This window comes from Streptomyces sp. NPDC058685, assembly GCF_042714725.1.
In the GTDB taxonomy this organism is placed as follows: domain Bacteria; phylum Actinomycetota; class Actinomycetes; order Streptomycetales; family Streptomycetaceae; genus Streptomyces.
Genome location: NZ_JBHXSL010000002.1, coordinates 233,285 through 290,955, shown reverse-complemented (window position 1 = coordinate 290,955; position 57,671 = coordinate 233,285). Strand labels below are relative to the sequence as shown.

Genomic DNA, 57,671 nt, shown 5'->3' with positions numbered 1-57,671 from the left:
TCCACCTGCGCGCGCACTATCTGTCCGCCGACGGCGCCGAACTGAGCGCCCCCGTACGCGCCCTGCTGGCCGCATTCCAGCGACGGCTCGCCGCCGAGGTCTACGCCCAGGCCTCCGTGATCACCCCCGGCAACGCCCACGCCCGGCGCTGGCAGGAGAAGTGCGGCGCCGACCGGGCCAAACTGCGCACCGTCCACCCCGGAATGGAGGCGGACCGGTTCGCCGCCGTGGGAGAGGGAGCCGACAGCGGCGACCCGCACACCCTGGTGTGGATCGGCCGCATCGAGCCCGCCAAGGACCTCATCGCGCTGCTGCATGCCTTCGCCGAGGTGCGCAAGGCGGAACCGCAGGCGCGGCTGCGGCTGTTCGGGGCGCCGGTGCACGGAGCCGAGGCCGCCACCTATCTCGCCCACTGCAAGGCCCTGGCCGCTCAGCTGTTCCCCGACGAGGCGGCCGACGCGCACGCCGTCGGCGACAACCCCGTCTCCTTCGAGGAGATCGGCGGACCCGAGGCCCCGGAACTCGCCGACGCCTACGCGACCGGCGGCGTGGTCGTGCTCTCCAGCGTCGTCGAGGGCTTTCCGATCAGCCTGGTCGAGGCGATGTTCTGCGGGCGCGCGACCGTCTCCACCGACGTCGGCGCGGTCGTCGAAGTCATCGGCGGCACCGGCCTGGTGGTGCCGCCGCGCAACCCGAGGGCGCTCGCGGACGCCTGCATCGCGCTCCTGCGCGACCCGGAGCGCAGGGAGCGGCTGGGCGCCGCGGCGCGCGCCCGGGCGCTGGAGCTCTTCACCATCGAACAGAACCTCGCGGCATTTCGCGGCATTTACCTGGAGCTGATCTCCCACTCACCGGTCCGGCGCGAGGCCGTCGACGAGGACGGCGCACCCGTCCCCTTCGGTCACCCCGCCGAGGCACACATGCAGGGCCGATGGACGGACCGGGCGGCCGGCCCCGAATCCGGCCGCGAATCCGGCACCGCGTCCGGCCCCGCACCGGACGACCGCACCGCCCCCGGCGCCGTGCACCACACGGCGCCCAGGTGGGCCGACGGCCCGAGGGCCGGTCAGGCCGCCCCGGCGACGGCCGACATCCCCACCCCCGCGAAGGAGGCACGCGCATGACCGCCCCCCGCGTCACCGACAGCGCGCACGCCGAAGACCCCTCCCCATTGGACGGACTCGCCTTCGACGACCCCCGCGCACCCGCCGACGCCGACGGCTGGGACACCACGTCCGACGCCCTCCTCGGCCGGTCCGCGGTCTGGGAGGACGAGCCGGCGAAGACGGCTCCCCGCATCCCGGCCACCCCGCGCCGGGGACCCGCGGATCCGGTGAAAGCCCTGATGCATCGGCACCGGGAACTCTGCCAGCGGGCCGTCGACCCGCTGGAGATCGCCGCCGGTCTCGAGGCGCACGGCGTCACCGACCGCACGGCCGCCCGATTCCGGCACCGTGACGTCTTCTCGCTCGCCGAGGAGCTGTACGCACGGGTCCCCAGGGGCGAATCGCAGACACCGGCCCGTCCCGGACGCGGCCTGCCCCGTCCGGCCGCGGCGGGCTTCCCCCTCGTTCTGCTCACCCTGCTGCCGGGCGCCCTGTGCGCGCTGGCCGTCGCCGGTCTGCACCCCCTGGAAGGCACTCCGCGGACCGCGGCCACCGTCACCGGCGCGGTCGCCGTCACCGTCGCCCTCTCCCTCTGTCTGCGGCGCGGCCCGCTGCGCGCCCAGCGGCGCACGGTCCCGGCCCTGCGCCTGTGGACCCTCTGGCTGCTGGCCTACGCCGCATACGGCACGGACCTCCCGACGCGGATCATGGGCGGTGGCGAGACAACGCCCGCCCTGAGCGCGGGCCCGCTCGTCGGCCTCGCCCTCGCCGTCGCCCCTGCGGCCTGGTGCGCCCACCTCTTCTCCGTCCAGGCCCGGCGCCGGCTCGACGGCAGCCGGGGCCTGGAGGAGTTCGCGTCCGGGGTGCGGCCCCTGCTGCTCGGCGTCGTCGCGCTGTACGTCGGCGTCCTGACCGCGCTGCTCGCCGTCACCCGCCTCGCTCTCCCGTACGACGATCTCGCCCCCGCGGTCGGACTCGGCGTCCTGCTGTTCCTGGCCCGGCTGCTCGTCGTCCACCACTTTCCCGCGGCGGCAGCCACCGGACTCGCGGCGGCCTGTGCCGTCGAGGCCGCCGCGATCCTGCTCCTGCTCGCCGGGCGGCTGCCCGGCGGCGGCTTCCTGGCGACCCCGGTCGAGGCGGCCGTGACCGCCTGGGGTGCTTCCGCCGTACCGGCCGCCGCCTGCGCGGCGGCCGCGGCCGGACTGCTGGCCCACGCCACCGCGGCCCTGTCCCGGGCATCCGCCCACACCGAATGACAGCCCTTCCGACCTCCCGCGGCGCCGACACCACGGGCGTACCCAGCACCCTCACCGACAGCAACACCTCGAAGGAGAACGCGACATGACCCCCCAACCCCCGGTCCCGGCCCGTCGGCACAGAAAGGTCGCGCGATGAGGGTGCTGCTGCTCGGAGCCAACGGATTCCTCGGCCGCTTCGTCGCCGACCGGCTGCTCGCCGACCCCGCCGTCCACCTCACCGCGCTCGGCCGCGGAGACGACGCCGATGTGCGCTTCGACCTCGCCGGAGGCAGCCCGGGCGCCCTGACCCGCTTCCTGGGCGCGGTCCACCCCGGCGTCGTCATCAACTGCGCCGGTGCCACCCGCGGCGGTGCCCGCGATCTGACCCGGCACAACACCGTCGCCGTGGCCACCGTCTGCGAGGCCCTGCGCCGCAGCGGCTGCGGGGCGCGGCTCGTCCAGCTCGGCTGCGCCTCCGAGTACGGGCCCTCGCAGCAGGGGTCCTCGACCGCCGAGGACGCGATCCCGCGGCCCGGCGGCCCCTACGGCGTGAGCAAGCTCGCCGCCACCGAACTGGTCCTGGGCGCCGGTCTGGACGCCGTCGTGCTGCGCGTCTTCTCACCCGTCGGGCCCGGCACCCCGGCGGGTTCCCCGCTCGGCCGCCTCGCCGAGGCGATGCGCCGTGCCATGCAGTCCGGCGACGGGGAGCTGAAGCTCAGCGGCCTCGGCGTGCAGCGCGACTTCGTCGACGTACGGGACGTGGCGCGGGCCGTGCACGCGGCGTCGTTGTCGGCCGCGCAGGGCATCGTCAACATCGGCACCGGCCGCTCCGTCCGGCTGCGGGACGCGGCCGCCGTGCTGGCCAGGGTCGCGGGATACAGCGGTGCGCTGCACGAGCTCGACGCCCCCACCGGCCGGCCGGGCATCGGGGCGCCGCGCTCCGAGGCGATGATGGACCACCTCTCCGCCCCCGTGCCGTACCCGGACGGCTGCGGCAGCTGGCAGCAGGCGGACGTCCGCACGGCCCGCGACCGGCTCGGCTGGCGCCCCCGCATCAACCTCGAGGAGTCGCTCGCCGACATCTGGATGGAGGCGGCGTGTCGCATCTGACGACCACCGGCTCCCAGCTCTCCGCCACCGGCGCGGAGAGACTCGGCGTCGGTGTCCCCGGCTACGCACACCCTCTGCTCGCTCCCGCCGAATGGGCGGAACTGACCCGGCCCGGCGCCCCCTTGCACTGGGTCGTGCTCAATGTCGCCAACGGGCCGGGCACCCGGCCCGACCCGCACTGCCTCGCAGCCGCGGGCCGGCTGAACAACGCCGGCGTGCGCGTCCTCGGCCATCTCGACATGGCTCACGGCTCACGCCCCTTCGGCGACCTGGTCGCGGACGCGCACCACTACCTCGAGTGGTACCGCGTCGGCGGCTTCATCCTGGACCGCTGCCCGACGGACCGCGCCGACCTGCTCCAGGTCAGGCGGACGACCGCGACGCTGGAGGCCGTGCTCGACGGCGGACACCTGGTCCTCGGGCACGGCGCGCACCCGCACCCGGGGTACGCACAGGCGGCCGATCAGCTGGTCACCTTCAGCGGGCCGTGGACGGACTACCGCTGGTCACAGGTGGCGGAGTGGACGGCGGACCACCCGCCGGAGCGCTTCGTCCACTTCGTCCACGGTGTGCCGCGCACCCATCTGGAGGAGGCCACCCGCATCGCCCGCTGGCAGGGCGCGGGGACGATCTTCTTCACCGACCGGACGGATCGCGTGTCCGACGGTACGCGTCGCGGCGAACGCAAGGGACAGATCGGTCCATTCGAGACACTGCCCGGCTACTGGGACGAAATCGTCTCGCAGATCGGACGTGGTGTCTCGGAATGAGAAGGCGCGTGGCAGTGTTACGGGGAGAACAACCGTACTGACTCAACGACGCAACGGAGTCCCCGTGTCGCTGCCACCCCTGGTCGAGCCAGCTGCTGAGCTCACCGTCGACGAGGTCCGCAGGTACTCCCGCCACCTGATCATCCCGGATGTCGGGATGGACGGGCAGAAGCGGCTGAAGAACGCCAAGGTGCTGTGTGTCGGCGCCGGCGGCCTGGGCTCGCCGGCCCTGATGTACCTGGCCGCGGCCGGTGTCGGCACGCTCGGCATCGTGGAGTTCGACGAGGTCGACGAGTCGAACCTGCAGCGTCAGATCATTCACAGCCAGGCGGACATCGGCCGCTCCAAGGCCGTGTCCGCGAAGGACACCGTCCTCGGCATCAACCCGTACGTGAACGTGATCCTCCACGAAGAGCGGCTCGAGGCCGAGAACGTGATGGACATCTTCAGCCAGTACGACCTGATCGTCGACGGCACCGACAACTTCGCGACCCGCTACCTGGTCAACGACGCGTGCGTCCTGCTGAACAAGCCGTACGTCTGGGGCTCCATCTACCGCTTCGACGGTCAGGCCTCCGTCTTCTGGTCCGAGCACGGCCCCTGCTACCGCTGCCTCTACCCGGAGCCCCCGCCGCCGGGCATGGTCCCGAGCTGCGCCGAGGGCGGTGTGCTGGGCGTTCTGTGCGCGTCCATCGGGTCCATCCAGGTCAATGAGGCGATCAAGCTCCTCGCCGGCATCGGTGAGCCGCTCGTCGGCCGGCTGATGATCTACGACGCCCTGGAGATGCAGTACCGCCAGGTCAAGGTCCGCAAGGACCCGGACTGCGCGGTCTGCGGCGAGAACCCCACCGTCACCGAGCTCATCGACTACGAGGCCTTCTGCGGTGTCGTGTCCGAGGAGGCACAGGAGGCGGCGGCCGGTTCGACGATCACTCCCAAGCAGCTCAAGGAGTGGATCGACGACGGCGAGAGCATCGAGATCATCGACGTCCGTGAGGTCAACGAGTACGAGATCGTCTCGATCCCGGGCGCGAAGCTGATCCCGAAGAACGAGTTCCTCATGGGTACCGCGCTGGAGAGCCTGCCGCAGGACAAGAAGATCGTCCTGCATTGCAAGACGGGTGTCCGCAGTGCGGAAGTCCTTGCCGTCCTCAAGTCCGCGGGCTTCGCGGACGCGGTGCACGTGGGCGGCGGCGTGATCGGCTGGGTCAACCAGATCGAGCCGGACAAGCCCGTCTACTGACAGTGCTTCGCAGGGCCCCGGACCGGCATCGGTCCGGGGCTTTGTCGTGTCCCTCCGAGGGGCGGCCGGGGGCCCGGGCTCAGGAGCAGGTCTTGCCGTCCGCCGGCACCGTGCCCTCCAGCAGATAGGCATCGATCGTGTCCGTCACACACGCCCCGTTGCCGTACGCGCCGTGCCCCTCGCCCTTGTTGGTGAGCAGCACACCGACGCCCGAACCGAGCTCGTCCGCCATCCGCCGCGCCCCCTCATAGGGAGTCGCCGGGTCGCCCGTGGTGCCGACGACGAGGATCGGGGCCGCTCCCTTCGCCGCGACCTCCGGCGTCGCCGACTCGCCCGCCACCGGCCAGTCCGCGCACCAGCCCGCCAGATCCCACGCCAGATACGGTCCGAACACCGGTGACACGGCGGTGAATTCGGCGAGATGACGGGACCGGACCTCGGCAGCGGTCGCCCGGCCCGTGGTGTCGGCGCACGATATGGCGCGCTGCGCATGGTCCTGCGCGGTGTACGAACCGTCCGCGTCCCGGCCGTTGTACGACTCGGCCAGCGCCAGCAGCCGGGTGCCGTCACCGCTCTCCGCCTCGTTCAACGCCTGCGTCAGCGACGGCCACTGCTCCTCGGAGTACAGCGGCAGGATGATGCCGGTGAGCGCGAGACCTTCGGTGAGGGTGCGGCCCTTGTCGGTGGGCAGCGGCTCGCGGTCCAGCTCGGCCAGCAGTCGCACCACTCGTGCGGTGCCGTCCTTCGTGTCTGTGCCGCGGCTGGTGAAGTAGTTGTCCAGGGCGCGCTGGAAGCCGAGCGTCTGGTTGCGCGCATGGCCCACATAGTCGGCGGCGGGGTCGACGACGGCGTCGAGGACGAGCCGTCCGACCCGGGAAGGGAACAAGTGGGCGTAGACGCCGCCGAGTTCGGTGCCGTACGAGAATCCGAGGTAGTGCAGCTTGTCGTCGCCCAGAACCTGGCGGATCAGGTCCATGTCCCGCGCGGCGTTGGTCGTGCCGACATGCGGCAGCACAGTGCCCGACCTCTTCGCACAGCCTGCGCCGAAGGCGGTCGAGTCCGCGATGAACGCCGTCTCCTCGGCGGCGGTGTCCGGGGTGGAGTCCATCCGGAACGCGGCCTCCGCCTGCTTGCTGTCCCGGCAGATCACGGCGGAGCTCTCCGCGACCCCGCGCGGATCGAATCCCACCAGGTCGTAGCGCTCGTGCAGGGTCCCGAAACCTGCCGCCGCCTTCGGCAGCGCGGCGACGCCCGAGCCGCCGGGGCCGCCGAAGTTGAACAGCAGCGAGCCGATCCGTCGAGAGGAGTTCTTCGCCTCGGAGCGGATCACGGCGATGCCGATGGTGGCCCCCGCCGGCTTCCGGTAGTCGAGCGGCGCCTTGAAAGTGGCGCACTTCCACTCGCCGCCCGGAGCCTGCGCCGCGCTGCCGTCCGCCTGCGTCGGGGCCTTGCATCTCTTCCAGTCCGGCTGCTGACCGGTGAGCGAGGCGGGCATGCCGGCTCTCCCCGGGTCCGAGGCGGCCGGTGCGTCCGCGGAAGGCCGCGCCCCGTTCCTGCCGTCCGCCTTCCCGTCCCCCTCGTCCGAACCGCTGCCGCAGCCCGCACCCGTCACCGCCAGCAGCAGCGCCGCGGCGACCAGGGCCCCCACCCGTACCCGCTCGATCATGCGTGCCCCCCAGGCTCCGACGACGGTTTTCGTCATCCTAGGCGGCGGCCCGCCGACCCACGCGGGCCTGTGGACAACCCCGGAGCCCGCCGGTTCGGGGGCGGTCCTAGCTGCACACCGTCCCGGAAGCGGGCGCCTTCCCCTGGAGGAGATAGGCGTCCACGGCCTTCTTCACACACGCGCTGTTGCTGTTGTACGCGCCGTGCCCCTCGCCCCGGTACGTCAGCTCGATGCCCACGCCCTTGCCCAGCGCGTTCACCATCGCCCGCGCACCCTCGTACGGGGTCGCCGGGTCGCCGGTGTTGCCGATGACGACGATCGGCGCCGATCCGGGTGCGGATACGTCCGGGTGGGTCCACTGGCCGGGCACCGGCCACTCGGTGCAGGCCATCATTCCCCAGCCCAGATAGTCACCGAACACGGCGGACGCCGTGCGGAACTCCGGCAGTGCGGCCTTCGTCTGGTCCAGCGAGTAACGCTCCTTGGAGTCCACGCAGTTGATGGCCGCGTTGGCCGCCTGGATGTTGCTGTAGTGGCCGTCGTCGCTGCGGCCGTTCATGGCGTCCGACAGTGCGAGCAGCAGCGCGCCGTCACCACCGTCGGCCTCGTCGAGCCCTTGTTCCAGCAGCTCCCAGTACTCCTTGGAGTACAGCGCCTGCGCGATGCCGTTCGTGGCCTGCGACTGCGTCAGCATCCGGTCCCCGCTGCCGGGAATCGGCTTCTTGTCGAGCCGCTGCTGCAATTGAATGATCCCGTCCTCGACCTCTTTCACGGTCGAGCCGGGCAGCAGGCACTCGTCGCCGCGGTCCACACAGTTCTTGGCGAAGTTGTCGAGCGCGAGCTGGAAGCCCTTCGCCTGGCCGAGCGAGCTCTGCTGCGAGTCCTTGGTCGGGTCGACCACGGCGTCGAAGACCGCCCGCCCGACGTTCTTGGGGAACAGGTGCGCGTACACGCCGCCGAGTTCGGTGCCGTACGAGATCCCGAAGTAGTGCAGCTTGGCGTCGCCGAGCACCTGGCGCATCAGGTCCATGTCGCGCGCGGCGTTGACGGTGCCGACGTGGGGGAGCTCGTCGCCGGAGTTCTTCTCGCAGGCGCCCGCGAAGGATTTCAGGTTGTCGGTGAACGCCGTCACCTCGGCCGGGTCGTCGGGCGTCGAGTCCGAGGCGAAGTACGCGTCGAGCTGTTTGTCGTCCTCGCACTCCACGGGCACGCTGCGGCCGACGCCGCGCGGGTCGAAACTCACCAGGTCGTAGCGGGTGCGCAGACTTGCGTAGTCCGTGGACGCGGGCGGCAGGGTGGCGACCCCGGAACCGCCGGGTCCACCGAAGTTGAAGATCAGGGAGCCGATGCGGTTGTTCTGGTCGAGCGCGGTGGCACGGATCAGGGCGATCTCGATGGTCTCGCCGTCCGGCTGGGCGTAGTCGAGGGGCGCGTCCATGAAGGAGCATTCCCAGTTCGTGCCCCCGGGCAGCGGGGACGGCGCGGGTCCACCGCCCTCGGCCTCGGAGGGGGCCGGGCACTTCTGCCAGTCCAGCGTCTGGGAGGCAAGGTCCTTCGCCCCGGAGGAGCCGGTGTCCTTCTCCTTGTCACCGCCGTCGGAACAGCCGGCGGTGAACAGCACGGCGAGGGACGCTGCGAGGGCGGCGGCGCGCAGGCCGGAGGAAGAGGTCGGCATGCGGCCATGGTGCTCCGCAACCCCCCACGCCGCCCCTGCGCAGGCCCAAGCGGGTGATTTTTCCGGGGAGGACGTGATGTCGGCGATCGTGGCTCACTTTTCCCGGGCACGCCGCCTCACGACCCCTGCCGGTCGGGGCTGACGCGTGCGAAGGAGGCCAACTCCGGCCCATGCGCCGCCCCGCGACCCTCGCCGGTCGGGCTGACGCGTGTGAACGGGGCCCGTCTCGGCCCGCGCGCCGTCGGGGGCTGATGCTTGTGAACGGGGCCGATTCCAGCCCGTCCGGCGTTTGAGGACGTGGCCGCAGGCCGTGCGCGGCCCGCGACCGGCAGGGCATGTACGGACCTCTGCCCGTCGGGGCTGACGCGTGCGAAGGAGGCCAACTCCTGCCCATGCGCCGCCTTGCGACCCTCGCCGGTCGGGCTGACGCGTGTGAACGGGGCCCGTCTCGGCCCGCGCGCCGTCAGGGGGCTGATGCTTGTGAACGGGGCCGATTCCAGCCCGTCCGGCGTTTGAGGACGTGGCCGCAGGCCGTGCGCGGCCCGCGACCGGCAGGCGCATATGGACCTTTGCCGGTCGGGGCTGACGCGTGCGAAGGAGGCCAACTCCTGCCCATGCGCCGCCTCGCGACCTTCGCCGGTCGGGCTGACGCGTGTGAACGGGGCCCATCTCGGCCCGCGCGCCGTCAGGGGGCTGATGCCTGCGAACGGGGCCGATTCCAGCCCGTCCGGCGTTTGAGGACATGGCCGCAGGCCATGCACCGCCCGCGACCGGCAGGCGCATACGGACCCCGCCGCATATGGACCCCGCCGGTCGGGGCTGACGCGTGCGAACGAGCGCAACAGGCCCGCCCGGCCGTCCGCCAGGACGCAACCAGCCCGCCCCGCCGTCCGCCAGGACAGAACCGGCCGCCGGACGCCCCCGGCCTACAACGCTCCCTTGCGGGTCAGGTGGTTGAACGCGAACCACCCCGGCAACACCGGCAACCACAGCGTCAGCATCCGGTACAGCAGCACCGCCGGTGCCGCGACCTCCTTCGGGACGCCCGCCACGATCAGGCCGAAGGTGAGCGCGCCCTCGACCGCGCCGACACCGCCCGGCGTCGGCGCCGCCGACCCGAGCGCGTTGCCCGCGAGGAAGACGACCGCGATGCTCGCGTAGCTCAGCGGCTGCGCGCCGTTGCCGAAGGCCCGGATCGACGCGTCCAGGCACATCACGAACACACCGGTCAGCAGCAGCATCCCGCCGATGCCGGTGATCAGCTTCATCGGCCGCTGGAGTACGTCGAGCATGCGCGGCACCACGCCCGCGAACAGCGACCGCAGCCGCGTCGAGACGAACTTCCGCAGGAACGGGATCGCGGTCACCACCAGCACCAGCACGGCAACCGTCAGCAGGCCCGCGATCACCGTCCTGGACGGGCTGAGCGAGGCCGTCTTCTCCGTGCCGGTGAGGTAGCCGAAGGACAGCAGCAGCAGGATGTGGCACCCGAGCCCGAACAGCTGGGACGCGCCGACACTCGCCACCGCGAGCCCCGGCCGTACGCCCGAGCGCTGGAGGAAGCGGGTGTTGAGCGCGACACCGCCGACCGCCGCCGGTGCGACGATCTTGACGAACGAACCGGCGACCTGTGCGACTACGGTCCGCAGGAAAGGCACCCGCTCGGGCACGAAGCCGAGCAGACTCATCGCCGCCGCCACATAGCTGAGGGCGGAGAACGCGACCGCGGCGGCCACCCAGCCCCAGTGCGCCTGGTCGAAGACGGTGCCGAAGTCGATGCCCGCGAGCTGCGAGAGCAGGAAGTACGCGGCCACCGCGCCGGCGATCATGCTGACGAGGGTGCGCGGCCTGATGCGTTCGAGGCGTACCGGTTCGACCGGCGCCTGCGGCCTGATCAGGAGCACCTGGCGGCGGATCTGGGAGAGCAGGTCCTCCTCGCGCGCCTCGTCCATCGCTTCGTCCATGGCGCGCTTGTCGGCCTGCTTCTCGGCGCGCTCGGTCTTGCGGACCGCCTTGCGGTCGTCGGCCGCGGGTCCCTCGGCCGCTTCGGTACGGGCACGTTTGGCGGCCGCGGAGGCCTCCAGCACCGCGTCCCGCTCGCGCTGCGAGCGCTCCCGCGCGAGTCTGCGCAGCGTCGCCCGGGTCGAACGGCTCAGGGCGATCGGCTGGAGCAGCGGCAGACAGTCGGCGACCGTGTCGGGTCCGAGGATCTCGACGGCGGTGGCGACAGCCCGCTCCGCACCCACCCGCAGTCCGATCGTGGTCAGGAGCTGCGCGATGTCCATGCGCAGCACCACGTCCCCCGCCGCGATCTCGCCGCCGCGCAGATCGGTGATGATCACCTTGCCGGAACGATCCACCAGAATCGCGTCGCCGGTCAGCCTGCGGTGCGCGATACGGCGCGACATGAGCGCCTTCACCTGCCGCCAGGCACCGCGCGCCACGTCGTCGGTGATCTCCTCGTCGGCCATGGCGTCCAGCGAGCGGCCGCCCAGGTGCTCGTACACGAGCATCACGGCGTCGGGGCCGAGCTCGGAGGTGGCGATCAGCTTGGGGGCGTTGGCTCCGGCGGCGATCGCGGCGTAGGCGAGCAGCGCCTCCTGCTCCAGCGCCTGGCGCAGCGACGGGTTCGAGCGGCGGGTGGTGATGGAGCGCAGTGTCAGCCGGCGCCACACCCGGTAGAAGAAGCCCTGAGCCTGCTGCTCGCGGTCGACGACGGTGACATCGAGCGGCGCGCCCTCCTCCAGGGTCACCAGATACCGGCGGCCGCGGTCGCCCTGTTCGGCGGGGCTGCCGCCGATGGGACGCAGGGGGGAGGAGTCGGGTACGTCCTCGGCCCGCATCGCGTTGACCGGGCGGAAACCGACATGGCGAAGACCGGCCATCAAGGTCTGGCCGGTCGGGCGGACGTTCGGTGAGCCGACCGCGTAGAGCGTTCCGTACGCGACGGTCCAGCCGAGCAGGACGGTCAGGATGATCGAGAACGGGGTGGTGTACCCGGCGACCAGCATGGCGAAGGCGTCGAGCAGCAGCACCACCCACAGGACGACGCGCCATCTGGGTCTGCGGGACATGCCGACGGCGGTCATGTACGCGATGACGGGAGCGAGATACCCGTGCACCGGATCGGTGAGCCCGCCGTCCGTCTGTGTCTGGGTGAGGGCGTCCTGGAGCGTGCCCGGCGCGCCCCTGGCGACCCAGAGGTCGGTGGCGAGCGTGACGCCGTGCGCGAGGACGGCCGCGAGGACGCCGTCGGCGATCCGCAGCCCGTCCCGTTTGATCAGGCGCTCGATCGCGAAGGCGACCGGCACCAGCAGGACGGCGATGCTGGAGACGAGTCCGGCGATCTTGACCAGCAGGTCGGGCGCCTGGCCGGTGCCCTTGTTGATGTCCTGTTCGAGGCCGGACGTCGTGCCGTGGGCGAAGGCGGCGACGGCAAGCACCACGGCGATCAGGAGGATGCCGATGAGCAGGCGCATCAGGTCGGAGGGGCGGTGCACACGGGCGGCGAGGAGTGGCTCGTCGCCGGAGACCCGGTCGATGCTGGCGACATCGGTGACATCGCCGGCCGCGTCCGCCTTCGCCGGCGCGTTCTTCACGCCGTCCGTGATCTTCGCGCCGTCCGGCGTCTTCGAGGCGCCCGTGCTCTTCGAGGTGCCCTTCGTGCTCGCCGCGGACGGCTCTGGCGAGGGCTGGTCGGCCGCGGACGGCGCCGTCGGGGACGACTCGCGCGCGGGCTGGTCGGCCGTATGCCGGTCGGTCGAGGACGGCCCGGCGGCGGACTCGGTGGGGGCCTTGTCGCCGGCGGTCCGGCCGGAGTCCTGCGACGTGGGCGGAACAGGCGCGTCCGGGCGCGACCCGGCGTCAGGGGTGCTTGCTGCCTTGCCAGGCTGCACGCCCTGCTCCTCGGTCGTCTCGGTCTCTTCTTGATCTCGTATCACCAGTCACCGCCCGCACGATGGTGGCACGCCCCGCCGACAGAGGGGGGCATCAGGGTGTATTGCGGGGGCGGGAGGTGCGTGAGATACGTCCCTTTGCCGCCTGAAACCCGCTCTGCACCCCATGCGCCCCCGGACCGCAGCGTCCTGCGTTGTCGGTGGGGTGCGGCAGGATGGACCGGATGGAAGAGCTGCCGGAATACGCGGAGCGGGTCCTGGAGGTCGCCGAGCTGATCCCGCCGGGCCGGGTCATGACGTACGGCGATGTCGCCGAGTGGCTCGGCGAGGGGGGCCCGCGCCAGGTCGGCCGGGTCATGGCGCTGTACGGCGGATCCGTGCCCTGGTGGCGTGTGGTCCGCGCCGACGGCATGCTGCTGCCCGGCCACGAGCTGCGCGCTCTCGCGCAGTACCGGACCGAGGGCACGCCGCTCCGGGAAGCCCCACGCAGCGCCGAGGGGCATGTGCCGCGCCTCGACATGAGGCGCGCGCGCTGGGACGGCGGCGATGGCGACGGCGCTCACATATGACAGCTTCCGCCATCCGGCGTCCGGACGTGCGGTCCAAGGACTGTCCGGAGTACGCCGTGCACGGGGAGTATGCGCCGATTCCGGCGTTCTTCCGGTACCCGGCGGACTCGCTGCGTCGCCGCCGCGCGCTGGCGTAGCGTCTCCAGGGCGCGGCACGAACCGCTCCATCAGCACCAGCACACCCACCAGGACCGGCGATCCACGTGAGCTCCTCCTCCACCACCGGGCGTACGCCGTACCCGCAACAGGTACGGCAGGGGGTCCCCCCACGCCCGCAGGGGCTCAGGGGAAGGACCCCGGGCGCCTACCGGCTGGTGCGTACCCCGCCGGGCGCCGCGGATCCCCCTCTCCTGGACGCAACCCAGCGGGCTGTGGTTGACCACGATCACGGTCCGCTGCTCGTTCTCGCTGGTCCGGGGACCGGGAAGACCACGACCCTGGTCGAGGCGGTCGCCGCGCGGGTGGCCAAGGGAGCCGATCCGGAACGCATCCTGGTGCTCACCTTCAGCCGCAGGGCCGCGGTCGAACTGCGGGACAGGATGGCGGTGCGGCTCGGCGGCGCACAGGGTCCGCAGGCCACGACGTTCCACTCCTTCTGCTACGCCCTGGTCCGCGCGCACCAGGACGCCGACCTGTTCTCCGAGCCGCTGCGCCTGCTGTCGGGTCCCGAGCAGGACGTCGCCGTGCGTGAGCTGCTGGCGGGCCAGATCGACCTGGAGGGGGAAGGCCTGGCACGCCAGCAGTGGCCGGACGACCTGCGGGCCTGCCTGACGACGCGAGGCTTCGCCGACGAGGTGCGCGCGGTGCTGGCCCGCAGCCGCGAACTGGGCCTCGGACCGGACTCCCTGGCCCGATTCGCCGCGCGCACCGGACGGCCCGACTGGCGGGCGGCGGCGTCCTTCCTCGCCGAGTACCTCGACGTCCTCGACATGCAGGGCGTCCTCGACTACGCGGAACTGGTGCACCGGGCGGTGCTGCTCGCGGAACGCACCGCGTCGCCGTACGACTTCCCGTACGACGCCGTGTTCGTCGACGAGTACCAGGACACCGACCCGTCCCAGGTGCGGCTGTTGCAGGCGCTGGCGGGCGGTGGCCGGACGCTGGTCGCGTTCGGCGACCCGGACCAGTCGATCTACGCGTTCCGCGGCGCGGACGTGAACGGCATCCTCGACTTCCCGGACGCGTTCCGGCACGCGGACGGCAGCCCCCCGGGCGTCGCGGTCCTCAGGACGTCCCGCCGCAGCGGTGCGCTGCTGCTGGAGGCGACCCGGCTGCTGACCCGCCGGATGCCGCTGACGCGACTGCCCTCCGACAAGGTGCGGGCGCACCGCGACCTGTCCGCGGTCCGCGAGGGCGGGACGGTGGAGACGTACACCTTCCCGACCGCGTCCACGGAAGTGGAGAACATCGCGGACATCCTCCGCCGGGCCCATCTGGAGGACGGCGTCCCCTGGTCCGACATGGCGGTGCTGGTCCGTGCCGGTGACCGCACGATCCCCTCGATCCGGCGGGCCCTGACGTCCGCGGGCGTACCCCTGGAAGTGGACGGCGCGGACGTTCCGCTGCGCCACGAGCCTGCGGTGTCGCCGCTGTTGACGGCGTTGAGGGCGGTGGCGACGGCGGCCGCCGCGCATCCGGCGGCGCGGCCCTCCGTCGACGCGGACGCCGAGCGGTCGGAGGCGTCGGAAGCAACCGCGAGCCCGGAAGCAGTCACGAACCCGGACGAGGCCTCGGAGGCTGCCGAGGCGCCGGCCGACCCGGACGACGCCCCCGAGAGCGCCGCCCCCGCCCCCTGGCTCGACACCGAGACCGCCCTCACCCTTCTCGCCTCGCCCCTCGGCGGCATGGACGCCGCCGACCTCCGACGGCTCGGGCGTGCCCTGCGGGACGAGGAGCGTGCCGCAGGGAACAAGCTTCCGCCTCCCTCCGACCTCCTCCTCGCCCGCGCACTCGCCGAGCCGGAACGCCTCGTCGCCCACGACCCCTCGTACGCCCGCGGCGCCCAACGTCTCGGCGGTCTCCTGCGCACCGCGCGTGAGCTGCTCGAAGGCGGCGGCACCGCCGAAGAGGCGCTCTGGGCGCTGTGGGACGGCACCCCCTGGCCGCAGCGTCTCGAACGCGCCGCCCTCCGCGGCGGTCCCGGCGGCCGCAACGCCGACCGTGACCTCGACGCCGTGTGCGCGCTCTTCGACACCGCGGCCCGCGCCGAGGAACGCACCGGCGGCCGCGGCGCCCTCAACTTCATCGAGGAGATCGAGGCCCAGGACATAGCAGCCGACACCCTCTCGAAGCGGGAAGTCCGGCCCGACGCCGTACGCCTGATGACCGCGCACCGCTCCAAGGGCCTCGAATGGAGCCTCGTCGTCGTGGCCGGTGTCCAGGAGGGCCTGTGGCCGGACCTCCGCCGCCGTGGTTCGCTCCTGGAGGCCGACCGCATCGGACGGGACGGCCTGGCCGAGCCGCTGACGCCGGGCGCCCTGCTCGCCGAGGAGCGCCGGCTCTTCTACGTCGCGGCCACCCGCGCCCGCGACCGGCTCGTCGTCACCGCGGTCAAGGCGCCCGCCGACGACGGCGACCAGCCCTCCCGGTTCCTGACCGAGTTCGGAGCCGAGCCGAAGGATGTCACCGGCCGCCCCCGTCGTCCCCTCGCCGTCTCCGCGCTCGTCGCCGAACTGCGTGCCACGACCGTCGACCCCGAGGCGTCCCCCGCGCTGCGGGACGCCGCCGCCCGACGGCTCGCGCGCCTGGCGGCACTCGCCGACGATGAGGGCCAGCCGCTCGTCCCCGCAGCGCACCCCTATCGCTGGTGGGGCCTGTACGAGCCCACCCACAGCCGCCTCCCCCTGCGCGACCGCAACGAGCCGGTCACGCTGTCCGGAAGTGCCCTGGACCAGCTCGCCAACACCTGTGCCCTCCAGTGGTTCCTGGGCCGTGAGGTGAAGGCGGACGCACCCGCCACCGCCGCCCAGGGGTTCGGCAACGTCGTCCACGTACTGGCCGACGAGGTGGCCTCCGGCCGTACTCCCGCCGACCTCGCCGTCCTGATGGAGCGGCTCGACTCGGTCTGGGACGCGCTCGTCTTCGACGCGCCCTGGAAGTCGCGGCAGGAGAAGCAGCACGCGCGCGTGGCCCTCGAACGGTTCCTGCGCTGGCATGTGATGGACCGCGGCGGCCGCGTTCCCACCGCGACGGAACACGACTTCGACGTGACGCTGGAGGCCGGTGAGTACGAGGTGCGCATCCGCGGCTCCATGGACCGCGTGGAGCAGGACGCCGAGGGGCGCGCGTACGTCGTCGACTTCAAGACCGGCAAGCAGACGCCCACCAAGGACGAGGTGGCCCACCACCCCCAACTCGCCGTGTATCAGCTCGCCGTGCGGGAGGGCGCGCTCGACGACGCCTTCGACGGCCGCCGTCCCGAGCCGGGCGGTGCCGAACTCGTTCAGCTGCGGCAGGCCGCCCCCAAGAAGGAGGGCGGCGAGGCCCTGCCCAGGATCCAGGCGCAGGAAGCGCTGACGGGGGAGTGGGTCGGGGACCTGCTCGCCACCGCTGCCGGCCGCGTCCTGGACGAACGCTTCACCCCGTCCGCCGGGCAGCACTGCACCCACTGCGCGTTCCGCGCCTCGTGCAGCGCCCAGCCGGAGGGCCGCCAGACAGTCGAATGACGGGGTGTTGTGGCCCACGCCACACCATCCGCGTGCATCCATTGGCTGTCGGCGTGTGTCGCCCAAGGGGCGAGACACCAACGGGGTTCAGAGGAGAAGCAGATGGCGGCACGACGTACGTTTCTGGTTTCGGCAGCGGTCTGCGCGACCGTGATCGCCGGACTGACGGGCTGCTCGAAGGACAGCGGCAGCACGTCCGACGGCAGCTCGGGCGCGAAGAAGGAAGCCGCCGCCACACCGAAGGCTCCTGCCGATCCCTTCGTCGGACTCACCGCCGACAAGATCAGCGACAAGGCGATCGCCGCGACGAAGGCCGCAGGCTCGGTGCGCATGGCCGGGCGGGTCACCAGCGACGGTGAGGAAGGGGACATCGACTTCACCGCCGACTCGCAGGGCTCCTGCAAGGGCACGATGGGCCCCGCCGGCAACTCTCTCGAACTCGTCCAGCTGGACGAGGTCCTGTACATGAAGGGCGACGAGAACTTCTACCGGGCGCAGTTGACCGGGAGCGAGATGCCGAAGTCCGAGGCCGACGCCGCGGTGGAGCTGATGAAGGGCCGCTGGCTGAAGATGCCCGCCGAGTCCGCCGGTGAGATGGGGGGTGCCTGCGACGTGAACACCATGATCAGCGACATGGACAGCGAGAAGTCGGACCGTCGGGGCATGACCAAGGGCCCCGACGCCGATGTGGACGGCCGGCCCGCGGTGACGCTCGTGAAGAAGAAGACGGGCGGCGAGACGCTCACGATGTACGTGGCCAAGGAGGGCAAGCCCTACCTGCTGAAGGTCGTGGTGGTCGGTGGTGACGAGCCCGGCACGATGACGTTCTCCGACTACGACAAGCCGGTGAAGGTCACGGCCCCGCCGGCAGACCAGGTCGTCGACCTGGACAAGCTGGGCGGAGCGGACGCGGGCGCCGGGCCGGACGCCTGAGACCAGGCGCCTGCGCCCGGCAGGTGGGTCCGAGGTCCGTAGCCCGGCACGTGGGTCCGAGGCCCGTAGCCCGGCACGTGGGTCCGAGGTCCGTAGCCCGGAGCGCGGAGCCCGAAGGCTGACGGCCCGAGCCGGACGCCTGAGCCCGCGGAGGCCGATGGGGACCACTGCTGTCAGTGGTCCCCATTAGCCTCTCTGGAGTGAACGCCCGCATCACCGATCCCGAGCAGCTCAACGAGCTCCTCGGCATCCCCTTCACCCCGGAGCAGACGGCCTGCATCACGGCACCGCCCGCCCCGCAGGTCATCGTGGCCGGAGCCGGGTCGGGGAAGACGACGGTGATGGCCGCCCGGGTGGTGTGGCTCGTCGGCACCGGCCGGGTCGCGCCCGAGCAGGTCCTCGGACTCACGTTCACGAACAAGGCGGCGGGAGAGCTCGCCGAGCGGGTCCGCACCGCTCTCGTACGCGCGGGGGTGACCGATCCCGACGTCATCGACCCGGACAACCCCCCGGGCGAGCCGCGCATCTCCACCTACCACGCCTTCGCCGGGCAGCTCCTGGCCGACCACGGGCTGCGGATAGGGCTGGAGCCGACCGCCCGGCTGCTCGCCGACGCCACCCGCTACCAACTCGCCGCACGCGTACTGCGCGAGGCGCCCGGTCCCTACCCCTCGCTGACCCGGTCCTTCCCCTCGCTGGTCAGCGATCTGCTTGCGCTCGACGCGGAGCTCGCGGAGCATCTGGTGCCCCCGGAGCAGCTCGGTTCGTACGACTCCGAGCTGCTGCGCACCCTCGACGGGGTCCGGCTGACCAACGCCGAGCTGCGCAAGGTTCCCGAGGCCGCGGCCGCGCGCCGTGAACTGCTCGACCTCACCATCCGGTACCGGGAGGCCAAGCGCTCCCGTGAGCTGCTCGACTTCGGCGACCAGATCGCCCTCTCGGCCGAGCTCGCGCTCACCCGGCCCGAGGTCGGTGCGATCCTGCGGGACGAGTTCCGTGTCGTTCTGCTCGACGAGTACCAGGACACCTCCGTCGCCCAACGGCTGCTGCTGTCCGGACTGTTCGGCCAGGGCACCGGTCACGCGGTGACCGCGGTCGGCGACCCCTGCCAGGCCATCTACGGCTGGCGCGGAGCCTCGGTGGCCAACCTCGACGACTTCCCCTCCCACTTCGCGCACGCCGACGCCCGTCCCGCCACGCGGTTCTCGCTCAGCGAGAACCGCCGCAGCGGCGGCCGGCTGCTGCATCTGGCCAACAATCTGGCGACGCCGCTGCGCGCCATGCACGAAGGCGTCGAGGCGCTGCGGGCCGCGTCCGGCGCCGAGCGCGACGGCATGGTGCGCTGCGCACTGCTGGCGACGCACGAGGAGGAGATCGCGTGGCTCGCCGACTCGATCGCCCACCTCGTGCGCACGGGCAAGGAGCCCGGTGAGATCGCGGTCCTGTGCCGGACGGCGGGCGACTTTCCCGAGATCCAGGCCGCCCTGGTCGCGCGCGACGTCCCCGTCGAGGTCGTCGGTCTGTCCGGGCTGCTGCATCTGCCCGAGGTGGCCGACCTGGTCGCGGTGTGCGAAGTCCTCCAGGACCCCGGGGCCAACGCCTCGCTGGTGCGACTGCTGACCGGCCCCCGCTGGCGGATCGGGCCGCGGGACCTGGCTCTGCTGGGCCGCCGGGCCCGGCTGCTCGTGCACCGTGCCCGCGCCGACGGGACGGACCCGGACGAGCGGCTGGCGGCGGCCGTCGAAGGCACGGACCCGGCCGAGGTCATCTCGCTCGCGGACGCCCTGGACACGTTCCTCGAATCGGCCGACGGCGACGACGAGCTGGCCTTCTCCGCCGAGGCACGGGTCCGCTTCGCCCGTCTCGCGTCCGAACTGCGTGATCTGCGGCGGTCGTTGGCCGATCCCCTGATGGACGTACTGCACCGCGTCCTCGGCACGACGGGCCTCGAGGTCGAACTCTCCGCGTCCCCGCACGCCCTGGCGGCCCGGCGGCGTGAGACGCTCTCCAACTTCCTCGACACAGCGGCCCGTTTCGCCGCGCTGGACGGAGAGGCCTCGCTGCTGGCCTTTCTCGCCTTCCTGCGCACGGCCGCGCAGTACGAGAAGGGCCTGGACAACGCCCTGCCGGGTGGCGAGAACACCGTCAAGGTCCTGACCGCGCACAAGTCCAAGGGGCTGGAGTGGGACGTCGTCGCGGTCCCCGGCCTGACCGCCAAGCACTTCCCGAACGACCAGGCGCGGGAGGCGTGGACCTCCCAGTCCAAGGTCCTGCCGCACGCCCTGCGGGGTGACGCGGGCACCCTTCCGGACGTCACGAGCTGGGACGCGGGAGGACTGAAGGCCTTCAAGGAGGCGATGAAGGACCATCAGCACACGGAGGAACTGCGCCTCGGATACGTCACCTTCACCCGCCCCCGCACGCTGCTGCTCGGCTCCGGGCACTGGTGGGGCCCGACGCAGAAGCGCCGGCGCGGCCCGTCCGCGTTCCTCCAGGCACTCCACGACCACTGCACCGAGGGCTTCGGCGAGATCGAGGCCTGGGCCGACGAGCCGCCGGAGGACGCGGAGAACCCCTGCCTGGACACGACCGGGCCCGAGCGGGCCTGGCCCCTTCCGCTGGACCCGACGTCCCTGGCCCGGCGACGGGCCGCGGCGGAGACGGTGCTGGCCCACCTCGACGCCGGCCCGGAGCCCGAGCCGGAGCCGGTCCCCGAGCCTCCTGACGACGAGGAGTGGGCCCTCTGGGACGACGAGGAGGCGCCGTTCGACGACCCGGAGGACGAGCCGCACGACCCCGCCGACCCGTACTCCGCCGACCCGGAGGGCCTTGATTCCGCCACCGCCCTCCCTGCCGCCGCGCATGAACCACCGGCACCGTCCGGCACATCCGCAGCCGTGTCCGGGACCCGCGGACCGGAGCTCTCACGGGCCGTTCCGCACCAGGCGGGCCCGCCGCCCGACCGGCACGACGACGCCCGTCACGCCCCCGAGAAGCCACGCACTCCCGAGGACGTACTCACCCCCGAGGACGCCCGCGCGATCGCGTCCTGGGACCGGGACCTCGACGCGCTCGCCGGGGAGCTCCGCCGCAGCCGCACCGGTGTGCGGGCCGTGCCCGTGCCGCCGTCCCTCACCGCATCCCAGCTCATGCGTCTCGCCGCCGACCCCGACGGCTTCGCCCAGGAGCTGGCCCGCCCCATGCCGCGTCCGCCCCAGCCCGCGGCCCGCAGGGGCACCCGGTTCCACGCCTGGGTGGAGTCCCGCTTCGAGGAGCTCCCGCTGCCGATGCTCGGCCCGGACGAGCTCACGGGCGACGACACCGAGACGCCGGAGATCGCGGACGAGCGCGACCTGGAAGCGCTCAAGGACGCCTTCGAGCGCACCCCGTACGCCCATCGCACGCCCTACCGGGTGGAGTCCCCGTTCCAGATCACCCTCGCCGGCCGCGTGATCCGGGGCCGTATCGACGCCGTCTACCGCCCCACGGAGACCGGCACGCCGCACGCGTACGAGATCGTCGACTGGAAGACCAGCCGCAGCGGCACAGCCGACCCACTCCAGCTGGCCGTCTACCGCCTGGCCTGGGCCGAGCAGCACGACCTGCCGCTGGAGGCCGTCGACGCCGCGTTCGTCTTCGTGCGCAGCGGCGAGGTCGTCCGGCCGCCGGACCTCCCGGACCGCGTGGCACTGGAAGGCATCCTGCTGGGCGAGACGGCGGAGGAACCGGCAGCCGAGGCCCGTTAGGCTCACCAGCATGAGCGACACCCCGGACAGCGTCGTCCGTACGTACATCCAGCAGCACCGCGCAGCCTTCCTCGACGACCTCGCGGAGTGGCTGCGCATCCCCTCCGTGTCGGCACAGCCCGACCGTGCCGCCGATGTACGACGCAGTGCCGACTGGCTCGCCGCCAAGCTCCTGGAGACCGGCTTCCCGGTCGCCGAGGTCTGGCGGACGGCCGGTGCTCCCGCGGTGTTCGCCGAGTGGCCCGCCGGCGACCCGGACGCCCCGACCGTCCTCGTCTACGGACACCACGACGTCCAGCCCGCCGCCCGCGAGGACGGCTGGCACTCCGATCCCTTCGAGCCCGTGACCGTCGACGGCAGGCTGTACGCACGTGGTGCGGCGGACGACAAGGGCCAGGTCTTCTTCCACACCCTGGGCGTCCGCGCCCACCTCGCCGCCACCGGGCGCACCGCGCCCGCCGTCAACCTCAAGCTGCTGATCGAGGGTGAGGAGGAGTCGGGCTCCCCGCACTTCCGCGAGCTGGTCGAGGCCGAGGCCGCCCGCCTCGCCGCCGATGTCGTGATCGTCTCGGACACCGGCATGTGGTCGGAGACCACCCCCACCGTCTGCACCGGCATGCGCGGCCTCGCGGACTGCGAGATCGAGCTGTACGGCCCCGACCAGGACATCCACTCCGGGTCGTTCGGCGGTGCGGTGCCCAACCCGGCGACGGTCGCGGCGCGGCTGGTGGCCGCTCTGCACGACGCCGACGAACGGGTCACCGTTCCCGGCTTCTACGACGACATCACGCCCCTGACCGACGCCGAGCGGGAACTCTTCGCCGAGCTGCCCTTCGACGAGGCGGCCTGGCTGAAGACGGCCAGGTCCCACGGCACGCTCGGGGAGGCCGGCTACTCCACCCTGGAACGCATCTGGGCCCGGCCGACCGCCGAGGTCAACGGCATCGGCGGCGGCTACCAGGGCCCCGGCGGCAAGACGATCATCCCGGCGTCGGCGCAGCTGAAGCTGACCTTCCGGCTGGTCGCGGGCCAGGATCCGGACAAGATCGAGGTGGCGGTGAGCCAGTGGCTGGCGTCCCTCGTCCCCACCGGTATCCGCTACGACCTCACCTTCGGGGCATCGACCCGCCCCTGCCTCACCCCGCTGGACCACCCCGCCCTCCAGTCCGTCGTACGGGCGATGGGCCGGGCCTTCGACGGGCAGAAGATCCTCTTCACCCGTGAAGGCGGCTCGGGACCGGCGGCCGACCTCCAGGACGTCCTGGCGGCGCCCGTGCTCTTCCTGGGCATCTCCGTACCCTCCGACGGCTGGCACGCGCCCGACGAGAAGGTCGAGATCGACCTGCTGCTCAAGGGTGTGGAGACCACCGCGCACCTGTGGGGCGACCTCGCCGCCGCCCTCCGCTAACTGACACCCAATCCACTCGGGGGAGTTGGAAGAACCGTGAGCACCAACACTTTCGCCGGCGCCGGGGACCTCCCGATCGGTCTCACCGCACCGAGCGGCATCGACCGCGAGGCGCACCACCGTCTCGACGAGGCATGGCTGGCTGCGGCCTGGAGCCACCCGTCGACGCGTGTCTTCGTGGTCTCCGGCGGCCAGGTCCTCATCGACGAACGCGCGGACGGCCGTACCGAACTGGTGATGACCCCGGCCTTCGAGGCCCCCGTCACCGAGACCCACCGCTACTTCCTCGGCACCGACGAGGACGGCGTGCGCTACTTCGCGCTCCAGAAGGACGCGTTGCCGGGCCGGATCGACCAGTCGGCCAGGCCCGCCGGACTGCGCGAGGCCGGTCTGCTGCTCTCCCCGCGCGACGCCGGTCTGATGGTCCACGCCGTCGCGCTGGAGAACTGGCAGCGGCTGCACCGCTTCTGCTCACGCTGCGGCGAACGCACGGTCATCGCGGCCGCGGGCCACATCCGCCGCTGCCCGGCCTGCGGCGCGGAGCACTACCCGCGTACGGATCCGGCCGTGATCATGCTGGTCACGGACGAGGAGGACCGCGCCCTGCTGGGCCGCCAGGTGCACTGGCCGGAAGGTCGCTTCTCCACACTCGCCGGGTTCGTGGAGCCGGGGGAGTCGATCGAGCAGTCGGTGCGCCGGGAAGTCTGGGAGGAGGCCGGCGTGACGGTCGGCGACGTCGAGTACATCGCCAGCCAGCCCTGGCCGTTCCCGTCGAGCCTGATGCTCGGCTTCATGGCCCGGGCGACCTCGTCCGAGATCAACGTCGACGGCGAGGAGATCCACGAGGCGCGCTGGTTCTCCCGCGAGGACCTGCGGGCCGCGTTCGAGTCCGGTGAGGTGCTGCCGCCGTACGGGATCTCCATCGCCGCCCGCCTGATCGAGCTCTGGTACGGCAAGCCGCTGCCGAAGCCGGGCAGCGCCAACTGAGGTGCCGCCGGGATCCCCGATCCCGGCGGCGCCCACCGTGGGCTGCGTTTCTCGCGTTTCTCGTGCTCTCGTGCTTCTCACGGTCCCGGCATGACAACGCCCCCGCCCGACATCGTCGAGCGGGGGCGCGCATGTGCGTGCGCGGTCAGGCGCCGATCTTCTGCTTGACCTGCGCCAGCGAGGGGTTGGTCAGCGTCGAGCCGTCCGGGAAGAGCACGGTCGGCACCGTCTGGTTGCCGCCGTTGGCCTTCTCGACGAAGGCCGCGGAATCCGGGTCCTGCTCGATGTTGATCTCGGTGTAAGCGATGCCCTCACGGTCCATCTGGCCCTTGAGCCGACGGCAGTATCCGCACCACGTGGTGCTGTACATCGTCACAGTGCCCGGCATGGTCTCTCGCGCTCCTCTGTCTCGCTGACTGCGTCCCACTCACTGCGGTGCGTGGTCGCACGGCACTAGAACGTACGTGAGCGGCCCGCCATTCCCGTACTGATACGACCGCACCCGCTCCCCTGTGGACAAGCGCCGCACCCGCCCCTGTGGACCTGGCAGCATGGCGGGGTGACAGCAGCAACGCACTCCTCCCTTTTCCCGCAGGTGCCCGAGTCGGCCGATGCGGTGCTCGACGGGCTCGACCCCGAGCAGCGCGAAGTGGCGACCTCCCTGCACGGCCCGGTGTGCGTGCTGGCAGGCGCCGGCACGGGCAAGACGCGCGCGATCACCCACCGCATCGCGTACGGGGTGCGCGCGGGCATTCTCCAGCCCGCCGGCGTGCTGGCCGTCACCTTCACCAACCGCGCCGCGGGTGAGATGCGGGGCCGGCTGCGCCAGCTCGGCGCCGGCGGGGTCCAGGCCCGCACCTTCCACTCCGCCGCCCTGCGCCAGCTCCAGTACTTCTGGCCCAAGGCGGTCGGCGGCGACATGCCACGGCTGCTGGACCGCAAGATCCAGCTGGTCGCCGAGGCGGCCGCGCGCTGCCGCATCCGGCTGGACCGCAACGAACTGCGCGACGTGACGAGCGAGATCGAGTGGGCGAAGGTCACCCAGACCGTCCCCGCGGACTATCCGGCCGCCGTCACGAAGTCCGTCCGCGACGCCCCCCGGGACCCGGCCGAAATCAGCCAGATCTACGCGATGTACGAGCAGCTCAAGCGCGACCGCTCGGCGATGGACTTCGAGGACGTCCTCCTGCTCACGGTCGGCATCCTCCAGGACCGCCACGACATCGCCGACCAGATCCGCCGCCAGTACCAGAACTTCGTGGTCGACGAGTACCAGGACGTCAGCCCGCTCCAGCAGCGGCTTCTCGACCTGTGGCTCGGCGAGCGGGACAGCCTGTGCGTGGTGGGAGACGCCAGCCAGACGATCTACTCCTTCACCGGGGCCACCCCGGACCACCTGCTGAACTTCCGCGCCCGCCACCCCGGCGCGACCATGGTCAAACTGGTCCGCGACTACCGCTCGACTCCCCAGGTCGTGCACCTTGCCAACGGTCTGCTGAGCCAGGCCCGCGGCCGCGCCGCCGAGCACCGGCTCGAACTGATCTCCCAGCGCGAGACCGGCCCCGACCCGGCATACGTGGAGTACGCGGACGAACCGGCCGAGGCCGAAGGCACCGCCCGCCGCATCCGCGACCTGATCGCCGCGGGCGTTCCGGCCGGCGAGATCGCGGTCCTCTACCGCGTCAACTCCCAGTCCGAGGTCTACGAGCAGGCGCTCGCCGACGCGGGCGTCCCCTACCAGCTGCGCGGAGCGGAGCGCTTCTTCGAGCGCCAGGAGGTCCGCGAGGCGGGCATCGCCCTGCGCGGCGCGGCCCGCGCCGGCGGCAACGACGCGCTGCTCGACGACGCCGGGGACCTCCCCTCCCAGGTCAGGGCGGTGCTCTCGACCAAGAACTGGACGAGCGAACCCCCCGCGGGCTCGGGCGCGGTGCGCGACCGCTGGGAGTCCCTGGCCGCCCTGGTCCGTCTCGCCGAGGACTACGTCCGGGTGAAGCCGGAGGCGACCCTCTCCGACCTGGTGACCGAACTGGACGAGCGGGCGGCCGCCCAGCACGCCCCCACCGTCCAGGGCGTGACCCTGGCCTCGCTGCACTCGGCCAAGGGCCTGGAGTGGGACGCGGTGTTCCTCGTCGGACTCACCGAGGGCATGATGCCGATCACCTACGCCAAGACCGACGAACAGGTCGAGGAGGAGCGCCGGCTGCTCTATGTCGGGGTCACCCGTGCGCGGCTGCATCTGTCCCTCTCCTGGGCGCTCTCCCGGTCGCCCGGAGGAAGGGCCTCCCGTCGCCCGACCCGTTTCCTGAACGGCATGCGTCCGGGGTCGGCGGCCCCGGGTGCCCGCAGCGCGGGGGGCGCGGGCGGCGTCGAGCGCGGCGCGGGCGGCCGGCGCAAGCGGCGCGGCCCCGTGTTGTGCCGGGTGTGCGGCAAGACGCTCACCGATGCGGGCGAGATGAAGCTGATGCGCTGCGAGGACTGCCCCTCGGACATGGACGAGGCGCTGTACGAGCGGCTGCGCGAGTGGCGCTCGGACCAGGCGAAGGAGCTGGGCCAGCCGGCGTACTGCGTGTTCACCGACAAGACGCTGATGGCGATCGCGGAGGCCGTGCCGGGCGACGAGGGGGAGCTGGCCGGTATCTCAGGTGTCGGCGGACGCAAGCTGGAGCGTTTCGGCGCCGATGTCCTCGCCATCTGTGCAGGTCAAGAGCTTGGAGGAGTCGACGAGGAGGACTGATACAAACTCGTCGAAAAAATAGTTTGCGCGGGCCCCGGCAGGCCCCATAGGTTCTTAACCACGGGAACAGCGACTTCTCTGAAGCCCTGTTGTCGTGCTGTACTTATCCGAATACGCGTGATCGGCCCCGGCCGGTCCCCAAGACGCCGAGAGGAGGCGAATCCAGTGATCAGCATCGAGACCAGCTTCATCAGCACCGCCAAAATGACCGATCGCTCGGCCGCCTCCGCCTGCTCGCTCGGCTTCTCCGCGTCGTTCAACGGCACCGGTGTGTCCGGCTCCTCGGCCGCGCTTCCGGTGATCGGTCTGGGCGGAATCGCTCTGGGCGGACTCCCTGTCCGGGACCGCAATGAGCGACCGACCAAGGCACTGGCAGCAGATGTAGCAACGGCGAAGGCCCAGGCCTATGCCTTTGCGGCGACCAGTGCCGAAACCAAGCAGCAGACGCAGCACCACACGATGTGGGCCTTCCGTGGGCTCGAACCCTGGAGTGATCCAGCCTGATTCAGATCAGGCCGGCGCCTTCAGGGCCGCGGAACCCCACCCGGGATCCGCGGCCCTTCTGTTTTCCCCGAACGGGGGAGGCGGAGCGAAGGGGCCTCGGGAACAGCAGCACCCGGTACCAGCCCCCCGGACCCAACCGGGGGACCGCCAACCGGCCAACAGGCCGGACCGACAAGACGAGGAACGACACCACCGTGCAACTCGAAGCGCACGCCCCGTCCGTACCGCCTTCCGAGACGATCCCCCCGCCCGCCCTCACGGAGGACTCCACCTTGACTCCGCTCACTGCGCTCACCGCGCTCGACGACGCCATCGAGAACCTCGGCGTACCCGTCCCCTGCCGTTCCTACGACCCGGAGGTCTTCTTCGCCGAGTCCCCCGCGGACGTCGAGTACGCCAAGTCCCTCTGCCGTACCTGCCCGCTGGTCGAGGCCTGCCTCGCCGGCGCCAAGGAGCGGCGTGAGCCGTGGGGCGTCTGGGGCGGCGAGCTCTTCATCCAGGGTGTCGTCGTGGCCCGCAAGCGGCCGCGTGGCCGCCCGCGCAAGAACCCGGTTGCGGCATGAACATCACCGGAACCATCGATCGCCCCCTGACGCACGATCCCCAGAAGCTGGCCCCCATGACCTCTTCCACGAGCGAGCCGTCCGGCTCCGCCACCCCAGACGTCACCACCATCGGCGCGACCGCCTCGCGTCAGAACAGGACCCGTGAGATGCAACTCATCCCAGAAGCCATGGCCCGTGCGCATATGCACGAGCGCCTGCGCGAAGCCGAGTCGGAACGCCAGGCCGTGCGCCTGGTCGCCGCCCGGCGGATGCAGCGCCGCGCCGAGCGCGTCTCGATGCGCGCCCGCCGTGCGCTCGCCATGGCCGTCATGCAGTAACAGCTGTCGGCACGTCACACCGTGACACCACTGACCCGCGGGGGCCGGTCCGAACGGACCGGCCCCCGCGGTGCGTTCTTCCTGCGGCGGCTCCCGCGCGGGGTTATCGTCACGTGGTGGACCAGCAGCAGACTCCGCAGCCGCAACAGCCGGGTGCCGAGAGCGTCGAATGTTCCCACTGCGGCAAGACCGCCGAGGGAACACCGCTCACCTGGACCTGCTCGGTGGAGAACGGTGTCCGTCGCTACTTCTGCGACGACTGCGCACGGACCCACCTCCGCGCGATCGAGGGCAGACTCGACTCCGACTGGTGGTGAGGCGCCCCCGCCGGGCCGCGCCGCCGCCCACCTGCGTGTCACCGCAGCGCCGCCCCCGTTGTGCCGCCTGCCGGTCGCTCAGGCCGGTGCCTCGATCGGGGTGCTGTCCTCGTCGTCCTCGGGAAGGAACCCCGGCAGCCAGGACTCCAGTTCGTCCCGGAGCCGCACGGTGGCGTTCAGCTGGCACAGCACGCCGATGGTGCTCAGCGTCACCCGGTGTATCAGCAGATAGGACGGCGGTAGATTGAGCTGCTTGCCGAGCTGATGTGCGGGGGAGCGGATGTCGGCGATCCTCGCGGCCTGGGTCCGCATCCAGCTCCGCGTGAAGGTGAACTCCTCGGCCTCCGCGGGCTCGATGATCGGCACCAGATACTCGTGCACCGCGTCCGGGTCGAGCTCGATCTCGTCCTTGACGAAGCCCTCCGAACGCAGCAGGTCGTACACCGCGTCGGCCTCGCCCTCCAGCGTCATCCGCAGACAGTCGCCGATGGTCTGGGGCAACCCGCCGGGCAGGCGGTCGACCGTGCCGAAGTCCAGCACCCCGAGCCGCCAGGTCTCGCCCTCCTCGTCGGGGAGCAGCCGGAAGTTGCCCGGGTGCGGATCCGCGTGCAGCAGTCCGGTGCGGGCCGGACCCGAGAACAGGAAACGCGCCAGCAGCTGCCCGGCCCGGTTCCGCTGTTCCTCCGTGCCGTTCGCGATCACCTCGGCCAGCGGGATGCCGTCGATCCACTCCGTCACCAGCACCTGGTCGGACTGGTGCACCACATCGGGCACGAGCACATCGGGATCGTCCGCGAACTCCGCCGCGTGCTCGCTCTGCGCCTGCGCCTCCAGTTCGTAGTCGAGTTCCTCGGAGACCCGGTCGCGCAGCTCGGTGATCAGAGGCTTGATGTCCATGCCAGGGATGAGCGGCCCGAGCAGCCGGGCGAAGCGGCTGAGTTGTGTGAGATCGGAGAGCAGCGCCTCACCCGCACCCGGGTACTGCACCTTGACCGCGACCTCGCGGCCGTCGTGCCACACCGCTCGGTGCACCTGCCCGATCGACGCCGCGGCGGCGGGTTTGTCCTCGAAGCTCAGGAAGAGGTCCCGCCAGTCCTCCCCGAGCCGCTCGGCGAGAACCGTGTGGACGGTGCGCGTCGGCATCGGCGGCGCGGCGTCCTGGAGCTTGGTGAGCGCCGCGCGGTAGGGGCCGGCGATGTCCTCGGGCAGCGCGGATTCGAAGACGGACATGGCCTGCCCGAACTTCATCGCCCCGCCCTTGAGCTCGCCGAGCACCTTGAACAGCTGCTCCGCGGTGCGCTGTTGCAGCTCCTTGGCGACGATCTCCGCGGACTTGCCGCCGATCCGCTTTCCCAGACCCCATGTGGCACGGCCGGCGAACCCCAGTGGCAATGCGGCCAACTTGGCCGTCCGGGTGACCGCCTTACGCGGAAGATCAGACATGCGCCCCTCCAATTCCCCGACAGCAGCCGAGCCGCGTACGGCGGTTACCCGGCCATTGTCTCGTGCGACGGCCCGAAGTCCGAGGTGTGCTCCCTCTCACTCTTCCCATGTGCACCGCAGACGCAGTCGATGTGCGGCGAGATCCTCTCCGATCGCCAGTCCAGCAGCGGCAGCGAGGTCTCCCAGCGCGCTCCTGTACTGGTCGGCAGCTCTCCGTCGAGGAAGGACAGCGCATGCGCCGCCGCTGTGCCCGCCACCAGTGTGGCGAGTGCGATGTCGCATGCCGGCACCGCCCCACTGCGACGGCCCGCCGAACGCCACTGTGCCAGGAGTCGTCGCCATCCGGGGTCACGGTCCGCCCGGCCCAGTTCGAGACATCCGGCACACGCCGTGCCGCCGGGCAGCACCAGCGGCCCCACCACACCGGTCGCCTCGATCACACCGGCGTACAGATGCGGGGTGCCCGTGGCGATCCAGTCGGCGGCCGCGACGGAATCGGGTGCGTACGCGGCGAGACCGTCGCGTGGGCACACGACGACCAGCGACAGCCCGGGCTCGGCGCTCGCGCCTCCTGGTGCGGGCCCGCGCCCGGTCGACGGCGCGGAACCCGGCGTTGCCGGCGAGCCCGCCGACGGCGCGGACTGGCCCCGGGCCCGCTGCCGTTGAGGCGGGATGGCCGCGGACCGCCGGACCAGCTGACGCGCCGCCGTGTCCCTTCTGTCGCCGACCGCTGCGGGGGACAGACCGCCCGGAGCGATGTCCCACGGCTCGGTGCACCCGCCGTCCAGCACCTCGACCCGTCCGACCCCGGCCGAGGAGAGCAGCGCGGCGACGGTCGCGCCGACCCGGCCCGCGCCCCGGACCTGGACGCGCATGGCCCGTCGGGCAGCCAGCCGCCGTATGCCACCGCCCGGTTCAGGATGGACCACGCAGAGCGTCGCCAGGTCGGGACGCAGGCGGTCGAGGGCGCCGGCCCGCTGTCGTAAGGCATCGGCATCCGGCCCGCCCACCGTCGCGTCGTCGAGCAGTCCCGCCGCGCTCAGTCGTCTGACCAAGGCATCCACCTGCCCGTCCGGCATGCCCATCGCCCGGGCCTGCTCCCGCAGCAGCGGAAGCCCGCGTGTGCCGTCGAGCAGCTCCAGCAGAGCGCCCGTCGCCGTGTCCACGGGCCCGACCACGACCGCGTGCGCGGGCGTCACCCCGAACTGCACGGTCTGCCGCTCCCGCCATGCCCGCCTCAGTGCCGGCTTCACCATCGGATGCATTTCCACTTCCCCCTCGATAACAGAGAACCGAGAACCGAAGGATCTTGCAGAGCGAGAACTCGAAGAATGATCAAGAACGGCTCTCCGCTGATCCGTTGTCAGAATGCCCGGACGCGCCGAAGGGTGTGAAAAGTTGTCCACAGGCTTGGGGTATTAGTCGTTCAAATGGTGCAGCCAAGGGTTGGATCAAGATCGAACCGTTCCGGAGGCGGGACTTCCCCCACCTGCAACGGGTAACGTCGTGGCGTGTCCGTCGACCCTTCCCCTCGCGTCGCTGGGGAGACACCACCGCACAGTGCGGGAAGTCAACAGCGCAGCGTGCCAGGCCGCCCGTCCCGCGGATCGGGGACCAGCGCGGTCGAGGTCCGCAGGAGCGCGCGCCGCAACAGAACGGTCTCCGCCTATCGGGAGGGCGACCGCACCATCGTCCTGATTCCCGCCCGGATGTCGGAGGCGGAGGAGCAGCGCTGGGTCGGCGTCATGCTCGACAAGCTCGCCGCCCAGGAGAGCAAGCGGATTCTCGGTGACAGCGAACTGACCGAGCGTGCCGAGCGGTTGTCCGCCCAGTACTTCGACGGACGCGCAAGACCGACATCCGTGAGATGGGTGACGAATCAGAACACCCGCTGGGGCTCCTGCACCCCGGCCGAGGGCAGCATCCGTCTCTCGCACCGGCTGCAGGGCATGCCGGAGTACGTCGTCGACTATGTGCTCGTCCACGAACTGGCACATCTTCTGGTGCCCGGGCACGGCCCGCGGTTCTGGCGGCTGCTGGAGGCGTATCCCCGGACCGAGCGAGCCCGGGGCTATCTCGAGGGCGTCGTGGCCGCCGACCGGCTGCCGCACCTGCCCGTCACCGACGGGGAATGACCCCCGACCGGCCATGATCCCGTGTACCGAATGTGTCCCGGCCTGCGTCCGGACTTGGCTCAATGTCGGTTTGAGCCGTTAGCCTGACGCGACGTATTCACCTTCGGGATGGGGGACGGTCGTTACGCATGGCCAGGGAATTCCAACGCGGCCACAAGGCCAAGATCAGTGATCTCACGCCGGGAACGGATCTGTACGTAGGTGTGCAGATCGCGGCTCCTGGGCTGACCTTCGACATCAGCTGCTTCGGCCTCGACGCCAACGAGCAGCTCTCCGACGACCGGTACTTCATCTTCTTCAACCAGCCGAAGTCGCCCGAGGAGTCCGTTCAGCTGCTGGGCGCGCAGGCCGGTGACACCGAGTCCTTCCGCGTCACGCTCGACCGTATTCCGGCGAACATCCACAAGCTGTCCTTCACCGCGACGATCGACGGTGCCGGACAGATGTCGCAGGTCGGTCCGGGATACATCCGGATCGTCGCCGGCGGCGAAGAGGTCGTCCGGTATCCGTTCAACGGCTCGGAGTTCACCACCGAGCGCGCGGTGATGCTGGGCGACTTCTATCTGAAGGACGTCTGGCGTTTCGCCGCCATCGGTCAGGGCTTCGACGGCGGACTCGACGCGCTGCTGAAGAACTTCGGCGGCGAGGTCGCCGAGGAGCAGCCGTCGGCTCAGCAGTCGCAGGCCGCACCGTCGTTCGGGCCGCCCGCCCAGGCGACGGCGCCTCCGGCCTTCGGCGCGCCCGCCGCCCCGCAGGCTCCGCAGCCCGCGCCGTCGTTCGGTGCACCGGCGGCGCAGGCGCCGGCCCCGGCGAACCCGCAGATGCATACCGCACCGACGGTCGCCGCCCCGATGCCCCCGCAGGGCACCATGCCGCCGCCCGCGCCTTCGCCGTACGGGCAGCCGCCTCAGCAGCCGCAGTTCGGACAGGTGCCGGGGCAGCAGCCGGGGCAGATGCCGGGCCAGTTCCCGGGTCAGGCCCAGCCGCCCGGCGCGCCCGCGCCGTACGGTCAGCAGGCTCCCTACGGCCAGCCCCAGGGGATGCCTCCGGGCGCGCCGCAGGGCGTTCCCCAGGGTGCCCCGCAGGGTGGTGCCGGTCTCCAGGCCGCGCTCCAGCCCTACCGCGAGACGGCCACCGGCCAGCGCTGGACCCCGCAGAACCAGCAGTTGATGCGGGTCGACCTCACCATGGGCGGCACACCCGTCCTGGCCCGTCAGGGCAGCATGGTGATGTACCAGGGCAAGGTGGACTTCGGCCACAAGGGCGCGGGCTTCGCCGGTCGCGTGGTCGGCAATGCGACGGGCCAGGAGATGCAGCTGATGCGCTGTTCCGGCCGCGGTCAGGTCTTTCTCGCGGAGGAGGGCGCGCATCTGCATCCGATCGAGCTCCAGGGGGACGGCATCTGCGTCTCCGCGGAGAACGTCCTGGCGTTCGACGAGTCCCTCCAGTACGAGGTCCGTCGCATCGAGGGCCACGGCATCCCCGGCGGCGCGCTGTTCACCATGCAGTTCCAGGGCACCGGCACCGTCGTCGTGAAGACGCACGGCATCCCGGTCGTCCTGCCGGTCACGCCGACCACCTTCGCCGACTGCAACGCCGTCGTCGCCTGGTCGTCCGCGTCCCAGGTGATCCTCTCCAGCCAGGTCCGGCTGCGCCGCAACGCGTACCCGGGACACAGCGGGGAGACGATCAACCTCCAGTTCCGGGGCGCCCCCGGCAACTTCATCGTCGTCCAGCCGTACGAGGTCTGAGGGAGCCCGAAGACATGAACCAGCAACTTGCGGGCTTCGCCCCGACTCCGATCACGGCCCGTATGGAGAACCACGGCCGGTCGATGCTCAAGGTCGCCATGGCCTCCGGCCAGGACCTGTACGCACGCACCGGCTCGATGGTCGCCTACGAGGGCTTCGTCCAGTACGAGCCCAACCCGCCCGGCGTCCGCCAGGTCGCCTCCCAGTGGGTGACCGGCGAGGGCGCGCCCATCATGAAGTGCTCCGGCGACGGGCTGCTCTACCTCGCCGACTACGGCGCCGATGTGGTTGTCATCAACCTCAACAACGACTCCCTCTCGGTCAACGGCACCAATCTGCTGGCCTTCGACGCGCACCTCCAGTGGGGCGTCGAGCGGGTCAAGGGCCTGGCCAAGTTCGCCGGCCAGGGCCTGTGGAACGTGGAGATCGCGGGCACCGGCTGGGTCGCGCTGACCTCCCGCGGCACGCCGATCGTCGTCGACTGCGGCCGTGGCGAGGACGAGACGTACGTCGACCCGGACGCCCTGGTCGCGTGGTCCCCGAACCTCAAGGTGAAGGGCAAGCGCAGTTTCAAGGCCTCCTCCCTCGTCGGACGGGGCAGCGGCGAGGCGTACCAGATGGCCTTCTCGGGCCAGGGCATCGTCGTCGTACAGCCGAGCGAGGACAGCACGGACCGCCTGCGGGTCCGGGGCTGAGGGGGAGCGAACACATCATGCAGAGCCCACTTTTCAACCACGCGGAACAGCAGTCCCAGGACCGCTACGTCGTCCAGAACCCGCAGCTGCTGCGGGTCGCGCTCACCGGGCAGGACGACGTCCTCGCCCGCAAGGGCGCGATGGTCGCCTACCAGGGGCTGATGGATTTCGACGGTGAGTACCAGAGCGGTCAGCAGCGCCGCGCCCGCGCCAACACCGGCGAGGGCCTGGATCTGATGCGCTGTTCCGGACAGGGCACCGTCTATCTCGCGAACCTCGCGCAGTACATCCATGTGGTCGACGTCGACCAGGAGGGCATGACGGTCGACAGTGCCTATGTCCTGGCGCTCGACTCGACGCTGCACACCGAGGTCATCGCGGTCGACAGCCAGTACGGGATCTCCGGTTCGGGCAAGTACCAGCTCAACATCTCCGGCCGGGGCAAGGTCGCGCTCATGACCTCGGGCCAGCCGCTGATGATGCACGTCACCCCGGACAAGTACGTCAATGTCGACGCCGACGCGATCGTCGCCTGGTCGTCGGGTCTGCGTGTGCAGATGCAGTCCCAGACGCACTCCTCGGGCGTACGGCGCAGGCGCGGCAACACCGGCGAGGGCTGGGAGCTCAACTTCCTCGGCCAGGGCTTCGCGCTGGTGCAGCCGAGCGAGGTCATGCCGCCGCAGAACGCGGAGATCGGCCAGGGCCTGCGCGCCCAGTTCGGTGCGGGCCAGCACGGCTCGCACGCCCAGAACCAGAACAACGCCTGGAACTGAGCAACGCCGCGGCGCCCGTGCACGGTGCCGCGCACAGGTAAGGGGCGGCCTCCCTCGAGGCCGCCCCTTACCCGTACCTGCTGACAGCACCCGTGTGTGCTTAGAGCGCGGCCCGTGTCCGCTCCATCAGCCGGACGACGGACTCGTCGGCCACGTCCGGCACCTCGGCGTAGGCGAACCAGCGCAGATCCAGCGACTCGTCGCTGATCTCCTCCCTGGCTCCGGCCGGAGCCAGGGCCGCGTACTGGACGTCCAGATGCCAGTTGCAGGGCGACGGAATCGCATGGCGGTCCAGGCGGACCGGGCCGACCGGAAGCAGTGTCAGCCCGTCGATCCCGGACTCCTCGGTGGCTTCCCGCAGGGCCGCGGAGGCGAGTGTCGGGTCACCGGGCTCGCAGTGGCCGCCCATCTGCAGCCACATGCCGAGCTTTCTGTGCAGCGTCAGCAGCACCCGCCCGCCCTCCGGGTCGACGACCAGCGCGCTCGCCGTCACGTGACCCGCATGGCAGGCCTTCCACATGCCGTCCGGGTGCGTGTCCAGATGGTCCAGATAGAGCCCGCGCAACTCCTCCTGGTCCTCGTAGCTCTTCAGTACGAGGACGGCGTCGTCGTGCAGACTCATCGGTCGGAGTCGTCCTTGCCGTCCGTGCCGCTGTCCGGGCCCTTGTCGTCCGGACCCTCGGTGTCCGTGCCCTTGGTGTCGGGAGCGTCCGCAGGACCGGTGTCGCTCTGACCGCCGCCCTTGGTCGCCGCCTCACCGAGCATCTTGTCCAGCTCCGAGAAGTCGAGCTGTTCGCGGTGGACGAAGCCGTCCGGGTCGTCCAGGTCCGATGCCGTCGGCAGCATGTCCGGGTGCTCCCACAAGGCGTCCCGACCGTCCACGCCCCGCGCGTCGGTGAGCGAGGCCCAGAGCCGGGAGGCGTCCCGCAGCCGTCGCGGACGGAGCTGGAGACCGATCAGCGTCGCGAAGGTCTGCTCGGCGGGACCGCCCGACGCCCGCCGCCTGCGCAGCGTCTCGCGCAGGGCGCTCGCCGAGGTCAGACGGGAGGAGGCCGCCTCGTGGACCACCGCGTCGACCCAGCCCTCGACCAGCGCGAGCGCCGTCTCCAGACGGGCCAGTGCCGCCTTCTGCTGCGGGGTGTCCTCCGGCTGGAACATGCCCTGCTGAAGAGCCTCCTGCAGCTGCTCGGGGTTGTTCGGGTCGAACTGGCCGACCACGTCCTCCAGCTTGCTGGTGTCGACCTTGATCCCGCGGGCGTACCCCTCGACGGCACCGAACAGATGCGAGCGCAGCCACGGCACATGGGCGAAGAGCCGCTGGTGGGCGGCCTCGCGGAGGGCCAGATACAGCCGCACCTCCTCCTTCGGGACTCCGAGGTCCTTGCCGAGCGCCGCGACGTTCAGCGGGAGCAGCGCGGCCTTGCCGGCGGGGCCGAGCGGCAGACCGATGTCCGTGGAGCCGACCACCTCACCGGCCAGGACACCGACGGCCTGCCCGATCTGCTGGCCGAACATCGCTCCACCCATGGAGCGCATCATCCCCAGCAGCGGGCCCGCCATGGCCTGCATCTCCTCGGGCAGCACATCGCCCATGGCCAGGCCGACACGCTCGGCGACCGGGTCGACGAGCTGCTTCCACGCCGGAAGCGTCGCTTCCACCCACTCGGCACGGCTCCAGGCGACGGCCGTGCTCGCGCCGGAGGGCAGCGAGGTGGCGCCGTCCAGCCAGAGATCGGCCAGACGCACGGCCTCCTCGACCGCGGTCCGCTCGGCGGGACCCACACTCTCGTCCTTGGTGCCGTCCGGCGTGCCCTGGGAGACCGTCTGGCGCGCGATCTGCTGCGCCATGTCCCAGTTCACCGGTCCGCCCTCGTAGCTCAGCATCTGCCCGAGTTGCTGGAAGGCCGCACCCAGATCGTTCGGATTCAGGGAGCCGAACATGGCCGCGAACGGATTGTCGCCGCCGTCGCCGCCGAATCCGAAGGGATTGGAGGCCTGCCCGCCCTGGCCACCGCCGGCGGGATCCTTCTTCTTGCCCTCGTCGCCGTTCTCCGGCTCCTCCGGCGGAAGGCCGAATCCGAATGGGGTGTCACTCACGGGTTTCCTCGGCTCGTAGGGCCGCCGGCTCCGGGCCGACGGCGAATGCCCGACAACACCACCAGCGTAGACATCCGCGCCGCATATGGGCTCGGTGCTCCGCCGACTCGTGGGCTGCGGCAGGATGGACGCCACCTGGTACGTACGTGTCATTCGCTTACGTACTGAAGACAACCGCTGGAGACGCCTGGTGAGTTCCCCAGATCCGCAGGTTCGCGGAGCGCGAAACCGCTCAACCCCGACCCCGGGCGAGGGGCCCGCAGGCCGGGGCCCCGTCGTCGCGGTGACCGGCGCCGCCACCGGCATCGGTGAACTGCTCGCCCGGCGGCTCGCCGACTCCGCCGAGGTCAAGCAGGTCGTCGCGATCGACGAGCGCAGGGGCGAGGTCGCCGAGGCGCAGTGGCACATCCTCGACGTGCGCGACCCCGCCATCGCGGAGAAGCTGCGCGGCGCCGACGTGGTCGTGCACCTGGCTCTCGATCTCGATCTGGAGTCCGACGCGGCCGCCCGCACCGCCTACAACGTGCGCGGCACCCAGACCGTGCTCACCGCGGCGGCCGCCGCCGGTGTGCACCGGGTCGTGCTCTGCACGTCCGCGATGGTCTACGGGGCACTGCCCGACAACGACATCCCGCTGTCCGAGGACGCCGAACTGCGCGCCACCGCCGAGGCCACCGGTGTCGGAGATCTCATGGAGATCGAGCGGCTCGCCCGCCGGGCTCCGCGCGCCCACCCCGGGCTCAACGTCACGGTGGTGAGACCCGCCGTCCTGGTGGGCGGTACGGACACCGCCCTCACCCGCTACTTCGAGTCGCCGCGCCTTCTCGTGGTCGCCGGATCGCGTCCCACCTGGCAGTTCTGCCATGTCGACGACCTGGTGAGCGCGCTGGAGTACGCCGCCCTGGAGAAGGTGGACGGCGAGCTCGCGGTCGGCTGCGACGGCTGGCTGGAGCAGGAGGAGGTCGAGGAGCTCAGCGGCATCCGCCGCATGGAGCTGCCCTCGGCCGTCGCGCTGGGTGCCGCCGCCCGGCTGCACCGGATCGGTCTCACCCCGTCCCCGGCGGGCGATCTGGCCTACACGATGCACCCCTGGGTCGTCAGTGTGAGCCGGCTGCACGACGCGGGCTGGCGTCCGCAGTGGACCAACGAGGAGGTCCTGGCGGCGCTGCTCGAAGAGGTGGAGGGCCGGCACACGGTCGTGGGCCGCAGGCTCGGCCGCAAGGACGCGACCGCGGCGGGCGCCGCCGGTGCGACGGTCGCCCTGCTCGGCACGGCCGCACTGGTCCGCCGGGCCCGCAAGGCGCGCCGCCGGCTGTAGGAGGCTCCAAGGCGGGGCTCGCCCGGCCGGTCGATCGGGCTATTCCACGATGTCAGTGGCATGCGGCACGATGGCCGACATGGCACGTACGCACGAGCACCCCGGCGAGAAGGCGGCTCCGGACCCGGTCCGCCTTCTCGCGATCCGCGACACCCCGCTCTCCGTCGACGAGGTCTTCGCGGCCGTCGGTGACGACGCTTCGGGCGGCACCGCGCTGTTCGTCGGCACCGTGCGCAACCACGACGGCGGCTCCGACGTGGACACCCTCGGGTACTCCTGCCATCCGTCGGCCGAGGCCGAGATGCGCCGGATCGCCGACCAGGTCGTCGCCCGCTTCCCGGTGCGGGCGCTGGCGGCGGTGCACCGGGTCGGGGACCTCGCCATCGGGGACCTCGCGGTCGTCGTCGCGGTGTCCTGCCCGCACCGCGGGGAGGCGTTCGAGGCGTGCCGCAAGCTGATCGACGACCTCAAGCACGAGGTGCCGATCTGGAAGCACCAGAAGTTCTCCGACGGCACCGAGGAGTGGGTGGGCGCGTAGGCCCTGCCGGCTGTCGGCCAGCCCGGCCCCGGGTTCGGCGCGCACCTCTTCCGTGAGCGGGTCCTGCCCGGCCGGGCTCGTTCCGCACCCCTGCCGTGAGCGGGTCCGGCCCCGGATTCGCCGTGCCCCGTCCGTGCGCCGTCCCGCCCCGGCGTGCAGCCCCCGATCACGGGTACCCGACAAGCGGCAGCGGGGCTGTCACGACGGCACGGCGCGCGGGGCTCCCCGGACCGCCCCGGCCGGCCGCCCGAAACCCGGGAACGGCCCAAGCGGCCCGATTTGCGTAACCGCCACCCTGCCGTGAGCGTTGAACTGGCAGATGGCTAATCTGCTGATCACTCAGTTGCTTTCGATCATGGGGTAGGGAGGTCGTGATGGCAGCACTCGCCTGGTTGTTGATTCCGCTGTTCGCTGCCGTCGGTGCTGCGATATGGGGAGGCTGGGCCCAGCGGAACCGGACAACCGGTGACGTGGCCGAGCTCGCCGGCTACGCGCGGTTCCGCGACGCGATGGAAAAAGCGGGCACCGGCAGAGATGCCGCCTGACGCAGTCCTGACTCACACGCCGTCCGTGCGCAGTGGCCCTCCTGCCCCGTACGGACCGGCCCCGGCGGTGCGCTGACAGGCGCGTCCCGTACTGTCGTTCCATGCCACGCCGCACCGCGACGATGCTCGCCTCCACCCTCGTTCTGATCGCACTTCTGTGCGCCGGGGTGTTCATCAAAGTGCCGTACTCGGAGATGTCGCCCGGCCCCACCGTCAACACGCTCGGCGAGGCGCGCGGTGAGCCGGTGCTGGCGATCTCCGGCCGCAAGACCTACCCGACGACCGGTCATCTCAACATGACGACGGTCCGGGTCACCGGTGCGGACTACAACATGAACTTCGTCGAGGCCGTCTACGGCTGGCTGGCCCACGACAACGTGGTCGTTCCGCACGACACGCTCTACCCGGACGGCAAGACGGAAGAGCAGTCGACACAGGAGAACGCCGAGGAGTTCACCCAGTCGCAGGAGAGCGCGAAGGTTGCCGCGCTGAAGCAGCTGAAGATCCCGGTGAAGTCGCGGGTCGTGGTCTCCACGGTCATCAAGGACACGCCCTCCGAGGACCGTCTGCACGCCGGCGACGTGATCCGCGCCGTGGACGGTGCCGCCGTCGAGCAGCCCGCTGACGTCGCCAAGCTGGTCACCAAGCACAAGCCCGGCGAGAAGGTCGTCTTCACGATCGTCCCGGCGAAGGCCGCTGCCGCCGCCGAGAAGGCGGGCAAGGAGCCGGGCGCCACCGAGAAGGTCACCATCACCACGACCACGTCGGACACCGGCAACCGGGCGATCGTGGGCATCCAGGCGGGGACCGACCACACGTTCCCGTTCACGATCGACATCAACCTCGCCGATGTGGGCGGCCCCAGCGCCGGTCTGATGTTCGCACTGGGCATCGTCGACAAGCTCACCCCCGGAAACCTCACCGGCGGCAAGTTCGTCGCCGGCACCGGCACCATCGACGACCAGGGCAAGGTCGGTCCCATCGGTGGCATCGAGATGAAGCTGGTGGGCGCCCGGAACGCGGGGGCGGAGTACTTCCTGACGCCCAACGACAACTGCGCGTCGGCCGCATCGGACATCCCCGACGGGCTGACCCTCGTGAAGGTCAACACCATCGAGGACGCCGCGAAGTCGCTGGAGAAGATCAAGTCGGGCAGCACAGCAGGGCTGCCTAGCTGCACGACGGGCTGAGCACGGCGGTCCGTCGGACGGCGACGCGGCGAGCGCGCGCCGTCCGGCCGGACCCCGGACCCTTACGACTCGAACGTCGCCGACAGCGCCTCTGCCAGACCCGGCACCAGGTCCGAGCCCGTCAACACCTCGGTGGGGGAGTCCTTCTCACGGAGCCGCAGGGCCGACTCCCGTGCGCCGTCTCGGAGCACCGCCACGGTCATGCGCACTTCCTGGCGGGCCGGATGAGCGGCGACCCACTTGGTGAGGGCCGCGTCGTCGAGACCTTCGGGGACCGACGCCTCCGCCGACGCGGGAAGCATCTGACGCTCCACGGTCAGCGCGCAGCCGGCCACCGCGTCCGGCCACGCGATGGTGCCGAGGAACTCGTCCAGGGGGGTGCCGGGCGGAATCTCGTCCTGCTCGATGGGGGTCAGGGGAGCGCCGGCCTTGTCGTCGTCGAGTCCGAGCTGGCCTGCCAGGCCGGGCTCCTGGGTGCGCAGCTGGGCGGTGTCGACGAGGGCGAACAGCCGGGCCGGCCGGTCCCATCCGAGGCCGGAGGCGTACTCGTCGATTTCGAGCACGGCGCGGGTCAGTGGGCTGGCGGCCATCGGGGGGCCGGAGGAAGAACTATTGGGCATGCCCAATATCCTGCCTCCTTCCGGCCCCGATACGGGAACTAGGTAAAGCCTCAGTAAGTTGCAGTAGTGGGCTCTACGATCGCGGGGCCCGTTTCACACGACCGCGAACTTCGAGGTGCGCACGTTGGCTTTCCAGATGCCGGACCGCGGCGGAGGCCCGACCGGGCCACGGATCAGAGTGGGCCGGCCGTCCCGGCGCGTCCGCACCCTGCTCATGACACTGGCCGTGCTGGCCGTGCTGGCCATGGCGTTCGTCATGTTCGCCGGGTTCTGGACGGACTGGCTCTGGTACCGCTCAGTCCACTATTCCTCGGTGTTCACCACCACCCTGTGGACCAAGATCGGACTGTTCGCCGTCTTCGGTCTGCTCATGGCGGGAGCCGTCGGGCTGAACATCTGGCTCGCGCACCGGCTGCGCCCGCCGCTCAGCGCGATGTCGCTGGAGCAGCAGAGCCTCGACCGCTACCGGATGAGCATCGCCCCGTACAAGAAGTGGGTGCTCCTCGCGATCACCGCTCTCGTCGGGCTGATCGCCGGAGCGTCCGCCACCGGTCAGTGGCGCACCTGGCTGATGTGGGTCAACGGCGTGCCCTTCGGTCAGAAGGACCCGCAGTTCAAGATGGACGTGTCGTTCTACGCGTTCGACCTGCCCTGGTACCGCTTCCTGCTCGGCTTCGGCTTCGCGGCCGCCGTGCTCTCGCTGATCGCCGCCGCGCTGACGCACTACCTGTACGGCGGGCTGCGGATCACCAGCCCCGGCGCCCGGGCGACCGCGGCGGCCACCGGCCACCTCTCGGTGCTGCTGGGTGTCTTCGTCTCGCTGAAGGCCGTGGCGTACTGGCTCGACCGGTACGGCCTCGCGGTGAAGTCCAGTGACTTCAAGGCCACGGGAAACTGGACAGGCCTGCGGTACGTGGACGCCAACGCCTATCTGCCGGCGAAGACGATCCTGTTCTGCATCGCGGTCATCTGCGCGCTGCTCTTCTTCGCGACGCTCTGGCGGCGCACGTGGCAGCTGCCCGTCATCGGCTTCGGCCTGATGGTCCTGTCCGCGATCCTCATCGGCGGTCTCTACCCGGCGATCGTGCAGAAGTTCCAGGTCCAGCCGAACGAGCAGGCCAAGGAAAGTCCGTACATCAAGAAGAACATCGATGCCACACGCGAGGCGTACGGCATCGACAGCGCCAAGCCCGAGGACTACGAGGGCAAGGGCAACCCGCAGCGGAAGACGCAGCAGCGCGAAGCGGCCACGTCGGCGGCGAGCTACCGCGTCGTCGACTCCAATGTCGTCTCGCCCGCCTTCCAGCAGCTCCAGCAGGAGCGCAAGTACTACCAGTTCCCCGCGACGCTGGACGTCGACCGGTACACCGGCCCCGACGGCAAGCCGCAGGACACGGTCATCGGTCTGCGCGAGCTCAACATCACGGGTATCCCGAAGAGCAACTGGATCAACGACCACTTCACGTACACCCATGGCTACGGCGCGATCTCGGCCAAGGGCACCAGCGTGATCACCGATCCGAACCAGGGCACCGTCGGCTCACCGGACTTCACCGAGGCCGGCATGCCCACCAAGGGCCAGCTCGGGAAGTACGAGCAGCGGATCTACTACGGCGAGAAGACCGAGCAGTACTCGATCGTCGGCGGTCCGCAGAAGGAGCTCGACTACGAGGCCAGTGTCGGCCCCACCAAGTACACGAGCTACCAGGGCAAGAGCGGCGTCAGCCTCTCCAACCCGCTGAACCGCGCCGCGTACGCGGTGGCCTTCAGTGAGCCGCAGATCCTGTACTCGGGCGCTGTCGGGGACGGTTCGCGGATTCTCTACAACCGCACCCCCAAGGAGCGCGTCGAGGCGGTCGCCCCCTGGCTGACGATCGACGGCGACGCCTATCCGGCGGTCGTCGACGGCCGTATCCAGTGGATCGTCGACGCGTACACCACGACCAACGGCTACCCGTACGCCTCGCGTACGACGCTCGGCGACACCACGACCGACTCGCTGACCACCAACCAGCGCGCGGTCGTCGCCCAGCAGAACCAGGTCAACTACATCCGGAACTCGGTGAAGGCGACCGTCGACGCGTACGACGGCTCGGTGAAGCTGTTCCAGTGGGACACCGAGGACCCCGTCCTGAAGACCTGGATGAAGGCCTTCCCGGGCACGGTGAAGCCCAAGGGCGACATCTCGCCCGCGCTCAAGGCCCATCTGCGCTACCCGCAGGACATGTTCAAGGTCCAGCGCGAGCTGCTCACCCGATACCACGTCACGGAGCCCGAGCAGTTCTACAGCGGCAGTGACGCCTGGCAGGTGCCGGACGACCCGACGAACAAGGACACCAGTGCGGTCCCGCCGTACTACCTGAGCCTGAAGATGCCCGGGGAGTCGGCGCAGAAGTTCTCGCTGACGACGACGTTCACACCGGCCGGACGCCCGAACCTGGGCGCCTTCATGGCTGTTGACGCCGATGCCACCAGCAAGGGCTACGGCTCGATCAGACTGCTGAGAGTGACCTCGACCGTCCAGGGTCCGACACAGGTGCAGAGCGAGCTGAACGGCGTGCCCGAAGTGGCCACGTTCGTACGGGACCTCAGAGGTACCGACTCGGACATCGAGTACGGAAACCTCCTGACGGTGCCGCTCGACGGCGGCTTCCTGTACATCGAGCCGGTGTACGCCCGAGGCGGCAGCGCGAACTACCCGCTGCTCAAGAAGGTGGCCGTCGCGTACGGCGGAGGCAAACCCGTCTTCAAGGACAGCCTGACGGAGGCGCTCGACGCCGTCTTCGCGCAGGAGGGCGCCGAACCGCCACCGACGACGACGCCACCGACACCACCGGGGGACGGCACCACCAAGCCTCCGCCGGCGACCGGTGACGCCGCGCTCAAGGGCGCCATCGCCGACGTGCTGAAGGCGCACCAGGACGCCGAGGCCGCGCTGGCGAAGACGCCGAAGGACTGGGAGGCGTACGGCAGGGCCCAGGAGGACCTGGACGCGGCGCTGGAGCGGCTGAACGCGGCTCAGGGCAAGCCGAGTCCCAGCCCGTCCCCGTAGCTGCTGAACAGGCAACACTCCGCGTCGTGATAGTGTTTCAACACAACGACGCGGGGTGGAGCAGCTCGGTAGCTCGCTGGGCTCATAACCCAGAGGTCGCAGGTTCAAATCCTGTCCCCGCTACTGAAACGAAGAGGGCCCGGATCCTTTTGAGGATCCGGGCCCTCTTCGCGCGTATGTGCTGCCGGTGGGAACTGGGCGCGCCGTGGGGCGAGTTGACCGTCAACGTGTTTGACTTATCTCTCTGTGGGCATGTCGACAAAACGCTGAAGTGACCTTACCGGCTGCGGTATACCAGGTGTACGCGGGTTGCAGGTGGTGCGACGATGGAATTTATGGGGGACAGGGCAACTCTGTTGGAGACAGGGCGGTTTGTGCAGCAGCATGCCGGTAACACGGCAGATGTGATCAGCGCTGCCGACGCCGCGGACACTCCTGCCGCGAGCCAGGTCGACGGCGTGGGCGCCACTGAGGGCGCCGACTCCGTGGAGAGCGCCGGGGCCGAGGAGCGATACCGCCGTGCGGCGGAGAGCGGCGACACCGCGTCGATGAGCGTGCTCGGCGCGCTGCTGATGCGCCGCGGCGACCTCGATGGTGCCGAGCCCTATCTGCGGGCCGCCACCTCCGAGGGCGACCGTGCGGCCGCCAACAACCTGGGTGTCCTGCTCCACCAGCGCGGTTACGCGGACGAGGCCGCCGGCTGGTGGCGTATCGCCGCCGTCGCCGGTTCGGCCGCCGCCGCGCACGCCCTCGGACGCCACTTCCGCGAGCGCGGTGACGAGCCCGCCGCCGAGTACTGGCTGCGCCAGTCCGCCGAGCAGGGCCACGCCCTGGGGGCGTACGCACTCGCCGATCTGCTGGAGCACCGCAGCGACGTCGGCGCCGAGCGCTGGCTGCGCGCCGCCGCCGAGCAGGGCCATCGTGAAGCGGCCTACCGGCTCGCCCGTGCGCTGGAGCGCCGGGCGGCCGACGAGGCCCGCGCAGGCGGGGACGCGGGCCTCCTGGTCGTGCGCACGGACGACGGTGCGGCGAGCGCCGCCGACGGCGCGTGCGCGTCTCCCGGCGGCCGTGACAGCGGTGCGCCCTCCGGCCGCGCCGGCCCCGAGGACCAGGCGGGCCCGGAGCCCACCACCCTGGACGAGGCCGCCCAGTGGTACCGGCAGGCCGCCGCCCGGGGGCACCGCAGAGCCGCGCTGCACCTCGGCGCCATCCTCGAGAAGCGCGGAGAGCTGAAGGAAGCGGGCCGCTGGTACCTCACCTCGGCGAAGGACGGCGAGGCGCGTGCGGCGTGCGCGCTCGGCTTCCTGCTGCGGGACGCCGGCGACGAGGAGAGCGCCGCCGTCTGGTGGCTGCGCGCTGCCCAGGAGGGCGATGGCAACGCTGCCAACGCCCTGGGCGCCTGGCACGCCGCCCGCGGCGAGCAGCAGACCGCCGAGCGCTGGTACCGCGCCGCCATGGACGCGGGCGACGTCAACGGCGCCTACAACCTGGGGCTGCTCTGCGCCGCCCAGGACCGCACGGCTCAGGCCGAGCAGTGGTACCGCCGTGCCGCCTACGCCGGGCACCGGGAGGCCGCCAACGCGCTCGCCGTGCTGCTGCTGCAGTCCGGCGACGCCACGGGCGCCGAGCCGTGGTTCTCCAAGGCGGCCGAGGCCGGCAGCGTGGACGCCGCCTTCAACCTGGGCATCCTCCACGTCGGCAGGGACGACGACCGTACGGCTCTGGTCTGGTACGCCAGGGCCGCGGCCGCGGGCCACACCGAGGCGGCACTCCAGGTCGGCATAGCGCTGCTCCGCGACGGCGACGACCGGGCCGCCGAGCGGCATCTGCGGTGTGCCGCGGGTGGCGGCAGCCCCGAGGCGGCCTTTCGGCTCGCGACGCTGCTCGACTCCCGTCAGCCGCCCCCGGGCGCGCCGGCGCTCGGCGAGACGCCGGCGGAGAAGAGCGAGTGCGAGGAGTGGTACGAGCGGGCCGCCGAGCAGGGGCACCGTCGCGCCCAGGTGCGGGTCGGCATGCTGGCCGCCGCCCGCGGCGACATGGCGGAGGCCGACCGCTGGTACCGCGAGGCCGCCGAGGCGGGCAGCCGCAACGGCGCCTTCAACCTCGGCCTGCTCCTGGCCCGTGAGGGCAACGAGCGCGAGGCGGCCCTGTGGTGGACCCGGGCGGCGCGCGCGGGACATGGCCGGGCGGCACTGCGCCTGGCCCTGCTCGCCGCGCGCCGGGGCGAGCTCACCGAGGGCCAGCGCTGGTGCGCGCGTGCCGTCGAGCTCGGTCCGGCCGAGGTGGCGGAGCGTGCGGCCCGGCTGCGGGACGCGCTGCACCAGGAGCTCACCGCGTAACGGAGCTCACTCCGCACGGGCGCCAATGGATTTGCTCTGGTCAGTGGGCTGACGTAATGTTGTGTTCACCGACGCGGGGTGGAGCAGCTCGGTAGCTCGCTGGGCTCATAACCCAGAGGTCGCAGGTTCAAATCCTGTCCCCGCTACTGAAACCGAAGGCCCGGATCCTGATGGATCCGGGCCTTCGGTCTGTCCGCGGTCCGTCCGGGCCTCGAAGCCCTCAGCGGTCGGCCTCCGTCGGGCCGCCGGTCGTCTCGCACGGTTCGGTCTGTCCGGGGCCGGTGTAGTGGATGCGGATGCCCTCCTCGCCCGCCGCGTGCTCCGGCCGCAGGACGAGGTGCTCGTCGTAGTCGCCGCCGTTCTGGCGGCGGTAGGGAATCGGGTCGGTGTCCGGGAGGGCGACGAGCCGTTCGCGCAGCCGCTCGGCGGCGGCCTCGTACTCGGCACCCGACAGGCACACGGTGCCGTTGACGACCAGGGGCGGGACCACGTCCATGCCGGTGTACCAGAGGGTGCCGTGCAGGATCGGGAACAGCACGTCGTTGATGTCGCCATGGATGCCCCGCGGCCCGGTCGTGGCGGCGTTGGCGCCGACCGTGGTCACCACCAGTGCGCGGCGGCCGGACAGCCCGCCGTCCCCGTAGCGCATCGCCCGGCCCGTCGTCGGGTCCGGCACACCCTGGGCGAAGCCCTGGACGAACAGCCGGTCGAACCAGCCCTTGAGGATGGCCGGCATGCCGAACCACCACAGGGGGAACTGCACGACGAGCGTGTCCGCCCACAGCAGCTTGGCCTGCTCCTGGCGGATGTCCTCACTCAGCGTGCCGGTCTCCAGCGCGCGCTGGGACTCGGTGAGCACATCGAGGCGCTTGTCCGGGTCGTGGGTGAAGTCACCGTGGTCGACCACGGGATTCCAGCTCATCGCGTAGAGATCCGACTCGACGACCTCGTGCCCCCGCTCCCGCAGCACCGCGACGCCTTCGTCGCGCAGTGCCCCGTTCAGCGAGCGCGGGTCGGGGTGGGCGGATACCCAGAGCACGCGCACGACCGATCACTCCCTCCGTGGCGATGTGCGCCCGTCGCGCACACGTCGCTGGTGTGTCTGCCCGGGGGGAGGGGACTGAATCCGGTCGGTTGACCGGGGCCCCGGTCAACGGGTCGTGGGGTCGGTGGGCGCGGGCAGCGGAAAGCCCCGGCACCTCGGGTGCCGGGGCTCTCGACGTCGTACGACTACGCCGCCGCGCAGTTCGGGCAGGTGCCCCGGTAGGTCACCTCGACGTCCGAGATCGTGAAGCCGAAGCGCTCGGCGTCGGGCAGGTCCGCCAGTGGGTTGCCGGCCGGGTGCACATCGCGGATGGCGCCACAGCGCGCACAGACGAGGTGCTGGTGGGGCTGGTGGGCGTTCGGGTCGTACCGCTTGGCGCGGTGGTCCGTGGAGACCTCCAGGACCTCGCCGAGGGTCACGAGCTCACCGAGCGTGTTGTAGACCGTCGCCCGCGAGATCTCGGGCAGGCTCTTCACCGCCCGCGCGTGGACCTCGTCGGCGGTCAGATGCACGTGCTCGCCGTCGAGGACCTCTGCCACGACACGCCGCTGGGCTGTCATGCGCCAGCCGCGTCCGCGAAGCCGTTCAAGTAGGTCACTCATAGGAACAGCCTAACAGCGGCTCGTCCCAGATCACGACCGAGTGTGAACTTGGATATTTACTTGACTTGGACAAAGTCCATTGTAGGGTCGAGTCCAGAAAACGTTGAGGGACAGGACTTGCAGGAATGACGCAGGAGGCGCACGTGACGCAGGGACCGCTCACCACGGAGGCCGGGGCTCCGGTCGCCGACAACCAGAACAGCGAGACGGCGGGCGTCGGCGGTCCTGTTCTGGTCCAGGACCAGGCGCTGCTCGAGAAGCTCGCGCACTTCAACCGCGAGCGCATCCCGGAGCGCATCGTTCACGCGCGGGGCGCCGGCGCGTACGGCACCTTCACTCTCACCCGTGACGTCTCGCAGTGGACGCGTGCGAAGTTCCTCTCCGAGGTCGGCAAGCAGACCGAGACGTTCCTGCGGTTCTCGACCGTCGCGGGCAACCTCGGCTCGGCCGACGCGGTTCGTGATCCCCGCGGCTTCGCGCTGAAGTTCTACACCGAGGAGGGCAACTACGACCTCGTCGGCAACAACACCCCGGTGTTCTTCATCAAGGACGCCATCAAGTTCCCGGACTTCATCCACACCCAGAAGCGCGACCCGTACACGGGCAGCCAGGAAGCGGACAACGTCTGGGACTTCTGGGGTCTGAGCCCCGAGTCGACACACCAGGTCACCTGGCTCTTCGGTGATCGCGGCATCCCGGCCACCCTGCGCCACATGAACGGCTACGGCTCGCACACCTTCCAGTGGAACAACGAGGCCGGCGAGGTCTTCTGGGTCAAGTACCACTTCAAGACGGACCAGGGGATCAAGAACCTCACCACCGACGAGGCCAACCGCCTCTCCGGTGTGGACCCGGACAGCCACCAGCGTGACCTGCGCGAGTCCATCGAGCGCGGTGACTTCCCGTCCTGGACCGTGCAGGTGCAGATCATGCCGGCGGCCGACGCGGCGACCTACCGCTTCAACCCGTTCGACGTCACGAAGGTGTGGCCGCACGAGGACTACCCGCCGATCGAGATCGGGAAGCTGGAGCTCAACCGGAACCCGGAGAACATCTTCGCGGAGGTCGAGCAGTCCGTCTTCAGCCCCGCCCACTTCGTGCCGGGCATCGGTCCCTCCCCGGACAAGATGCTCCAGGGCCGTCTCTTCGCGTACGGCGACGCCCACCGCTACCGCGTCGGCATCAATGCCGACCACCTGCCGGTGAACCGCCCGCACGCCACCGAGGCGCGGACGAACAGCCGTGACGGCTTCCTGTACGACGGCCGCCACAAGGGTGCGAAGAACTACGAGCCGAACAGCTTCGGCGGCCCGTTCCAGACGGACCGTCCGCTGTGGGTCTCCACCCCGGTCGGCGGCGGCACGGGCAACCACGAGGCGCCCCGTCACGCCGAGGACGACGACTTCGTGCAGGCGGGCAATCTCTACCGGCTGATGTCGGAGGACGAGAAGGTCCGTCTGGTCGTGAACCTCGCGCAGTTCATCGCGAAGGTGTCGCGCGACGACATCGCCGAGCGCGCGGTCGACAACTTCCGCCGGGCGGACGGTGATTTCGGCAAGCGGCTGGAGGCCGCGGTCCAGGCCCTTCGCGGCTGACCGGCGACTGCCGAAACACAGAGGGCCGGATCCCTGTCCAGGGATCCGGCGCTCATCCGTCCGCACCCGCCGCCCGGTGTTCTGTGCGTCATCCGTCAGCGGCTGCCGGAGCCCTGACGACGCTCATCGATCGTGCGGCTGACAGGTCCTGGGTGCCGACGCGGTCTAGCCGACGAGCGTGGAGTGGTGCCGCCGGGTCGGAGCCCAGCAGCGGATGATGTCGCGGACGGAGACGATGCCGACGGGCCCGCCGTCGCCGTCCATCACGATCAGATGCCGGAAGCCGCCGTGCGACATGGCCTCCGCAGCCTCCTCCAGGGTCCAGGACGGCGCGGCGAAGACGACGTCGGTGGTGGTGTGGGTGCCGGCGGTCTCCTGGTCGGGGTCCTGGCCCGTGCCCACCGCTACGAGAATGTCGCGCTCGGTCAGAATGCCCAGGCCGTCGGCGTCGGTGTCGAGGACGACCGCCGCGCCGACGCGGCGCGCGGCCATCAGCCGGGCCGCCTGGCGGAGTGTGTGCGTGGGTCCGATGGTGAGGACCACCGTGCTCATGGCGTCACGGACGAGCATGAATGGAGCCACCTCCTTGGTGATCGGCAGTTCGGGAACCGATTCACAAGTTCACAAGTGGGGGGACTCTCAGAGTCGCAGTCTTGGGTGACCGCAGCAAGGGGGCGGGCACGGCGCATTCCCCGGCGCCCGGACACCGCCGGGAACGGGCGCACGCGCCTGCCCCGGCAGCCGGCGGTACGGCCCGGCGGGGTCGCCGGCAGAGCTGATGCTGCCGGCCGGTCAGCGGGTGACGGTGACCGTCAGTAGCGCTGGTTGAGGTAGCCGAGCAGTTCCTCGTGGAGCAGACCGTTGGACGCTGCCGCGTTCCCGCTGTGCGGGCCGCGGCGTCCGTCCAGGCCGGTGAAGGATCCGCCGGCCTCCTGGACGACGATCGCGGTGGCGGCCATGTCCCACAGCGACAGCTCGGGCTCCGCGCAGATGTCCACCGAACCCTCGGCGACCATCATGTACGGCCAGAAGTCGCCGTAGCCGCGGGTGCGCCAGCAGGCGCGGGTCAGATCCATGAAGCCGTCGAGCCGTCCCTGCTCCTCCCAGCCGCTGAGGGAGGAGTACGCGAAGGAGGCGTCCGAAATGCTGCCGACCCGGCTGACGTGGAGCCTGGTGGCCTGGCTCAGGCTGCGCCCGGTGTAGGCGCCACCACCCTGCGCGGCCCACCAGCGGCGGCCGAGCGCCGGGGCCGAGACCACACCGACGACCGGCTGGAAGCCGCCCTCGCCCTGGACCATCAGCGAGATCAGCGTCGCCCAGACCGGGACGCCACGTACGTAGTTCTTGGTGCCGTCGATGGGGTCGATGACCCAGCGGCGCGGGCCCGTGCCCTCGATGCCGTACTCCTCGCCGAGGATCGCGTCCCGCGGCCGCGCTCTCTTCAGCTGCCCGCGGATCAGTTCCTCCGCCGCCTTGTCGGCCTCGGTCACCGGCGTCATGTCGGGCTTGGTCTCGACCTTGAGGTCGAGAGCCTTGAACCGGTCCATGGTCGCGGCGTCCGCTGCATCGGCGAGGACATGGGCGAGGCGCAGATCGTCGTGGTAGTCGGGCATGGTCGTCACTCTATCGGGGCTCATTCGGCCTCCCGGGAGCGCCCGTTCGCCCCGCCTCTTGACAGTGCATGGAGGCGCGTCAACTCTGAGCGCAGTGCCGTACCGCACGGTGGGCGCCCGGTCGGGGCGCCGCCCGGCCTGGGAGGCGATGATGCCTACAGCGCGAGAGTCCCTGCTGAACGCCGCGCTCGCCGCGCTCGCGGAGCTTCCGTGGTCGGGGGTGCGGATGGTGGACGTCGCCTCCGCCGCGGGAGTCTCGCGGCAGACCCTCTACAACGAGTTCGGCAGCAAGGACGGGCTGGCCCGCGCGCTGGTACGGCGGGAGGCCGACACCTATCTGTACGGCGTGGACCAGCTGCTGGCCGAGCGGACCGCCCCCATCGACCGGCTGGCCGCCGTGGCCGAATGGACGGTCGGCGAGGCACGGTCGAGACCGCTGCTGCGCGCGCTGCTGACCGGCTGCTGGGGTGAGCGCCTGCCCGTTCCCCGTCCCGCCCGCCGGGACGCGCCCGCGGCCGGCGTTCCCGCCCAGCGTCGCGCGGACGCCGGGCTGCCGGCCCCCTCGGACGTGGTGACGGAGGTACGGGACAGATCGCAGGCCGCGCTGGAATCCGGGCGGCCCCAGGGGCGGACGGCGGAGGAGTCGGCCGCCCTCGCGCAGCGCTGCGAGCTGGCGGTTCGGCTCGCGTTCTCCTATGTCGTCGCGCCCGCCGGTGAGGGCGTGGGGCAACTGGTCCGTACGGCCGTGGCCGGCGTCAGTGTCCCGACCCCGACAGCTGGAGACCGATGACACCGACGATCACCAGGGTGATCGAGACGATCTTCAAAGTGGAGACCAGGTCGTCCAGGAAGACCATTCCGTAGATCGCTGTCCCCGCCGCTCCGATGCCCGTCCACACCGCGTACGCCGGACCGACGTCCAGCTTGCGCAGAGCCAGGGTCAGCAGACCGAAGCTGCCCAGTGCGAAGCAGGCGAACGCGATCGTCGGCCAGAGCCGGGTGAATCCGTGCGACAGCTTGAGACAGACCGCGAAGCCCGTTTCCAGGATCCCGGCGACCACCACCAGCAGCCACGCCATGGTCTGTGCCTCCGCAACGCTCGGTGACTGCTCGGTAGGACGTGATGCGATTATGCCCTTACCAGGACGGACAGGCGGCAAACGTGCGCCGGTCAGTCGCCCTCGCGTCGCTCCCGGGTGGCGAGCAGTCGCCGCAGGGAGTACAGCCTCGCCGGGTCCGCGTGGCCCTCGGCGACCCACTCGTCCAGCGCGCAGTCCGGCTCGTCGTGGCTGCACGCACGCGGGCAGCCCTCCGTCCCCGGAACGAGATCCGGGAAGGCGAGGATCACGCGGGACGGGTCGACATGGTGCAGACCGAACGACCGCACACCGGGGGTGTCGATCACCCAGCCGCCCTCCTTGTCGTTGAGCGGGAGGGCGAGGGCAGAGGTGGTGGTGTGCCGCCCGCGGCCGGTGACCGCGTTGACCAGGCCGGTGCTCCGTCGGCGCTCCTTCGGCACCAGGGCGTTGACCAGCGTGGTCTTGCCCACGCCGGAGTGGCCGACGAACGCCGTGGTGCGGCCGGAGAGGTGTTCGTGCACCCGCTCCGCGGCGACCCCGTCGATGAACTCGTCGCGGGTGGTGACCACATGGGGGACACCCAGCGCCCCGTACATCTCCAGCAGTTCGTCCGGCGACGCCAGATCGGACTTGGTGAGGACCAGGAGCGGGGTGAGCCCGCCGTCGTACGCGGCGACCAGGCAGCGGTCGATCAGACGCGGGCGCGGTTCGGGGTCGGCGAGCGCGGTCACGATGGCCAGCTGGTCGGCGTTGGCCACGACCACGCGCTCGTAGGGATCGTCGTCGTCGGCCGTACGGCGAAGGACGGACTTGCGCTTCTCGATCCGCACGATGCGCGCCAGGGTGTCCTTGTCCCCGGACAGATCGCCGACGATGCCGACCCGGTCACCCACGACAGCGGCCTTGCGGCCGAGCTCGCGGGCCTTCATGGCGTGGACGATCCGGTCCTCGACCAGGCAGGTGAGCCGCCCGCGGTCGACGGTGAGGACCATGCCCTCGACGGCGTCCTCGTGCTTGGGGCGGATGTTGGTCCGCGGCCGGTTGCCCTTGCGGTTCGGGCGGACGCGGATGTCGTCCTCGTCGGGGTTCTTGCCGTAGCGCCGCATGTCCTCAGGCCCCGAGCATTCCGGCCCACATCCGCGGGAAGTCGGGCAAGGTCTTCGCGGTCGTCGCCACGTTCTCGATCTGCACGCCCTCCACGGCGAGGCCGATGATCGATCCGGCTGTCGCCATCCGGTGGTCGTCGTAGGTGTGGAACACACCGCCGTGCAGCGGGCGGGGGCGGATGTGCAGCCCGTCCTCCGTCTCGGTGACGTCGCCGCCGAGTTCGTTGATCTCCTTGGTGAGGGCGGCCAGACGGTCCGTCTCGTGGAGGCGCAGATGCGCCACGCCGCGCAGTGTGGAGGGGGAGTCCGCGAGGGCCGCGACGGCCGCGATGCCGGGGGTCAGCTCGCCCACCTCGCCGAGGTCGACGTCGATGCCGTGGATGCGGCCCGTGCCGGTCAGGGTGAGACCGGCGTCGGTCAGCACGCAGGAACCGCCCATCTCGGTGAAGATCTGGCGCAGCGCGTCGCCGGGCTGGGTGGTGCGCTCCGGCCAGTCCGGAATGGTCACTCGGCCGCCGGTGATGAGCGCCGCCGCCAGGAACGGCTGCGCGTTCGACAGATCGGGCTCGACGGTGAGGTCACGGCCCAGCAGCGCGGAGGGGGAGACCCGCCAGACATTGGGCTCGCCGCCGGTCTCCGGCTCGTCGACCTGGGCGCCGACGGCACGCAGCATGTCGACGGTCATCCGGATGTGCGGCATCGACGGCAGACGGGCGCCGATGTGCCGCACCTCCACACCCTGGTTGAACCGCGGTGCGGAGAGCAGCAGCGCCGAGACGAACTGCGAGGACGAGGAGGCGTCGATCTCGACGGAGCCGCCGTCCAGAGCGCCGCCGCCGTGCACGGTCATCGGGAGCGCGCCGCGGCCGTCGTCGTCGATGCGGGCGCCGAGCACGCGCAGGGCGTCGATCACGCCGTTGAGCGGGCGCTCGTAGGAACGCGGGTCGCCGTCGAAGCGGATCGGGCCGGAGGCGAGGGAGGCGACGGGCGGGAGGAAGCGCATCACCGTGCCGGCGTTGCCGACGTCGACGGTGGCCGGGCCGTGCAGACCGGCCGGGATCACCCGCCAGGCCTCGCCCTCGCTGTCGTGGACGCCGGTGACGGTCGAGCTGGAGGAGACCGTCTCCTCGATGCCGACACCGAGGGCGCGCAGGGCGTCGGCCATCAGCAGGCTGTCGCGCGAACGCAGCGGGCGGCGCAGCCAGCCCGGCTCGGCGGCGAGAGCGGCCAGCACCAGAGCGCGGTTGGTGACCGATTTGGAACCGGGCACGGTCACCGTCGCTTCGACGGCTCCGGTCGCGAACGGGGCGGGCCAGAGGGCAGGGTGCACGGAGGCTTCGGTCATGGCCTTCACTTTAATGGCTCCCCGCGAACCCCGATCTTGATCAAATACGGCGAAACCGGGGCGTAATCGATCAGTGGTAAAGGGCTTCGGCGAGTGTTCGCCATGTGCTCACAGACCCAGCAGCCACCGGCCGCCGCCGATCAGAGAACACAGGGACACCGCGTGGAAGAGGAACAGCCACAGGGCGGGCGGCACATGGGTCAGCCGGGCGAGCTGATCGGCGTCCGAGTCCGGTGCTCCGCCGTGGCGGCGCTTGGACTGGAGCTCGAAGGCCGGCCGTACGCCGCCGAGCAGCAGGAACCAGACGGCCGCGTAGGCGAAGGCGGCCTGCACCTCGGGCTCGGTGAGCCAGGAGACGAGCAGAAAAGCGGCCCCCGTGAGGATGACGGTGACCGCTCCGTAGACGTTGCGGATCATCACCAGCATGGCCAGCAGCAGCGCCGTGGACACCCACAGCAGCAGGGTGATGTGGTGCGCGGCCAGCAGCCAGGCGCCTCCGAGGCCCAGCAGGGGAGGCGCGGTGTAACCGGCCGCCGCGGTGAGGATCATGCCGAGGCCGGTCGGCTTGCCCCGGCTCACCGTCAGACCGCTGGTGTCCGAGTGCAGCCGGATGCCGTCCAGTTTGCGGCCGGTGAGCAGGGCCACGAGCCCGTGGCCGCCCTCGTGGGCGATCGTCACGGCGTTGCGGGAGACGCGCCAGACGGGATGCGGGAGCACGACGGCGAGTGCGAGGACCGCGGTGCCGATGACCAGCCACCGGTCCGGTGCGGGCTGGGACCCGAAGACGCGGTCCCAGAGATCACCTATGGACGCGCTGCTGAGCGGCGAAAGGTATTCGGTGCTGACCATTTCTGGGGCGGCTCCTCGGGCGGCGGTCGGGAGTGGCAGTCTGGCACTTATGTGCGGACGGTATGCAGCGAGTCGTAGGCCCGAGGACCTCACCGGACTCTTCGAGGTCGAGAAGTGGGAGCCGAAGGAGACCCTGGCTCCCGATTTCAACGTCGCCCCGACCAAAGAGGTCTACGCGATTCTCGAACGCCCTCTCAAAGACGCGGAGGACCCCCGCCCGGTTCGCCAGCTCCGCACGCTGAAGTGGGGGCTCGTGCCGTCCTGGGCGAAGACGCCCGAGGGCGGGGCCCGGATGATCAACGCCCGGGCGGAGACCGTGCACGAGAAGCCATCGTTCCGCAGGCCCTTCGTCTCCCGCCGCTGCATCCTGCCGGCCGACGGCTATTACGAGTGGGTGACCGCGGCCGAGGAACGGCAGCTGGAGGAGCAGGGCAAGAAGAAGCGGCCGCGGAAGCAGCCGTACTTCGTCACCCCCGCGGACGGCTCGGTGTTCGCGATGGCCGGTCTGTACGAGTTCTGGCGGGACAGCACACTGCCCGACGACCATCCCCAGGCGTGGTGGGTGACCTGCTCGGTGATCACCACGGAGGCCGAGACCGGACCGCTCGGCGTGGCACCCGCCGAAGGACCGCGCTCGCTGTCCGACATCCACCCCCGGATGCCGCTGATGCTCACGCCGGACCGGTGGGACGCCTGGCTGGACCCGTCCCGGACGGACGTGGACGAGCTGAAGTCGCTGCTCCAGCCGCCGGCGGAGGGCCTGATGCGGGCGTACCCGGTGGCGACGGCCGTCAGCAATGTGCGCAACAACGGGCCGGAACTGCTGGAAGAACTCGCGGCGCCGCAGGAGAGCACGCTGTTCTGACCCGGCTCTGCCCCAAGATGGCCGCGTGAAGAACAACGAGATCGTCGAAACCCCGGCCGGGGACGCCCGTATCACCTGGTTCGCGGCCGAGGACGCCACGACGGTGCTGGCCCTCGGCCATGGGGCCGGTGGCGGCATCGGCGCCCGCGACCTCCAGGGGGATCGCCGCCGCACTGCCCGCCGACGGGGTCACCGTCGCTCTGGTGGAGCAGCCCTGGCGGGTGGCGGGGAAGAAGCTCGCACCCGCGCCCAAGACTCTCGACGTCGGCTGGCGGGCCCTGTGGCCGGCCCTCGCCGCGCCCGGCCTGCCCGTCGTCGCCGGCGGACGCAGCGCCGGAGCGCGGGTGGCCTGCCGGACCGCGCAGGAGCTCGGAGCGGTCGCCGTCCTCGCGCTCAGCTTTCCGCTGCATCCACCCGGCAGGCCCGAGAAGTCGCGGGCCGGGGAACTCCTCGGCGCCGGGGTGCCGACGCTCGTCGTCCAGGGCGGCAACGACCCCTTCGGCAGGCCCCGCGAATTCCCGGACGGCACGTACGAACTGGTCGAGGTTCAGCACGCGGATCACGGCTTCGCCGTCGCCAAGAGCACCGGAATCGCCGAGGAGGAGACCGTGACAACCATCACGGAC

46 protein-coding genes, 2 tRNA genes and 1 pseudogene (2 of these 49 running past the window's edge) are annotated in these 57,671 nt (G+C 71.1%); 32 read left to right on the top strand and 17 right to left on the bottom strand.

Annotation, left to right across the window (positions count from 1 at the left end; translation table 11 throughout):
- From pelF to moeZ, 5 genes are all read left to right on the top strand, one after another.
- Positions 1 to 1,124, top strand: the 3' portion of a protein-coding gene (gene pelF / locus ACFWU3_RS03005; protein ID WP_384430181.1) for a GT4 family glycosyltransferase PelF. 646 nt of this gene lie to the left of the window's left edge; the window shows 1,124 of its 1,770 coding nt (coding positions 647-1,770); the start codon falls outside the window, past its left edge; its stop codon occupies positions 1,122 to 1,124.
- Complete coding sequence (locus tag ACFWU3_RS03000) at positions 1,121 to 2,362, top strand: hypothetical protein (protein ID WP_384430178.1); 1,242 nt, start codon at positions 1,121 to 1,123, stop codon at positions 2,360 to 2,362. Before pelF ends, ACFWU3_RS03000 begins: the two co-directional genes overlap by 4 nt.
- Positions 2,363 to 2,497: 135 nt before the next feature.
- Positions 2,498 to 3,454: an NAD-dependent epimerase/dehydratase family protein gene (locus ACFWU3_RS02995; protein WP_384430175.1), complete on the top strand. Its 957-nt coding sequence runs from the start codon at positions 2,498 to 2,500 to the stop codon at positions 3,452 to 3,454.
- Positions 3,442 to 4,224, top strand: a complete 783-nt coding sequence (locus ACFWU3_RS02990; protein WP_384430172.1) for a spherulation-specific family 4 protein — start codon at positions 3,442 to 3,444, stop codon at positions 4,222 to 4,224. Before ACFWU3_RS02995 ends, ACFWU3_RS02990 begins: the two co-directional genes overlap by 13 nt.
- A gap of 64 nt (positions 4,225 to 4,288) precedes the next feature.
- Positions 4,289 to 5,467 (top strand): adenylyltransferase/sulfurtransferase MoeZ, encoded by a 1,179-nt coding sequence (gene moeZ, locus ACFWU3_RS02985; RefSeq protein ID WP_313944253.1) that lies wholly within the window; start codon positions 4,289 to 4,291, stop codon positions 5,465 to 5,467.
- Between the two features lie 79 nt (positions 5,468 to 5,546).
- On the opposite strand, the gene ACFWU3_RS02980 is transcribed toward moeZ, so the two are convergent.
- The 3 genes from ACFWU3_RS02980 to ACFWU3_RS02970 all read right to left on the bottom strand — a co-directional run bounded on the left by ACFWU3_RS02980 (position 5,547) and on the right by ACFWU3_RS02970 (position 12,704).
- Complete coding sequence (locus ACFWU3_RS02980) at positions 5,547 to 7,133, bottom strand: alpha/beta hydrolase (RefSeq protein ID WP_384430169.1); 1,587 nt, start codon at positions 7,131 to 7,133, stop codon at positions 5,547 to 5,549.
- A 106-nt stretch (positions 7,134 to 7,239) separates the two neighbouring features.
- Positions 7,240 to 8,808 carry an alpha/beta hydrolase gene (locus ACFWU3_RS02975; protein ID WP_384430166.1) on the bottom strand — a complete coding sequence of 523 codons (1,569 nt, stop codon included), beginning with the start codon at positions 8,806 to 8,808 and terminating at the stop codon, positions 7,240 to 7,242.
- Positions 8,809 to 9,734: 926 nt separating this feature from the next.
- Positions 9,735 to 12,704, bottom strand: coding sequence for a lysylphosphatidylglycerol synthase domain-containing protein (locus ACFWU3_RS02970; RefSeq protein ID WP_384430164.1), 2,970 nt, complete (start codon positions 12,702 to 12,704; stop codon positions 9,735 to 9,737).
- A gap of 215 nt (positions 12,705 to 12,919) precedes the next feature.
- On the opposite strand from ACFWU3_RS02970, the gene ACFWU3_RS02965 reads away from it, so the two are divergent.
- From ACFWU3_RS02965 to nudC, 6 genes are all read left to right on the top strand, one after another.
- Positions 12,920 to 13,273 (top strand): MGMT family protein, encoded by a 354-nt coding sequence (locus tag ACFWU3_RS02965; protein ID WP_384430160.1) that lies wholly within the window; start codon positions 12,920 to 12,922, stop codon positions 13,271 to 13,273.
- A gap of 203 nt (positions 13,274 to 13,476) precedes the next feature.
- Positions 13,477 to 16,938: an ATP-dependent helicase gene (locus ACFWU3_RS02960; RefSeq protein WP_384430157.1), complete on the top strand. Its 3,462-nt coding sequence runs from the start codon at positions 13,477 to 13,479 to the stop codon at positions 16,936 to 16,938.
- A gap of 102 nt (positions 16,939 to 17,040) precedes the next feature.
- The gene (locus tag ACFWU3_RS02955; RefSeq protein WP_384430154.1) at positions 17,041 to 17,871 is read left to right on the top strand and encodes a hypothetical protein; all 831 of its coding nucleotides are present in this window, start codon (positions 17,041 to 17,043) and stop codon (positions 17,869 to 17,871) included.
- A 200-nt stretch (positions 17,872 to 18,071) separates the two neighbouring features.
- Positions 18,072 to 21,617 carry a UvrD-helicase domain-containing protein gene (locus ACFWU3_RS02950; RefSeq protein ID WP_384430151.1) on the top strand — a complete coding sequence of 1,182 codons (3,546 nt, stop codon included), beginning with the start codon at positions 18,072 to 18,074 and terminating at the stop codon, positions 21,615 to 21,617.
- A gap of 10 nt (positions 21,618 to 21,627) precedes the next feature.
- Complete coding sequence (locus ACFWU3_RS02945; RefSeq protein WP_384430148.1) at positions 21,628 to 23,025, top strand: dipeptidase; 1,398 nt, start codon at positions 21,628 to 21,630, stop codon at positions 23,023 to 23,025.
- Positions 23,026 to 23,061: 36 nt separating this feature from the next.
- Positions 23,062 to 24,012: an NAD(+) diphosphatase gene (nudC, locus tag ACFWU3_RS02940; protein WP_384430144.1), complete on the top strand. Its 951-nt coding sequence runs from the start codon at positions 23,062 to 23,064 to the stop codon at positions 24,010 to 24,012.
- Positions 24,013 to 24,157: 145 nt separating this feature from the next.
- Here nudC and ACFWU3_RS02935 read toward each other — a convergent pair whose 3' ends face one another.
- Positions 24,158 to 24,400: a mycoredoxin gene (locus ACFWU3_RS02935; RefSeq protein WP_313944243.1), complete on the bottom strand. Its 243-nt coding sequence runs from the start codon at positions 24,398 to 24,400 to the stop codon at positions 24,158 to 24,160.
- A gap of 171 nt (positions 24,401 to 24,571) precedes the next feature.
- On the opposite strand from ACFWU3_RS02935, the gene ACFWU3_RS02930 reads away from it, so the two are divergent.
- The 5 genes from ACFWU3_RS02930 (at position 24,572) to ACFWU3_RS02910 (ending at position 28,450) form a co-directional block, all read left to right on the top strand.
- Positions 24,572 to 26,746, top strand: coding sequence for an ATP-dependent DNA helicase UvrD2 (locus tag ACFWU3_RS02930; RefSeq protein ID WP_384430140.1), 2,175 nt, complete (start codon positions 24,572 to 24,574; stop codon positions 26,744 to 26,746).
- Between the two features lie 165 nt (positions 26,747 to 26,911).
- Positions 26,912 to 27,250 (top strand): hypothetical protein, encoded by a 339-nt coding sequence (locus ACFWU3_RS02925; RefSeq protein WP_384430137.1) that lies wholly within the window; start codon positions 26,912 to 26,914, stop codon positions 27,248 to 27,250.
- A gap of 194 nt (positions 27,251 to 27,444) precedes the next feature.
- Positions 27,445 to 27,813 carry a WhiB family transcriptional regulator gene (locus tag ACFWU3_RS02920; protein WP_327680511.1) on the top strand — a complete coding sequence of 123 codons (369 nt, stop codon included), beginning with the start codon at positions 27,445 to 27,447 and terminating at the stop codon, positions 27,811 to 27,813.
- A complete protein-coding gene (locus ACFWU3_RS02915) occupies positions 27,810 to 28,133 on the top strand; it encodes a hypothetical protein (RefSeq protein WP_327680509.1) in 324 nt (107 codons plus the stop codon). Before ACFWU3_RS02920 ends, ACFWU3_RS02915 begins: the two co-directional genes overlap by 4 nt.
- Positions 28,134 to 28,249: 116 nt before the next feature.
- Positions 28,250 to 28,450 (top strand): hypothetical protein, encoded by a 201-nt coding sequence (locus ACFWU3_RS02910; protein WP_384430134.1) that lies wholly within the window; start codon positions 28,250 to 28,252, stop codon positions 28,448 to 28,450.
- Between the two features lie 78 nt (positions 28,451 to 28,528).
- Here the strand turns inward: ACFWU3_RS02910 and ACFWU3_RS02905 are convergent, their stop codons facing one another.
- Together ACFWU3_RS02905 and ACFWU3_RS02900 are read right to left on the bottom strand one after the other, a co-directional pair.
- Positions 28,529 to 29,893, bottom strand: coding sequence for an ABC1 kinase family protein (locus ACFWU3_RS02905; RefSeq protein WP_384430131.1), 1,365 nt, complete (start codon positions 29,891 to 29,893; stop codon positions 28,529 to 28,531).
- Between the two features lie 44 nt (positions 29,894 to 29,937).
- Positions 29,938 to 31,158: a ThiF family adenylyltransferase gene (locus ACFWU3_RS02900; protein ID WP_384430280.1), complete on the bottom strand. Its 1,221-nt coding sequence runs from the start codon at positions 31,156 to 31,158 to the stop codon at positions 29,938 to 29,940.
- 246 nt (positions 31,159 to 31,404) lie between these two features.
- Between ACFWU3_RS02900 and ACFWU3_RS02895 the strand changes: the two genes are divergently transcribed.
- From ACFWU3_RS02895 to ACFWU3_RS02880, 4 genes are all read left to right on the top strand, one after another.
- Positions 31,405 to 32,028, top strand: a complete 624-nt coding sequence (locus ACFWU3_RS02895; RefSeq protein WP_384430128.1) for a SprT-like domain-containing protein — start codon at positions 31,405 to 31,407, stop codon at positions 32,026 to 32,028.
- Positions 32,029 to 32,156: 128 nt separating this feature from the next.
- Positions 32,157 to 33,779, top strand: coding sequence for a TerD family protein (locus tag ACFWU3_RS02890; protein ID WP_384430125.1), 1,623 nt, complete (start codon positions 32,157 to 32,159; stop codon positions 33,777 to 33,779).
- A 14-nt stretch (positions 33,780 to 33,793) separates the two neighbouring features.
- Positions 33,794 to 34,474 carry an AIM24 family protein gene (locus ACFWU3_RS02885; RefSeq protein WP_313944234.1) on the top strand — a complete coding sequence of 227 codons (681 nt, stop codon included), beginning with the start codon at positions 33,794 to 33,796 and terminating at the stop codon, positions 34,472 to 34,474.
- A 17-nt stretch (positions 34,475 to 34,491) separates the two neighbouring features.
- Complete coding sequence (locus ACFWU3_RS02880) at positions 34,492 to 35,247, top strand: AIM24 family protein (RefSeq protein ID WP_384430122.1); 756 nt, start codon at positions 34,492 to 34,494, stop codon at positions 35,245 to 35,247.
- 100 nt (positions 35,248 to 35,347) lie between these two features.
- Here the strand turns inward: ACFWU3_RS02880 and ACFWU3_RS02875 are convergent, their stop codons facing one another.
- Positions 35,348 to 35,869: an NUDIX hydrolase gene (locus tag ACFWU3_RS02875; protein WP_384430120.1), complete on the bottom strand. Its 522-nt coding sequence runs from the start codon at positions 35,867 to 35,869 to the stop codon at positions 35,348 to 35,350.
- Positions 35,866 to 37,344: a zinc-dependent metalloprotease gene (locus tag ACFWU3_RS02870; RefSeq protein WP_384430117.1), complete on the bottom strand. Its 1,479-nt coding sequence runs from the start codon at positions 37,342 to 37,344 to the stop codon at positions 35,866 to 35,868. The genes ACFWU3_RS02875 and ACFWU3_RS02870 overlap by 4 nt, the downstream gene beginning before the upstream one ends.
- 190 nt (positions 37,345 to 37,534) lie before the next feature.
- On the opposite strand from ACFWU3_RS02870, the gene ACFWU3_RS02865 reads away from it, so the two are divergent.
- From ACFWU3_RS02865 to ACFWU3_RS02850, 4 genes are all read left to right on the top strand, one after another.
- A complete protein-coding gene (locus ACFWU3_RS02865; RefSeq protein ID WP_384430114.1) occupies positions 37,535 to 38,662 on the top strand; it encodes an SDR family oxidoreductase in 1,128 nt (375 codons plus the stop codon).
- Between the two features lie 79 nt (positions 38,663 to 38,741).
- Entirely contained in the window at positions 38,742 to 39,200 is a 459-nt protein-coding gene (locus tag ACFWU3_RS02860) for a molybdenum cofactor biosynthesis protein MoaE (protein ID WP_384430111.1), read from the top strand.
- Positions 39,201 to 39,574: 374 nt separating this feature from the next.
- On the top strand, positions 39,575 to 39,745 hold the full coding sequence (locus tag ACFWU3_RS02855) for a hypothetical protein (protein WP_313944228.1): 171 nt from the start codon (positions 39,575 to 39,577) through the stop codon (positions 39,743 to 39,745).
- Between the two features lie 101 nt (positions 39,746 to 39,846).
- Positions 39,847 to 40,935, top strand: coding sequence for a PDZ domain-containing protein (locus ACFWU3_RS02850; RefSeq protein ID WP_384430108.1), 1,089 nt, complete (start codon positions 39,847 to 39,849; stop codon positions 40,933 to 40,935).
- 62 nt (positions 40,936 to 40,997) lie between these two features.
- Here ACFWU3_RS02850 and ACFWU3_RS02845 read toward each other — a convergent pair whose 3' ends face one another.
- Positions 40,998 to 41,555 (bottom strand): PPA1309 family protein, encoded by a 558-nt coding sequence (locus ACFWU3_RS02845; RefSeq protein WP_384430105.1) that lies wholly within the window; start codon positions 41,553 to 41,555, stop codon positions 40,998 to 41,000.
- Between the two features lie 136 nt (positions 41,556 to 41,691).
- Between ACFWU3_RS02845 and ACFWU3_RS02840 the strand changes: the two genes are divergently transcribed.
- The 4 genes from ACFWU3_RS02840 (at position 41,692) to ACFWU3_RS02825 (ending at position 47,092) form a co-directional block, all read left to right on the top strand.
- The gene (locus tag ACFWU3_RS02840; protein ID WP_384430277.1) at positions 41,692 to 44,607 is read left to right on the top strand and encodes a UPF0182 family protein; all 2,916 of its coding nucleotides are present in this window, start codon (positions 41,692 to 41,694) and stop codon (positions 44,605 to 44,607) included.
- 49 nt (positions 44,608 to 44,656) lie between these two features.
- Positions 44,657 to 44,730 (top strand) — tRNA-Met (locus tag ACFWU3_RS02835).
- Positions 44,731 to 44,933: 203 nt separating this feature from the next.
- Positions 44,934 to 46,946: a tetratricopeptide repeat protein gene (locus ACFWU3_RS02830; protein WP_384430102.1), complete on the top strand. Its 2,013-nt coding sequence runs from the start codon at positions 44,934 to 44,936 to the stop codon at positions 46,944 to 46,946.
- A gap of 72 nt (positions 46,947 to 47,018) precedes the next feature.
- Positions 47,019 to 47,092 (top strand) — tRNA-Met (locus tag ACFWU3_RS02825).
- A gap of 74 nt (positions 47,093 to 47,166) precedes the next feature.
- Here the strand turns inward: ACFWU3_RS02825 and ACFWU3_RS02820 are convergent.
- Together ACFWU3_RS02820 and ACFWU3_RS02815 are read right to left on the bottom strand one after the other, a co-directional pair.
- Positions 47,167 to 47,991 (bottom strand): NAD(P)H-dependent oxidoreductase, encoded by an 825-nt coding sequence (locus ACFWU3_RS02820; protein ID WP_384430100.1) that lies wholly within the window; start codon positions 47,989 to 47,991, stop codon positions 47,167 to 47,169.
- A 185-nt stretch (positions 47,992 to 48,176) separates the two neighbouring features.
- A complete protein-coding gene (locus tag ACFWU3_RS02815; RefSeq protein ID WP_384430096.1) occupies positions 48,177 to 48,593 on the bottom strand; it encodes a Fur family transcriptional regulator in 417 nt (138 codons plus the stop codon).
- 125 nt (positions 48,594 to 48,718) lie between these two features.
- Between ACFWU3_RS02815 and ACFWU3_RS02810 the strand changes: the two genes are divergently transcribed.
- Entirely contained in the window at positions 48,719 to 50,188 is a 1,470-nt protein-coding gene (locus tag ACFWU3_RS02810; RefSeq protein WP_384430093.1) for a catalase, read from the top strand.
- 165 nt (positions 50,189 to 50,353) lie between these two features.
- Here the strand turns inward: ACFWU3_RS02810 and ACFWU3_RS02805 are convergent, their stop codons facing one another.
- Positions 50,354 to 50,758, bottom strand: coding sequence for a cyclic nucleotide-binding/CBS domain-containing protein (locus ACFWU3_RS02805; protein WP_384430090.1), 405 nt, complete (start codon positions 50,756 to 50,758; stop codon positions 50,354 to 50,356).
- A 242-nt stretch (positions 50,759 to 51,000) separates the two neighbouring features.
- On the bottom strand, positions 51,001 to 51,801 hold the full coding sequence (gene hisN, locus ACFWU3_RS02800) for a histidinol-phosphatase (RefSeq protein ID WP_313948876.1): 801 nt from the start codon (positions 51,799 to 51,801) through the stop codon (positions 51,001 to 51,003).
- Positions 51,802 to 51,952: 151 nt separating this feature from the next.
- Here hisN and ACFWU3_RS02795 point away from each other — a divergent pair, with 151 nt between their 5' ends.
- The gene (locus ACFWU3_RS02795) at positions 51,953 to 52,591 is read left to right on the top strand and encodes a TetR/AcrR family transcriptional regulator (protein WP_384430087.1); all 639 of its coding nucleotides are present in this window, start codon (positions 51,953 to 51,955) and stop codon (positions 52,589 to 52,591) included.
- Here ACFWU3_RS02795 and ACFWU3_RS02790 read toward each other — a convergent pair.
- The 4 genes from ACFWU3_RS02790 to ACFWU3_RS02775 form a co-directional block, all read right to left on the bottom strand.
- Positions 52,557 to 52,880, bottom strand: coding sequence for a multidrug efflux SMR transporter (locus ACFWU3_RS02790; RefSeq protein ID WP_313944219.1), 324 nt, complete (start codon positions 52,878 to 52,880; stop codon positions 52,557 to 52,559). The genes ACFWU3_RS02795 and ACFWU3_RS02790 overlap by 35 nt on opposite strands.
- 92 nt (positions 52,881 to 52,972) lie before the next feature.
- Positions 52,973 to 53,986, bottom strand: coding sequence for a ribosome small subunit-dependent GTPase A (gene rsgA, locus ACFWU3_RS02785; protein ID WP_327680475.1), 1,014 nt, complete (start codon positions 53,984 to 53,986; stop codon positions 52,973 to 52,975).
- Positions 53,987 to 53,990: 4 nt separating this feature from the next.
- On the bottom strand, positions 53,991 to 55,331 hold the full coding sequence (gene aroA / locus ACFWU3_RS02780) for a 3-phosphoshikimate 1-carboxyvinyltransferase (RefSeq protein WP_384430082.1): 1,341 nt from the start codon (positions 55,329 to 55,331) through the stop codon (positions 53,991 to 53,993).
- Between the two features lie 108 nt (positions 55,332 to 55,439).
- The gene (locus ACFWU3_RS02775; protein WP_313944216.1) at positions 55,440 to 56,180 is read right to left on the bottom strand and encodes a M50 family metallopeptidase; all 741 of its coding nucleotides are present in this window, start codon (positions 56,178 to 56,180) and stop codon (positions 55,440 to 55,442) included.
- A gap of 49 nt (positions 56,181 to 56,229) precedes the next feature.
- Between ACFWU3_RS02775 and ACFWU3_RS02770 the strand changes: the two genes are divergently transcribed.
- Both ACFWU3_RS02770 and ACFWU3_RS02765 read left to right on the top strand, forming a co-directional pair.
- Complete coding sequence (locus ACFWU3_RS02770; RefSeq protein WP_384430079.1) at positions 56,230 to 57,045, top strand: SOS response-associated peptidase; 816 nt, start codon at positions 56,230 to 56,232, stop codon at positions 57,043 to 57,045.
- 25 nt (positions 57,046 to 57,070) lie between these two features.
- Positions 57,071 to 57,671, top strand: a pseudogene (locus tag ACFWU3_RS02765) (alpha/beta family hydrolase); it runs 36 nt beyond the window's last position.

Coding starts and splice junctions, on each gene's coding strand:
- ACFWU3_RS02890 (WP_384430125.1), top strand. CDS start 32,157: ATGGCCAGGGAATTCCAACGCGGCCACAAGGCCAAGATCAGTGATCTC.
- ACFWU3_RS02795 (WP_384430087.1), top strand. CDS start 51,953: ATGCCTACAGCGCGAGAGTCCCTGCTGAACGCCGCGCTCGCCGCGCTC.
- ACFWU3_RS02775 (WP_313944216.1), bottom strand. CDS start 56,180: ATGGTCAGCACCGAATACCTTTCGCCGCTCAGCAGCGCGTCCATAGGT.
- ACFWU3_RS02845 (WP_384430105.1), bottom strand. CDS start 41,555: ATGCCCAATAGTTCTTCCTCCGGCCCCCCGATGGCCGCCAGCCCACTG.
- ACFWU3_RS02880 (WP_384430122.1), top strand. CDS start 34,492: ATGCAGAGCCCACTTTTCAACCACGCGGAACAGCAGTCCCAGGACCGC.
- ACFWU3_RS02855 (WP_313944228.1), top strand. CDS start 39,575: ATGGCAGCACTCGCCTGGTTGTTGATTCCGCTGTTCGCTGCCGTCGGT.
- ACFWU3_RS02980 (WP_384430169.1), bottom strand. CDS start 7,133: ATGATCGAGCGGGTACGGGTGGGGGCCCTGGTCGCCGCGGCGCTGCTG.
- ACFWU3_RS02885 (WP_313944234.1), top strand. CDS start 33,794: ATGAACCAGCAACTTGCGGGCTTCGCCCCGACTCCGATCACGGCCCGT.
- aroA (WP_384430082.1), bottom strand. CDS start 55,331: ATGACCGAAGCCTCCGTGCACCCTGCCCTCTGGCCCGCCCCGTTCGCG.
- ACFWU3_RS02810 (WP_384430093.1), top strand. CDS start 48,719: ATGACGCAGGAGGCGCACGTGACGCAGGGACCGCTCACCACGGAGGCC.
- ACFWU3_RS03000 (WP_384430178.1), top strand. CDS start 1,121: ATGACCGCCCCCCGCGTCACCGACAGCGCGCACGCCGAAGACCCCTCC.
- ACFWU3_RS02975 (WP_384430166.1), bottom strand. CDS start 8,808: ATGCCGACCTCTTCCTCCGGCCTGCGCGCCGCCGCCCTCGCAGCGTCC.
- ACFWU3_RS02965 (WP_384430160.1), top strand. CDS start 12,920: ATGGACCGGATGGAAGAGCTGCCGGAATACGCGGAGCGGGTCCTGGAG.
- ACFWU3_RS02915 (WP_327680509.1), top strand. CDS start 27,810: ATGAACATCACCGGAACCATCGATCGCCCCCTGACGCACGATCCCCAG.
- ACFWU3_RS02770 (WP_384430079.1), top strand. CDS start 56,230: ATGTGCGGACGGTATGCAGCGAGTCGTAGGCCCGAGGACCTCACCGGA.
- ACFWU3_RS02790 (WP_313944219.1), bottom strand. CDS start 52,880: ATGGCGTGGCTGCTGGTGGTGGTCGCCGGGATCCTGGAAACGGGCTTC.
- ACFWU3_RS02805 (WP_384430090.1), bottom strand. CDS start 50,758: ATGCTCGTCCGTGACGCCATGAGCACGGTGGTCCTCACCATCGGACCC.
- ACFWU3_RS02945 (WP_384430148.1), top strand. CDS start 21,628: ATGAGCGACACCCCGGACAGCGTCGTCCGTACGTACATCCAGCAGCAC.
- ACFWU3_RS02900 (WP_384430280.1), bottom strand. CDS start 31,158: ATGCATCCGATGGTGAAGCCGGCACTGAGGCGGGCATGGCGGGAGCGG.
- ACFWU3_RS02860 (WP_384430111.1), top strand. CDS start 38,742: ATGGCACGTACGCACGAGCACCCCGGCGAGAAGGCGGCTCCGGACCCG.
- ACFWU3_RS02935 (WP_313944243.1), bottom strand. CDS start 24,400: ATGCCGGGCACTGTGACGATGTACAGCACCACGTGGTGCGGATACTGC.
- ACFWU3_RS02995 (WP_384430175.1), top strand. CDS start 2,498: ATGAGGGTGCTGCTGCTCGGAGCCAACGGATTCCTCGGCCGCTTCGTC.
- ACFWU3_RS02905 (WP_384430131.1), bottom strand. CDS start 29,893: ATGTCTGATCTTCCGCGTAAGGCGGTCACCCGGACGGCCAAGTTGGCC.
- ACFWU3_RS02875 (WP_384430120.1), bottom strand. CDS start 35,869: ATGAGTCTGCACGACGACGCCGTCCTCGTACTGAAGAGCTACGAGGAC.
- hisN (WP_313948876.1), bottom strand. CDS start 51,801: ATGCCCGACTACCACGACGATCTGCGCCTCGCCCATGTCCTCGCCGAT.
- ACFWU3_RS02955 (WP_384430154.1), top strand. CDS start 17,041: ATGGCGGCACGACGTACGTTTCTGGTTTCGGCAGCGGTCTGCGCGACC.
- ACFWU3_RS02830 (WP_384430102.1), top strand. CDS start 44,934: ATGGAATTTATGGGGGACAGGGCAACTCTGTTGGAGACAGGGCGGTTT.
- ACFWU3_RS02815 (WP_384430096.1), bottom strand. CDS start 48,593: ATGAGTGACCTACTTGAACGGCTTCGCGGACGCGGCTGGCGCATGACA.
- rsgA (WP_327680475.1), bottom strand. CDS start 53,986: ATGCGGCGCTACGGCAAGAACCCCGACGAGGACGACATCCGCGTCCGC.
- ACFWU3_RS02850 (WP_384430108.1), top strand. CDS start 39,847: ATGCCACGCCGCACCGCGACGATGCTCGCCTCCACCCTCGTTCTGATC.
- ACFWU3_RS02840 (WP_384430277.1), top strand. CDS start 41,692: ATGCCGGACCGCGGCGGAGGCCCGACCGGGCCACGGATCAGAGTGGGC.